Raw genomic sequence first — 55715 nt, forward strand, 5'->3', positions numbered from 1 at the left:
GAGGAACTCGCGCGTACCAGCCTTGCGGTAGTCTGCGCGGGCGCCAAGTCGGTCCTCGACATCGGCCTCACGCTCGAGTACCTCGAGACGCGTGGTGTCCCGGTGCTCGGCTACGGGACGGACGCGTTCCCGGCGTTCTACACGCGCGACTCCGGCTTCGGCGTGGACGCCCGTTTCGACACGCCGGCCGAGATCGCCTCGGTGCTGCAGGCCAAGTGGGAGACCGGTCTTCAGGGCGGCGTGCTGGTGTCGAACCCTATCGCCGAGGAGCATGCGCTCGACAAGGCCATGATCGACGAGATCATCGACGCGACGCTCGCCGAGGCACGCGAGAGCGGGGTGCGCGGCAAGGCCATCACGCCGTTCTTGCTCGCCCGCATCCACGAGCTCACCGACGGCAAGAGCGAGGCTGCGAACAAGGCGCTCGTGTGGTCCAATGTCCGCGTCGCCTCGAAGATCGCCATTGCGCTCGCCGCGCGTGCACGGACCACCCACGTCGCCGGGAGGCACTCGTGACAGACGAACCCAACGGCAAGCGCGCATTCGACGAGTCGCTCCTGGAGATGGTCCGCGGTACCGAAGCCGACTTCCTGGCGAGCAAACACGGGAGATACGGCGACGTCGAGGGCGCCGTGCGAATCTTCCTCGAGATCCTTCGCGGGTTCGAGTTCATGCAGGTCGACCGTCCCTGCGTGACCGTCTTCGGCTCGGCGCGTTTCCGCGAAGGGCACAAGTACTACGAGCAGGCGCGCGAGATGGGCCGGGCGCTCGGCGAGGCCGGATTCTGTGTGATGACGGGCGGTGGCCCGGGAGTCATGGAGGCGGCCAACCGCGGCTGTAAGGAGGCGGGCGGCCTCTCGATCGGGGCTAACATCCACCTCCCGGCGGAGCAGAACCCGAATCCCTATATCGACCGTTTCATGGAGTTCGAGCACTTCTTCGTGCGCAAGGTGATCATGGTCAAGTACTCGTCGGCGTTCGTGGTCTGCCCCGGTGGCTTCGGCACGCTTGATGAGATCTTCGAGACGCTCGTGCTCATGCAGACCGACAAGATCGATGACTTCCCGGTGATCGCCCTCGGCGCCGACTTCTGGGGGCCGATGATCGACTTCTTCCAGAGCAGGATGGTGGCCGAAGGCACGATCACGCCCGCGGACATCGACCTGATCCGGATCACCGACTCGATCGACGAGGCGATGGTCCAGATCCTGAGCAGCCCGTACGCGCGTCCCTAGCGGCGCTTGAGGTCGCGCGAAAGTGCCATCGCTGCCCGGGCGCCCTCGCCAGCGGCGATGATGATCTGCTTGCCGGGCGTGTCGGTCACGTCACCCGCGGCGTAGATGCCCACCGCGCTCGTGGCCCCGCGGTTGTCGATGACGATCTCGCCCTGCTCGTTCATCTCGACGAGGCCGGCGGTGAACTCGGAAACCGCGATCGAGCCGCTTTCGATGAACACGCCGGAGACTGCGATCGTCTGCTCGGCGCCCTCCTTGGGATTCTTCAGCTTCAGGCCGGTCACGCGGGAGTCGCCTGCGATCTCGGTCACCTTCCAGCCGGTCATCAGCGTGATGCTCGCCGACGCCGTCACGCGCTCGAGCATCGCCTCGGGCACTTTGAGCGCCTGGAGGGTGATGAGCGTGACGCGAGCGCCGAGGGTCGCGAGTTCCAGTGCGGCATCGGCAGCGGACTCGCCCGGGCCCACCACGGCCACGTCGGCGTCTTTGAAGAACGCGGCATCGCAGGTGGCGCAGTACGACACGCCGCGGCCCACGAACTCCTGCTCGCCGGGTACCGCGAGCCGGTTCGGCGCCTTGCCCGTGGCGATGATGATCGCGTGGGTGGGCAGCACGGTGCCCTCTCGGGTGTAGACCTCGAAGCCGTCGTCGGCGGGCACGATCGCGTTCACGAGCTGCCCCTCCAGGCACTTCACGCCGAACTGCGCCACGTGGTCGCGGAAGTTCTGCACGAGTTCCTTGCCGGTCACGAGCCGCCAGCCGAGGTAGTTCTCCACCTCGCCGGCCCACAGCGCCTGCCCGCCGACCTCGCCGCCCACGATCGCGGTCTTGAGGCCTTGGCGCGACGTGTACATCCCGGCGGTGAGTCCTGCGGGACCGGCGCCGATCACCACCACGTCGTACCGCTCGCTGCCCTGCTCGCCCATGAGGCGCTCCTCTCGCGTGCACCCGCGCCCGGCGTGGCGCGCACTCGTGTCACAATTGCCACAACCGCCGAAAGGACCAGACATTCCGAAGGCTCGTGTGGCTGTCATCAGGTGTGATACCTACGATACTCCTGCCGTCCAGGCGGCGGTATCCCGCGGCCTGGACCTGCTCGGCGGCGCAGAGGCGTTCGTGCGCGCGGGCGAGCGCATCGTCCTGAAGCCGAACCTGCTGGTGCCGAGCGGCGCCGACAAGGCGGTCACCACGCACCCCGCGGTCTTCTCGGCGGTCGCACGGGAGCTGGCTGCGGCTGGCGCACGACTCGCATGGGGAGACTCGCCCGGATTCGGCACCACGGCAGGTGCGGGCAAGCGCGCCGGGATCGTCGAGGCCGCCGAGATGCTCGGCCTGTCCATGGCGGATTTCGAGCACGGACGGACACTCTCGTTTCCCGACGGGCGGCTCATCAAGCAGTTCACGATCGCCGAGGGGGTTGCCTCGGCCGACGGGCTCGTCTCGCTCCCGAAGCTCAAGACCCACGCGCTTACGCGAATGACCGGCGCGACCAAGAACCAGTTCGGGTGCATCCCCGGGCTGCTCAAGAACGAGTTCCACTCGCGGGTGCCGGACATCGAGCACTTCAGCCAGATGCTGGTGGACCTCAACCGCTTGCTGCGCCCCCGGCTGGCCGTGATGGACGCCATCGTAGCGATGGAGGGCAACGGGCCGCGCAACGGCGACCCCAGGCAGGTCGGGGTGCTGCTGCTGTCCGATGACATGGTTGCGCTCGACGCGCTCGGTTGCCGGATCATGGCGCTCGACCGTGCGCTCGTGGACACGGTGGTCTACGGCGAGCGCTGGGGCCTCGGGAACGCGACCGACATTGAGCTTCTTGGCGATGAGTTGCCGGTGCTCGACGACTACGTCGTGAACCGGAGTCACGCCTCTACGACCGGCGGGCGGATGAGCAGCTCGACTGTGAAGCGCCTCATCACACCCCGCCCGTTCATCGTCCACGACCGCTGCACGCGCTGCGGCACCTGCGTGCAGGTGTGCCCTGTCGATCCGAAGGCCGTGGACTGGGTCGGTGGCGACCGGAGCGTGCCGCCCGCGCACGACTACGAGCGGTGCATCCGCTGCTACTGCTGCCAGGAGATGTGCCCGGAGCGTGCCATCGAGGTGAAGACGCCGCTGCTGGGGCGGATCATCCGGCGGTAATCGCTCTGGCGCGCGTTCTATTCGTAGACCAGCCGTCCCTCCACAGCACGACCCACGTTCGGGTGGGTGCGAAGCCACTCGTCGAGCACCTGCTGTGCTGAGGTCGACACGACTTTCGAGTCGCCCGCAGCCATGAGCTCGGCGGCTGTCACGCCCAGGTACGGCTCGCAGTTGGCGGCGTGGTAGCCCTGCAGCCCGACCGTGTAGATCGCGTCGTCAGCCACCGGCGCGCCGCCCAGCTCGAGAGAGACGAGCGTCTCGCCGGCGTCGCGGTATCGCGCCCGCACGGCGCCGTTCACCTGGTAGCACTCGCCCTCACCAGAGAGGCGGTTCTCGGTCCGCATCCACCGCGCGAACATCGTCTTGAGCGTCTTCCCGGTCACGGTGTAGCGGGTCACGCTGTCGTCGTACGGGAAGCAGCCCATGAAGTCCATGAGCGTCACGGTGGGGCCGAGTTCCTTCACGCGCACCGAGCCGGCGCCGAGGAGCATCACGTCGAGTCCGAGGGACTCGGCGAGCGCGTCGGCAAGCAGGTTGCCGAGCGCGCTTTCCTCCTCGCGCAAGGGGTGTGTGAGCCTATCAGTGAACTTGCAGATCACCACGCCATACTTGCGGTCCACGATGTCCTTGAACGAGTCGATGAACTCAGTGAGCTTGAGGTCTGGCTCGGCGATGTTCTCGTCGATGGGGATGAGCTGCCACGTCCAGTTCACGATCGAGTTGGTGTCGTCGTCCACCTCGATGTCGAAGCGGCCGATCTGGTTGGTGCCGGTGCCCGCCTGCGCGATGAGCACGCCGTTGACCTGCGCGGGCTCGCTCAGGATCGTGTGCGAGTGCCCGCCGATGATCATGTCCACGCCCCACGCCGGGTCGAGGTGCTCGGCGAGTTCCTTGTCGCTCTCGAAGCCGATGTGGGTGAGGATGATGGTGAGGTCGATGTCGTCGTTCTTGTACGCGTTGGTGATGCGCCCCACCTCGTCGGCCGCCTCGTGGATGTCCACGAACGTACCGATGAGCTCGTCGAGCCTGATCGCGTCGAGCGCCTTCTCGGTCAAAATGCCGGTGAACAGGATCTCGAAGCCGTCCTTCTCCATCACGTAGTGGGGCATCATCATCCGTTTGTTGAACGGCTTGATGTAGATGTTGGCGTTCACGATGGGGAAGTTGGCGATCTTCTCGAGGAACAGCAGGTGCGGCACGCCGTAGTCCACCTCGTGGTTACCGAGGCCGACGATGTCCGGCGCGAGGTAGTTCATGACCTCGATCGTCGAGACGCCCTTGAAGTCCGAGTCGATGATCGATCCCTGCAGCATGTCGCCCGAGATGCAGTAGATGACGTTCTTCTCCTCGGCGCGGACCTTGTTGAGGTAGCCCGAGAGCAGCGGCAGGCCACCGGTGAGCGGGCCTCCTCCTGCTGCCTGCTCGGCGAAGAAGTCGCCGTGCATGTCGTTGGAGTGCAGGATGGTGAATCTCCGCGTGCTGCCCATGGTTCCCCCCGGGTGACGGTCGGCATCTGGTGATGATGTTACCCCACGGTGAGGCGCGGGCATTCTCAGGGCAACACCGACAACGGGAGGTATGGGATGCAGGCGATCGCACAGGCGTATCTGATCGCGGCGGCGGCCGTCCTCGGCTACATGACGGTCTGGTACGTGATCGCGCTCGTTCGCAAGCGCAACGATCTTGCCGACACCGCCTGGGGCCTCGGCTTCATCATGATCGCGGGCCTCGCGCTGCTCGGGCAGGAGCCCGTCTCAGCGCGCCTCGGGCTCGTAGCCGCGCTCGTGCTCGCCTGGGGCGTGCGACTCGCCGTTCATGTGTACTCGCGCAACCGCGGCAAGGCCGAGGATTTCCGCTACGCGCAGTGGCGCGCGGACTGGGGCAAGTGGTTCCTCATCCGCACCTACCTGCAGGTCTTCCTGCTCCAGGGCGTGTTCATGCTGGCGATCGCCGCGTCCATTGTCGTGGTAGGCGCCGATGGCGGCGGTCCGCTCGGCTGGCTCGACGGTCTCGGAGTCGCCGTCTGGTTGCTCGGCTTCGTCTTCGAGTCGGTCGGTGACGCCCAGCTCAAGGCGTTCGTCTCCGACCCGGCCTCACGCGGACGAATCCTGGACACCGGTCTGTGGCGCTACACGCGTCATCCCAACTACTTCGGCGAGGCTACGCAGTGGTGGGGCCTGTGGCTGATCGCGCTCTCGGTGCCGAACGGGTGGCTAGCGATCATCAGCCCGCTCTCGATCACGCTGGTGCTGCTGTTCGTCTCGGGAGTCCCGTTGCTGGAGAAGAAGATGGCCGAGAAGCCAGGGTGGGCCGAGTACGCGCGTAAGACGAGCGTGTTCGTTCCGCTGCCGCCGAAAGAGTAGTGAGCCGGGCGCGTCCGGGAAGAGGGAACGCGCCTTTTACCAGAGGCGGTACCAGCCGTCGCGCTCTTCGATCATCGCCGGCACGCCGTAGAGGTTCGTGAGCGCCCCACCCGTGAGCAGATCGGCCTTGGGCCCGTCGCGAAACACGCGGCCGTCCTTCAGCATCACGACCCGCTCGACCTCGGGCACGATATCGGCAACGTGGTGGGTGACGACCATGAGCGCGGTGGTCTCGGCGAGTCGGCGAACCAGCTGCAGGAAGTGATAGGTGCCCGCCAGGTCCAGACCGTGCGTGGGCTCGTCGAGCACGAGCAGCGCCGGTTCGTGCACCAGCGCACGGCCGATCAGCGCGCGACGGGCCTCGCCGGTCGAGAGCGTCTCCATCGTTCGTCCGGCCAGAGGCTGGATTCCGAGGTAGTCGAGCAGCTCGTCGGCACGCGCGGCCATCGCCGGAGTCACCTCGGCGCGGCGATAGAGTCCGATCGAGCCGAAGAAGCCCGAGAGCACCACGTCGCGCACGGTGACGGCCTTGCGGTAGTCGTCCTGCAGAAGGTCGGACACCACGCCGAACACACGCCGGGCCTCGAAGAGGTCCCAGCGGGCCTGCCCGCGGAGCATCACAGGTGCGGCATCGCGCGCGAGCGGCCGGACATCGCGGGTCACCAGGCCGATGAGCGTGGACTTGCCGGCGCCGTTGGGGCCGAGGACCGCCACGTGCTCGCCCTCGAGGAAGGAGAGCGAGTCCACCTGGAGGATCGTCCGCCCGCCGCGGACGACCTCGGCATCGCGGAGTTCGATGAGGGTGTCATGCGTCACGTTATGCCAGGCCGACCTCTTTGAACTTCTTCTTCACAGAACTCAAGCTGCCCAGCACGTGGAACTTCCACTTGCCCGTCGCGGCTTTGATGATCAGCACGTCGGGTGTGCTGTTGTTCTCATCGGCCATGCTCGTGCGGAACTTCGCGCCCTGGTACTGCGAGCGCTCGACCGCCCAGTTGCCCGGCGTCTCCGCCAGCGCGGCATCCGGCGACATCTGCCAGTACACATCGTTGTAGCTTGTCGACGACTTCATCTGCGCACCCCACTGCCCGAAGAAGCCCTTGCCTTCGGCCTTCGCGCCGTCACGAGCCGCGTCGATGATCGCCTTGGCCCTCTCCTTGTTGACCTCGGAGAAGATGAGGCGACGCTCGGTGATGATCAGCGTGTACGCCTTCTGCTTGAGGCCCATGAAGCCTTCGACGAGGGTCAGCCCGCCGATCACGGCGATCACGCGCTCGCCGGATGGTTCAGCCGCGGGCCGCACGGGCGTGGAAGCTGGAGCAGGCGGTGCGGCCGCGGGCAACTGCGTTCCGCATCTCGTGCAGAACGTGTCAGCAGGCACAGCGGGGGACCTGCATGCGCCGCAGTGCCGGTCCTCGGTCATCTCGGCTCCTACTCTCGTGGGGACACATCCGAGTGTAGCCGACGAACGGCCATCGGGGCATCGGGGACGTCGCGGAGGCTGGTTGACAGCATCGCCGGAGGGGATATAGTAGTGAAAGTTCACAACGTACTGAACGTTGTGAATATGGGCAACATAAGCTCGACCTTGTGGAGGTGCATGTGGGCGCACACGCCGATCAAGATGCAGTGATGCGGTTCGTCGAGGAGTTCGGGTCGTACTTCGCCGGGTTCGGCCTCAGCCGGGCCACCGGGCTCATCTGGGCGTACCTGCTCGTCTCCGACCCGCCCGAGCAGTCCACGAGCGACCTCACGGAGGCTCTGCAAATCAGCAAGGCGTCCGTGAGTACCGGCGGACGACAACTCGCCGCGATGGGTGCCATCCGGCGGTCCCACAGGCGTGGTGAGCGCGAGTGGCAGTTCAGCGCCGATCCGGAGATATTCTCGACGCTTCTCAAGTCCAAAGTGCGCGAATACACGAACATGCGGCTTCTGCTCGAGCGTGGGATCGAGGCGATCGGGGACGATCCGGCGCGGCTTCACAACATCGAGGAGATGCGGGACATCTTTGCCTTCTACGAGGAGCGCGTCCCGGCATTGGTCGACGAGTACATCGCGAAACGGAAGAAGGAAGGACGATGACTGACGCAGCACGCACGGGAGCGCACGCCATCCAGGTGGAGGGGCTGCGCTTCTCCTACGGGGACCTCGAGGCGGTGAAGGGAATCGACTTCGACGTGCAGCCGGGCGAGATCCTTGGCTTCCTCGGCCCGAACGGCGCCGGAAAGTCGACCACCATCAAGATGCTCACCGGTCAGCTCACGCCCAAGTCCGGCGTAGCGAGAGTGCTTGGGATAGATGTAGCCACAGACAATCCCGAGCTGCAGGCGCGCATCGGGGTGTGTTTCGAAGAGAAGAACCTCTATATCAACATGTCGGCCAAGGAGAATCTCGAGTTCTTCGCGAGTCTCTATGGGATCAAGGATCCTGACGCCGAAGGAGTGCTCCGGCGTGTCGGGCTGGCGGACCGCGCCAAGGACCGCGTCAAGACGTTCTCCAAAGGCATGCGACAGCGCATGATGATTTCGCGCGCGTTCATCAACAAGCCCGACGTGCTCTTCTTAGATGAGCCCACCGACGGGCTCGACCCGGTCACCTCGGCGGCCATCCGCAGGACCATAAAGGAGGAGGCCGAGCGCGGTGCGGCGGTCCTGCTGACAACGCACGACATGTTCGAGGCGGACGAGCTCTCCGACCGGGTCGCCTTCATCAACGAGGGCGAGATCGTGGCGCTCGACTCCGCCGAGAACCTGAAGCTCAAGTACGGGACCCGCTCGGTGAAGGTGCGCCTGCGCGAGGGCGATGTCGTGCGCGAGGAGGTCCTGCCGCTGGACGGCGACGGTTCCTCGGCCCGGCTCGCGGAGCTGGCCGCCAGTCCGAACCTCCTTACCATCCACACCGAGGAAGCGACGCTGGAGCAGATCTTCATCCAGCTGACGGGTAGGGGGCTTGAGGGATGAGCCGCGCCGTGTCGCGCCCTGCGATCATCTGGGCGCTGCTCAAGAAGGAGTTCAAGGCGTACTCCCGCGACACCGTGTACCTGCTGCTGACGCTGCTGGTGCTGATCGCGGTGCCGATCACCTTCCGTTTCCTGCCCGACTCGGTCGACGAGACCATCACGCTTGCGGTATCGCCACCGGTCTCGGCGCTCATCGAGGACGGCAAAGACACGCTCCGTGACCTCGGCGCCACCGAGGAGCAGCTCGCCGAACTCGACGAGGCCGATCTCACCGGCGAGCAGGAGGGCCTGCTTCTCCTCGAGTTCGAGGACGAGGGGCAGATGACCGGCGTCATCGAGGGCACGATCGAGGCCTGGCAGACCGCCGACGGCGAGTTCGTCTTCCGCGACAAGGAGGCCGACGAGGACAAGCCCGACAACGCCGAGCGCGTGAACGTGGACATCGGCATCGCCTTCCCGACAGGCTTCATCTCCCAGGTCGCCACCGGCAAGGACGACATCACCGTCACCGTCTACTCCGATGCGGGCGTGCCGGATGAGATCAAGGGCGCGATGCGCTCGTTCGTCCGCGAGGCAGCCTACCAGCTCGCGGGCAAGGAGCTGCCCGTGAGCATCCCCGCCGAGGAGTCGATCATCCTCGGGCAGGACCGCTCGGGCGATCAGGTGACGCTGCAGGAGAAGACGCGTCCGCTCCTGCTCTTCATGATCCTTCTGATGGAGACGTTCTCCATGGCCTCGCTCGTCTCGACCGAGGTGCTCCAGCGCACGGTGACCGCCGTGCTCGTGACGCCCGCGAAGGTGGGCGACTTCCTCGCCGCCAAGACGATCTTCGGGACGGCCATGTCGTTCTCGCAGGCGCTCATCATGCTTGCCCTCATCGGTGGGATCACCGCCGAGAACTGGTCGCTCCTGCTCGTTGTGCTGCTCATGGGCGCGATCATGTTCACGGGAGTCGCGCTGTTCGTCGGCTCGGCAGGCAAGGATTTCATGGGCCAGCTGTTCTACGCGATGCTGTTCACCATCCCGCTGCTCATCCCCACGCTGTCGATCATGTTCCCCGGATCGGTGGCGCCCTGGGTGCGCATCATCCCCACGTATCCGATCATCGACGTGCTCGTCCGGTCCACGGTCTACGGTGCCACCTGGTCCGACTCATGGGGGTCGCTCGCGTATGCGGCGGCGTGGCTCGTGGTGCTCTACGGAGCCGGCCTCATCGCACTCAAGCGGAAGGTGGAGTCGCTATGAGTCTCTCTCGCATATGGAGGGTCCTGAGGAAGGATCTCGCGCTCGGCCCGCGCTCGCCGATCTTCTTGTGGGCGATCGTGCTGCCCGTGGCGCTCACGCTGATCCTGCAAGTGGCGTTCGGGTCGCTCTTCGATCCAGAACCCCGTCTCGGTGTCGTCGACCAGGGCGATTCGGCCATCACGGCGGGTATCGAGGACACGGAGGGCATCGAACTCACCTTGTTCGATGACGAGGCCGAGCTGAAACGGCAGGTCGAGGCCAACGATCTCGACGCCGGACTCATCCTCCCCGAAGGCTTCGATGAGGCCGTCAAGGGCGGCGACAAGCCAACGCTTCAGTTCTTCATCGGCGGCGAGAGCTATGCCTCCAACCGCATCATCCTTACCGTGACCGCTCTCGATCTCGTGCGCGAGCTCGAGGGGAGCGTGGCGCCGGTGACGGTGGACATCGTCGACTTCGGCGAAGAGGGGCTTCCCATCTCGATCCGCCTGATCCCGGTCATCGTCTTCTACGCACTGGTCATCGCGGGGCTGTTCGTGCCCGGTTCCAACATCGTCGAGGAGAAGGAGCAGGGCACGCTCATGGCGATCCTCGTGACGCCGGTCAAGACCGCCGAGGTCCTCGCGGCCAAGTGGCTGTTCGGCGTGATCCTCGCGTCGGTCATGGGCGTGGCCTCGCTTGCGATGAACGGCGCAATCGGTTCGAACTGGCTCGATGTCGTTCTCGTGGTGATCATTGCGGCAATGCTGTCGGCCATGCTCGGCGTGGTCGTGGGCGTGTTCGCCAAGGACTCCGCGATGATGTTCGGCATCGTGAAGGGGGCGGGCATCTTCCTCTTCGCGCCGGCCGTGTTCTACATCTTCCCCGACTGGCCGCAGTGGATCGCCAAGCTGTTCCCGCTCTACTGGATCATCGAGCCGATCTGGCAGGTGTCGGTGATGGGCGAGTCCGTGACCGCAGTCTGGAGTGAGCTTGCCGTGGCGCTCGGCATCACAGCAGCGCTCGGCGTCCTCGCGTGGTGGCTCGCAAAGCGTATGCAGGCTCAGATGGCGGGGCAGTAGCGACAACCGATCAACCGAAGGGAGCCGGGAGCACATGGACTGGTACTGGTGGGTGCTGATCGTGGTGGCCGTCGTGGGTATCGGCTACCTCAAGCTCAAGGTGTGGGGCAAGATCATGGCCAACATGAAGGCCAAGAAGGCCGCACAAGCGGAGCTCGAAGACGAGTAGGCGTCGTCCACGCTTTGTTCGGATCAAGACGACTGAGGCCCTCCCGACCAGGAGGGCCTCACGTTCGCCTACCCCAGTATCCGCGGCGGCAGGAACGGGCCGATGCACATCCACAGGTAGTAGAGCAGCAGCACGATGCATAGGCAGCCGGTCGGGATCGCCGCTACGAGGATCCACCAACGGTTTCGGCCGACGCCGAGCGGTTCGGGGTGCTGGGCGATGTCGCGCTCGCGCACCACGATGCGGTCATCGTTGAGGCGGATGCCGCGTAGGCCGGTCATCCACATTCCGAGGCTCTTCGACATGCCCCGCCGGAGGACGATCCAGTAGAACGCTGCCCAGCCGAGGAGCAGGCCGCCCATCACCAGGTGCCACACCGGCACCGGCTCCGGGACGATCAGGGCGGTGTAACCGAGTGCGGTGAGCCACCAGTACGCCACGTGTTCGGCGAGCTGGATCCAGACGGGCGCGAATACCGAGTCGCCGATTCCCACCAGCGCGAGCCACAGGAAGGTGAGTGCCGTGGGCACGAGAAGAATCGGGCCGAACCCGACCACCGCGTCGGTAGCCCAGGCGCTGTACCGCCGCCCGAGCGATGCCTGCGGCACGGGCGGGCCGTCCTCGGGGCGTATCCGCCGCTCCACGATCGCCGAGGCCACCGCGACGGCGTCGCCAAAGTCCGCGAGAACGGCCTGCGCGTCGCCGCGCTCGCCGATCTCCTCGAACAGGTGCGTGCGGATCTCCTCGACCGTGTCGTCCGCATCCACCTTTGGCAGACCGCGCAGCGCGCGGCGCACCTCGGCGAGATACCCCTGCACGTCGCGGTGTTCCTGCTCGGTCATCTACTCGCCCCTCAGTTCGTCGAGCGCGGAGGAAACAACGCCCCACTCCGCCCAGGCGCGCTCGAGGAACGCACTGCCTGCGCTCGTGATGCGGTAGTACTTGCGCGGACCCGCCGGGCCCTCGTCGGACCACGCGGCGGTCACGAGCCCGTCCGACTCGAGGCGGCGCAAGACGGGGTAGACGGTCCCTTCGCCTGCGACGAGCCCGCCGCGCTCCTTGAGCTCACGGACGATCGCGTAGCCGTACAACTGCTCACGGCTCACGAGGCTCAAGATCATGAGCTCGATGATGCCCTTACGCAGCTGGGTCGCCCACGAATCAAAGTCGTCGGGTGCGCTCTGTGTCGGCCGTTTGGCCACGGTGGTCCTGTCCCCCGGGGAATACTATGCAATAGACAGTACCAGGCAATACGAGGTAGCCGCAAGCGCCTGTCGCGCCGGGTGCGCTAGACTGGCCGGGTGCCATCGCCGCCCCGCGACCCACAGGAGACGACTCTGAGCATCATCGACGTCCATACGCATGCCTTCACCGACGCGATCGCGCCGGCGGCCGTCGCCTCGCTCATCGAGTTCGGCGGGGTTACCGCGCACTACGACGGGACGATTCTCGGTCTCGTCGCAGCTATGGACCGCACCGGCGTGGACCGCTCGCTGGTGGCGCCTGTGGCGACCAAGCCCTCGCAGGTGGTGACCATCAACGACTGGATCGCCTCACTCGACCGCACACGTATCATCCCGTTCGGCGCGATGCACCCCGACTTCCCGGAACCCGCGGCCGAAATGGCGCGGCTCGTCTCCCTCGGCGTGCGCGGTATCAAGCTCCACTCGCAGAACCAGGACTTCTCGCCGGAGGAGGCACGCCTCGCCCCGATCTACGAGGCGGCCATCGACCTCGGCATGGTCATCTTGTTCCACGCGGGCGGCTTCGTGGTCGAAATGGGAGTGGAGGCGCGGCCGGCGTCATTCGCCCGGGTGCTCGACGACTTCCCGGCGCTTACGTGCATCCTCGCGCACATGGGCGGCTACCAGTGCTGGGCCGAGGTGTGCGAGCACCTCTGCGGGCGCGACGCGTACTTCGACACGGCGTACGTGCCGCGCCACCTGCCCGACACCGAGTTCCTGGCGCTCATCCGCGATCACGGGGCGCATAAGGTGCTCTTCGGCTCGGATGGGCCGTGGACCGACGCGGCTGTCGAGATCGCGCATCTCAGGCGGCTCGGGCTGGACGCCGGGGAACTCGACGGTATCCTCGGCGGGAATGCCGAGCGGCTTCTCGGCGAGTGAGCGCGGGTTGGGTTGGCGATGAGTGCGGCGCCGTGGTTACAATGGGAGAGACCGGCGGCTGAAGGGATTGCAGTGGCCAAGCGCATTCTCATCGTGGAAGACAATCCGCAGAACCGCTACCTGATGTCGTTTCTGCTCGAGCAGCAGGGCTACGAACTCCTGGTGGCCGAGGACGGCGCCGAGGCGCTCGAGATGCTCGAGCAAGACGTGCCGGACCTCATCTTGATGGACATGCAGCTGCCGCGGATCGACGGCTACGAGGCCACGCGGCGCATCAAGGCCGATGAACGGTTCCGGAACATCCCGCTCGTTGCGCTTACCGCACACTCGATGGAGCGGGATGAGGAGCGGGCACGCGACGCCGGGTGCGACGAGTTCGTCACCAAACCGGTGGATGCTGACGGCCTGCTCGCGATGGTAGCGAACCTACTCGCCGAGTAGCTCTGGGCTCAATCCGGGACTCCCGCGGCGGCTTGCGTTCATTCCGGCCGTTGGGTACTCTCTTGCAGCACCACATGGCCAGGTAGCTCAGTTGGTAGAGCAGGGGACTGAAAATCCCCGTGTCGGCGGTTCAAGTCCGTCTCTGGCCACCATAGATACTTCCGAAGGGTCGGGCCGAAGGGTCAGGCCCTTTGTGCGTGTGAGCTGGGGATTTCCTCACCTGCTACGCCTTCGGTTCCGCTTCGCAGCCGCGAGATCGCCTGTTGCTGTAGGCCCAACCACTGAATCCTTCCGGCCGATTCACCGTCGTGCCGGGACAACGGCAACGCATCCGGCCGAACGCCAAGGACGAGATGGACAGCGGCGTTGGGAATCAACTCGAACAGGGAGGTGAATGACATGAAGTCACCCAAGAATCTCGGACTGATACTGCTGGCTATCTGGCTTATCGTGACGGGCGTACTGCAGGTGGTCAGCATTTCGATTCCCGGCATCGGTATCATAACTGCTGCGCTTGCCATCGCTGCGGGCGTCCTGATCCTGCTCGGCCGATAAGCACTCTGTCTCTGGCCATCATAGTGATGATCGAAGAGCCGTCCCACTGGGGCGGTTCTTCTGCGCGCGCCTCCGCAGCGGACTGGTGGTACAGCTGTGGTTAGCCAAAGGTAACTGCGGGTAAGAATAATTAGCAACCACGGAGAGGTGAGGTCAGTGCCTGAGTTCGTGAGCGTCCCGGTTCCGGCCGATCGTGTCCAGGAAGTCTACGAACTGCTCTCACGAGAGCCGTTCAGGCCATCCGCCGAGCGCCATATCTCCGGGGACGATCACTCGGAGGTCTGGACCCCGTCGATGATCGATCGGATGTTCATCGAGTCATCGTCCGCGATGCGGCAGATTCTGCTCGCGATAGCCGAGGGGTCACCCGGATGGGTCACCATCAAGGACATCTCCCTCGTCTCCGGCCTGACGGCGCGCCAGGTTGCCGCCTCGCTTGGCCCGTTCGAGAAGCGCGTTCGCGGTCGCTACTCCATGAGCAGCTGGCCGTTCGAGGCGAGGCACTTCGTTGATGCAGGCATATTCAAGTACTCCATGTCGCCGGAAACGGCGGACAGGATCATCACGTTGGCGGCAGACGTTCGCCAGCACGAGGGAGGCGATGAGAGAAAGTGACCGGATGTGGGTAGACCCGGAGTAACTGACCCTGGACTAATCACTTGCTCGCCTCAAGGAGGAGAGAGAAATGCTGTGGACCATCTTCGTCATCCTGGTAGTCCTTTGGCTGCTGGGCTTCAGCTTCGAGATCGGCGGTAGCCTCGTCCACATCCTGCTGGTGATCGCACTGGTCGTGCTCGTGTACAACCTGATCACAGGCCGTCGGTCGTAGCCCGCACGAGGAGTGAGGGCCGACCAAGGGCAAGACCGGCGGGTCGTTCGGACATCGGCTTCCCGCCACCTACAAAGGAAGTGAAGTGCCATGGTTAATGCAAATGCGGTTTCGACAGATCGTCACAGTCAAGTCCACACGGAAGTCCGTTCACCGGTCGAGGCGGTAGTCTCGCGCGTCATCATGTTCGTCTTCGGCGTTATCGAGGTGCTCATTGCGATCCGCTTCGTTCTCCTGCTGCTCGGTGCCAACGCCGAGGCCGGTTTCGCGAAGATGATCTACGGCCTGTCCGGGATCTTCGTGGCTCCGTTCGCTGCGCTGTTCAATACGCAGCAGGCAGGCGGTTCCGTCTTCGAATGGAGCTCCCTGGTCGCCATCGCCGTGTACGCCTTGGTGGCGTGGGGGCTGGTCGCGCTGATCCGTGCCGTGAGTCCGCGAGAGCAGGCTCAGACCGTAGAGCGTATAGTATCTGAAGACGATGCTACGACCGCTCACTAGCCGACGGACGTCTTGCGTGCGGCCTGGAGTATCGAACGGTCATTCGACCCTTGGAGGGGCGGGATAGGATCGTGAAGACGTTGATGAGAGTACGCTCGATTTCGTTTCTACTGGCACTCTCGCTTGTAGCGGTGCTCGCAGTTCCAGCCGTAGGCATGGCTGCGGAGCCCACGCTCAACCTGGGAACCAGCGCGAGCTACGCGGTACTGGCCGGCTCGACGGTCACCAACGTCGTATCCCCGGGGACTGTGATCAACGGCGACCTCGGCGTGTGGCCGGGCCTCGCGGTAACCGGGTTCCCGCCGGGGGTAGTAACCCCGCCTGGAGCGATTCACGCTGGCGATGCCGCTGCCCAGCAAGCTCAGAGCGATCTAACGGCCGCCTATCTCAACGCCGCGGGCCGTACGCCGGTCACCCAGAACTTGAGCGGTCAGGATCTGGGCGGACTCACCCTCACGCCTGGCATCTACAAGTTCGACAGCTCTGCTCAGTTGACCGGGACGCTGACGCTCGACGCGCAGGGCGACCCGGACGCTGTCTGGGTCTTCCAGATCGCCTCCACGCTCACCACTGCTTCGAACAGCAGCGTGAACCTCATCAACGAGGCTCGCTTCTGCCGTGTCTTCTTCCAAGTCGGGACTTCTGCGACCCTGGGAACTGGCACCGACTTCTACGGCCACATCTTGGCGCTGACCTCCATCACCGCCAATACCGGCGCGACGGTGACCGGACAGCTACTGGCCCAAAACGGCGCGGTCACTCTCGACGAGAACGTGATCACGAGTGGTGTCTGCGCCACCTCGCGCGTGATCGACATAGACAAGAGCGCGAATCCCGCGTCGCTGACTGCGCCAGGTCCTGTTACCTATACCTACCTCGTGACCAACCCTGGTAGCGTCGTCTTGGGAAACATCGTAGTCACGGACGATAAGATCAGCCTCGTCACGTACGTCTCCGGCGACACGAACGGGGACAGCCTACTGCAGCCGGGCGAGACGTGGCGCTACACGGCCACGGCAACCCTGGCAACGGCCACCACGAATACGGCGACCGTAACGGCCGACGACCGCGGAACACCTCTGCTGACCGCCACAGACACGGCAGCTGTGACCGTGCCCGTCGGCATTAGGACCGTCACCGGTGGACAACTCCCAAGGACCTCTACCCCTTGGTACAACGTGCTTGTTGCGAGCATCGCGGTCATGTTGCTCGGGGCGGTGGGTCTTTCGAGAGCCACCAGAAGGATCAATGACTGAGACCAAGCGCTCACGAGCCAAGCCTTCGCTCGGCGTCATCCTGTCTCTGGGGTGCCTGGCTCTCGGAATCGCAGGTCTGGTCTGGGCTGGGCTGAACATCGGGACGCAGCTGCTGCGTCCCGATGTCGCCGATTCCGGCCTTGTAGCCCCGGCGGTGGTGAAGCAGAAACCGCAAGGAGGGTATGCCGAGTCGGTCGTCCCCTCCGACCCGCCCGTCCCGCAGGTTCTCTATCCCGTACGTCCCGCCGAGGGCGACCCCGTCGGGACGCTCCTGATTCCGGCTCTCGACCAGACGCTGCCGATAGTCGAGGGGACCGGCGACGACGAGCTCAAGGAGGGCGTGGGGCACTACGTCCAGAGCGTGCTCCCCGGGGAGCCGGACAACTGCGTTCTCTCGGCGCATCGCGATACGCACTTCTCGGGCTTGGGGGCGCTGAAGGTCGGCGATTGGCTGATCGTCCAGACATCGGCTGGCACGTTCTCGTATGAGATCAGCGTTATCCGGATCGTCGACAAGGACGATCGAACGGTGATCGTGCCCACGGATCACGCAGTCCTGACGCTGAGCACCTGTTACCCGTTCGACTATGTTGGAAGTGCCCCGGATCGCTACATCATCAGCGCGGATGCGGTTGTTCCGTAGCCGGAAACCCCCGTGTTGGCGGCCCAAGCCGGTCACTGGCCACCATGGAACACCAAGGCCGGCCCCGCAGGGGCGCCGGTCTTCTCATGCCTAGATGCTCAAGTCCCTCGCATTGTAGAAGCGGTACGTCCCGACGATTGCGGCGACGATGATCACGACGGAGAGACCCACGAAGACCGGGTCCAGCGCCCCGTCGGTCATGAGGTTTCCGGCCTCGAAGTACTTGAACGGCGTGAGGTACTTCAAGAAGTCCAGGTCCGCGTTCAAGTTGACCACGTAGAAGAGCAGGAACGTCCCGAACATGATGGAGGTCGCCCGCGAGGCGGCCGTCTTCGGCTTCCGGCTGCTTCCGGCCACAGCCGCGCCGATCGCAAAGAAGATCACCTGCAGGAAGAACAGACCGATCATCAGCAGGACGATGTCGCTGCCAAACGGCGCGTCTTTGTTGAAGAAGTCGACGAAGTAGAACGACGAGACTGCGGTCACCAGGTTCAAGACGACGAGGTTCGCAAGCCCTGCGAGAAGCTTCCCGGACAGAACCCTGCTCCGCGAGGCAGGCTTCGCGTAGAGGAACTCGGAGGTGTGATCGCGCTCCTCCTTGGCGATAAGGTGCGCACCCAGGAGCGCGGCGTGTACGGCGCCCATCACCGCAAGGTAAAGGAACAGCATTCCGAAGAAGCCGGCCGCAGTGGTGAGGTCGAATCCGGTCATGCCGAAGACGGCCTGCACCGTGCCGGGGATCTGGTCGAGGATCGCTGTGACCGACTGGCCGGCCGCCTCGTAGGCGCCGTACTTCGCCATGCCGGAGTAGATCATCATCACCATGCCGAGGCTCCAGAACAGCAGCCCCCACCGGTGTGCCTTCATCTCACGCAGGAAGACGTTCATATCGCCACCTATACGGCCGTGTGGATGTCTCTCTTGGCGAAGATCACGTAGGTCGCTGCAGTCGCTGCCACCACGAATGCAGCCACGACGAGCAGGTACTCTGCCTCAAGGCCGCCCTCGCTGATCATGTACGCCGGATCGAAGTACCTGAAGGGCGAGATCCAGCGCAGCTCCACGTTCTCGAGCACGTCCCCAATGGCCCCGATGATGTAGAACGCGAACACCGTGGGCAGCGTGACCGCCACTACCGACTTGATCTTGGGGATCGTCACCGAGAGCAGGGCCCCGAGAGCCATGAAGACGAGCTGGAGCAGCAGCAGCGTTGAGGACATCAGCAGGAGGGTCGCACCGTCGAATGAGGCCCCGGTCGCCACGACGGCAAGGTACGAGGCACCGATGAAAGCCACGCTCGTCACAAGGATCACCGCCAGCACCGCGGAGAGCTTCCCCGTCACTACCTCGGCCCGGCGCACCGGCTTGGTGAGCAAGAAGTCCGCGGTCTTGCCGGAGATCTCCTTCGAGATGATCCCCACGCCGAGGTTCATCGCATGGATCGATGCCGCCAGCCACGCGAAGCTCAGTAGGTAGCCATAGAAGCCGAGCACCGACATGAACGTCTCGGGCGTGATGTTCACGAGCGCCTTGATCGCCTCAGGGAAGTTGGCGAGCACCTCGTTCAGACCCTCGATGTCATTCGCGAACGCAGGGTAGAGAGCCATGAACAGACCCACGATCCCGCTGAGTGAGATCACCCAGGTGATCGTCGACTTTCGGTAGGCCCTGAACTCCCGGAGGAAGACGTTCATGCGTCTACTCCTCCTTCTGGTAGTAGTGCAAGAAGATCTCCTCGAGGTCGGGTTCCTCGACCTGCAGGTCCAGCAAGTCGAGTCTCGCCAGCAGCCCGGTCAGGTCGTTCACGCGCCCGCGGTAGAGGAAGCTCGCCGTGTGGTTGGTGAACGCGAGGTCGCTGACTCCTTCGAGAGCGAAAACCGACTCATCCACCAGTGTCGCCAGCTCGAGCGTCAGCCGCTTGGTGGCGTTCTCGAGGAGCGTCTTGATCTGATCGACCCGGATGATCGAGCCTTCCTTGATGATCGCCACGCGGTCGCAGAGCTTCTGCACCTCCGAGAGGATGTGCGAGCTGAACAGCACCGTCGCTCCCTCGGCATTCTGCTCCTTGAGCAAGTGGAAGAACTCCTGCTGGATGAGCGGGTCGAGGCCGCCGGTGGGCTCGTCGAGGATGATGAGCTTCGGCTTGTGCGCGAGGCCCTGGATGATGCCGACCTTCTTCTTGTTGCCGTAGGAGAGGTCGTCGATCTTCTTCTTGAGGTCGAGGTCGAAGCGCTCCGCAAGCTCCTTCGCGCGCTTCTCGGTGGCCTTCGGATCCTTGCTGTAGAAACTCGCCGAGTAGCGCAGCAGGTCGATCGCGCGCATGTCGTCGTAGTAGAAGACCTCGGAGGGGAGGTAGCCCACTTCCTGGCGGATCTCCGGGCCGGAGGTAACGATGTCCTTCCCGAACACCTTCGCCGAGCCGCTCGTGGGATGGATGAGGCCGAGCAGCGTGCGGATGGTGGTGGACTTGCCCGCACCGTTCGGGCCGATGAAGCCGTAGATCTCGCCCTCCTGGACGGTCATGTCGAGGTCGACGATGCCCCGTGACGTGCCGTAGTACTTGGTCAGCTTCGAGGTCTCGATCACGTTCATCTCTGCTCCATCGATCGCCCGCACGTTGTCATGCCGCACCAATCCAGTATCCACCTGTTGCGGACCACCGTGAACATGCGTTTCGATGTGTGGAGGGCCCTGCGGGGGAGGCGGCTGCCGCTGCGCTCGGGCATATACGTACGAGGGCCCGGTCGGCCCACTGGGGTGGGACGACTGCAGTTCGCCCGGATGCGGACGGTGGATCGCATGCGTGATGGCAGCGAGGGTTCGGCAGACCGCAGACGCACTTCGCGAACGATCCTGATCGCGGGGCTCGCGGTCCTTGTGGTCGTCGGCGTCGGAGCTCTCTTCGTCTCGACGGCGCTCGGGCACTACCACGTCGGCCGCATTGAGAGCACCCGCGGAGACATGGCCTTCATCAGTGTGGCGGACCTGGACGGGACATTCACCGCCGAGGTGGTGGACCCGGACCTGGCCGAAGGAGCCGAGGTGGTGCTCTACGTCGCAGACGGCGAGGGCACTATCGTGGCGACCTCACCGGGACGGGTGAGGTTCATCACCGCGCTCAAGGAACTGCTGTGAGACGCTCCGGGCGCGCGGGTCTCGTCACGCGAGCGGAGGCGGCGCGGTGCAGGTGACGCTCATCAAGCCGACGCTCGGCCGGACGGAGCGCGGCGACCGATTCATCGACGACGCGCGCATGGAGCCGCTGCCGCTCGGCGTGCTCGCCGGTCTCACGCCCGCAGGCGTGGACCTGCGGCTGCTCGACGATCGCATCGACACGATCGACTACGACGAACCCGCTGACCTGGTGGCGATCACTGTCGAGACGTTCACCGCGAGGCGTGCGTACGAGATCGCTGCCGAGTACCGTGCGCGCGGTGTGCCGGTGGTGATGGGCGGTATGCACGCGACGCTGCTGCCCGAGGAGGTGGCCGAGCATGCCGACGCGACCGTGACAGGTGATGCGGAACGCGTGTGGGCCGAGGTGGTCGGCGACACGCACGACGGGCGCCTGCAGCCGCGTTATCACGGCGCGTTCGGCACACCGCAGCCCGGCAGCGTGCCTCGCCGGGATCTCTACAAGGGCAAAGGCTATCTCCCGCTCTCCTTACTGCAGTTCGGACGCGGATGTACCAACCGCTGCGAGTACTGCGCGGTCACCGAGTACTTCGGGCACCATCACTACGCGCGGCCGGTCGCCGAGGTCGTGCACGAGATCGAGAGTCAGGGCCTGCGCGACCTGTTCTTCGTTGATGACAACCTCGTGGCCGATCACGAGGCGGCCAAGGAGCTCTTCCGGGCGCTCGTGCCGCTCAAGGTCCGGTGGGTCTCGCAGGTCTCCCTCGACCATGTGAACGATCCGGCGCTGCTCGATCTCATGGTGGAGAGTGGATGCCTCGGTAATGTCATCGGCTTCGAAAGCCTCGATGCCGAGTGTCTCCGGCAGATGCACAAGGCGCCCAACCTGCGAAGCGCGGACGCCTACGCCACCGAGGTGGCCGAACTCCGGCGCCGTCACCTACAGACGTGGGCGGCGCTCGTCCTCGGCTACGATCACGACACCGTGGACTCGCTCCGCGCGATGTGCGACTGGGCGATCGGCAACCGCTTCACGTTCGCGGCCTTCAACGTGCTGATGCCGTACCCGAACACCCCGCTCTATGCGCGCCTTGCCGAGGAGGGCCGACTGCTCTACGACGGGCGGTGGTGGTTGCACCCGGAGTACCGCTTCAACCACGCGGCGTTCAAGCCTGCGCGGATGACCGCCGATGAACTCACCGAGGTAGGGTGGGAGTGCCGGCGCCGCTGGAGCAGCTTGCCGTCGATCGTGGCGCGGGCGCTCGAGCCGCATACGAATCTCGCCACGCCCGCGCGATTTGCGCTGTACTGTGCATACAACCCGCTGTTCCGACGCGAGACGTATCGGAAGCAAAGCATGCATCTCGGAACACAGCCGTGAGCGGCACATTCGACATTGGGCTGGCGCAGCCGGCCGACGAGCCCGACATCAGGGCGCTCGTCGGGTCGGTAGCGATGCCCGGCGACGTGTCGGTCCGCTTCGCCCGCGAGCCCGACTACCTTCTCGGCACGACCATCATGGGCGACCCGTGCGACGTGCTCGTGGCGCGACATCAGCTGGACGGGCAGCTCGCGGGCATCGCGTGCCGTGCCGAGCGACGGTCGTTCCTGAACGGCGAGGAGACCACCACCGGCTACATCGGGCAGATCCGCATCGCCGAGGAGTTCCGCGGCAACTGGCTCATCCAGCGTGGCGCGCGCATCGTTCGCGATCGCAGCCCGAAGGGCCTCATCTACCTGGGCGTGATCTCGCACGAGAACCCCCGGGCGCGTGCGGCGCTGATCGAGCGACGTCCCCCGGCGGGCCTGCACGCCAAGCGCCTGTCCGGTCTCACGACCTGCGCGCTCATCCTCAGGCGGCGACCGCAGCGCAAAGTGCGCTCGACAGGGGGCCTCACCGTCGGGACCGCAACTGCGTCTCTGCTCCCCCAGGTGGTCACATTCCTGCAGGGACACGGAGGCAAGCGACACTTCTTCCCCGCCTACACGCTCGAGGACTTCACCGGCGGGACCGCGCTCCGCGGACTCGCAGCCGAAGACGTGCTCGTCGCGCACCGGGGCAATCGCATCCTCGGCGTGCTGGCGGTGTGGGACCAGCACGAATACAAGCAGGACATCGTGGACAGCTACGGCCCGCGTCTTGCGCGCACCCGCCCGGCGTACAATGCGGCTGCTCGGCTACTCGGCGCGCATCCGCTCACTCCCGTGGGGGAGGCGATCCCGCTCGCATTCGGCGCCTGCATGTCGGTTGCCGAAGAGGACCCCGAGGTGATGCACGCGCTCGTGCATGCCGCGTGCGAACGCGCGGCAGGACTGGGGAAGGCCTATCTCATGCTCGGCTTCGCGGACACCGATCCGTTGCTGCAAGTCGCGCTTCACTGGCCGCACATCACGTACCACAGCGACGTGTACGCGCTCTCGTGGAGCGTCGATCCTGCCAAGGTGCTCGATCGCCGGCTACCGTACGTGGAGGTGGCGACGCTCTGAGGCGGGGCGAGGGGGTTCGTATGGAGGGGCATCGGCTCACGCGCTGGGAGGCCACGTCGCTCATGGTGGGTGCGGGGGTGGGCGCCGGCGTCATGGCGGTGCCGTACCTGGCGCGGGAGGTCGGCCTGATCGGCCTCGCGCTCATCCTGCCGGTCGCCTGGGCGGCGAGCGCGCTCGTGCATCTCATGCTTGCCGAGGTGCTGTTCCGCACGGGGCGCGACATGCAGATCGTGGAGCTCATGCGCCTCTACGTCCTCCGGGGCCGGGTCGGGCAGGTGGTGCTGTGGAGTGTATTCGCACTCCTAAGCCTTGCGTTCCTCGCCAATCTGGCCGCCTACGTGTCCGGCGCGGGCGAGATCGTCGCCGATCTCACTGATCTCCATCGCCGCCTTGCCGAGGTGCTCGTGTACGTCGTCTCGGCAGGTGTCGTGTTCTTCGGCCTTAAGGCGGTCGGCATCGCCGAGCGCTTCGGCGCCGTCGTGCTCGTGGGCTTCGTGGCTGCGATCGGCGTGGGCGCGTTGGGCGAGCCGTTCCGGCTCCCGGCGGCGTCCTCGGCCCCGGCGACCGGCTGGCTCGCGCTCTACGGCATGGTGATGTACGCCTACTGGACCTTCTACAGCGTTCCGCAGGTGGTGCAGGGACTCGGGGACGATCGGCGCGGCGCGGCCCGCGCGATCCAAGTCGGTCTCGCCATCAACGGTGCGCTCACGCTTGCTGTCGCACTCATCGCGCTCGGCGTTTCTGCCGAGGTGACCGAAGTGGCGGTGATCGGCATTGCCGAAGCGATCGGCCCGTGGGCCGGCGTTGTGGGATCGCTCCTCATCGTTGCGGCGCTCGTCACGAGCTACTGGTCGGTCTCGCTCGCGCTATCCGACATCCTGCGCGAACGCACCGGCATCAGCCCACGGCTCGCATGGCTTCTCGCCACGCTGCCGTCGCTCCTGGTGTTGTGGCTCGGCGCGCTCGAGTTCCTCGAGTGGCTGCGGCTTGCAGCGGGGGCGACGGCCCTCGTGGTCGCGCTGATCACGCTGCCGATGTACCGCGCCGCGCGCAGGGACGGGGCGGTGCGCGACCCCGCGTGGGAGCTCGGGCGGTGGGGAAGCCCGGCGATGCTCTCGCTGTGCCTGCTCGCCCTCGTGCTCATGGCGGTCGGATCGTTGGTGTCGGTGAGCTAAGCCGTGCCGAGGGCGCGCGAAGGGCTGGCGCGCCACACGCCGAATCGTCACAATGGCTGCCACAGCGCCGCCTGACGCGCTCACCGACAACCGCGTGAAGGAGAGTCAAACGTGCCGAAGACGCCATGGGTTCAGGAAACCCGCCCGCAGTTCCTGCTGCTCGCCGTGCTGCTCGTGGCACACGCTTCGGCCCTTGCGGCCTGGCAGGGGTCGTTCAACTGGCTGCACGCCGTGCTCGCGGGCGTCGCGCTCGTGCTGATGCACGGCAGCGTGAATGCGCTGAACGACTGGCATGACTGGTCGAAGACCGGGATCGACCGTGAGACGCCGCGCACGCCGTTCTCCGGCGGCAGCGGCCTCATCCCCGCCGGCAAGATCACGGCCAAGCAGGCGCTCATCGTGGGCGTTGTAACGCTCGTTGCGGGCTGTGCGATCGGCCTCTACCTGGCGTGGGTGGCCGGATGGCAGCTGCTTGCCATCGGCGCCGCGGGCGCGCTCATGATCGTGCTGTACACCCCGGTGCTCAACAAGCTGGCACTCGGTGAGATCTTCGCCGGTCTCGGCCTCGGCCTGCTCCCCGTGGTGGGCACGTACTTTCTGCTCACCGGACGGTTCGACGCCGTTGCGTGGATCTCCGGTATCCCGGCCTTCTTCCTCACGTACAACCTGCTGCTCCTGAACGAGTTCCCGGACGTCGAAGCCGACAAGGCCGGTGGCCGCACGCACATGGTTACCATCCTCGGCAAGAAGGGTGCGCGCTGGCTGTACGCGGCCGTTGAGGTGGGCGCCTACGTGGCGATCGTCGCGGGCGTCGTGGCCGGCGTGCTCACGCCCTGGGCGCTGCTCGGACTCGGCGGAGCGGTCTTTGCGGCGCGGGCCATCAAGGGCGCGGTCACGGACTACGAGAGCTTCGAGAAGACCGTGGCTGCGCAGGGCGCGAACGTCATCGCCGTGCTGTCCACCAACGCGCTGCTGTTCATCGGCTACCTGATCGCCGCGCTCACGTCGTAGACGGGATGAGGGGCGTCAGACCGTCTTCTCGAGGTCGACCTCACGCGCCCAGCCCTTGATCGCGTCCCAGTCGCGGCAGTCGCCCTCGCCGCCGCCGCCGAACGCCTTGAACGCCCAGCGCGCGATGCGCGACGACTCGGCGGCCTCCGGCCCCTTCCCGGCGAAGAACGCCTCAGCGACGGGGGAGAGAACCGCCCGCACCGCGGTCGTGTACGCGCGGCGTTTCCGGGTCGCCTTCTCGTCATCGCCGAGGTTCATGATGTGCACGCTGAAGATGGACGTGGGCACCTTCCCCAGTGCTGCGGCATTTCGCTCGGCGAACTGCACGGCCTCGGGCAGCCACGCTCCGCCGTTGACTGCGCTGCCGAGGAGCACCGCGTCGTAGCCAGAGACGTCCGGCCGCTCGTTGACCGGCTTCACGTCGACGGTGTAACCGCGCTCGGCCAGCGCTTCGCCGATCGCCTGGGCCACGCCTGTGGTCGCACCGGTCTTGGTCGCATAGCCCACCAACACGCGCTTGCTCACGCCGCTCTCGCCTCCGTCTTGGTCTCAGAACACCTCGGAACGTCCTCGTCTACACTCATTCTCGATACGCCCCGAGGAACCTGCAGCGGCGCATGGCCGAGTGGCGCGAGGGGACCTTCACGCGCACGATGCGCGTGATTCTGCAAGGATATGATGACGCGCACAGGCGCCAGCCCGGCTCATTCGACGAGGAAGACGGCCCACAACGTGACCGATCACTACCAGTTGCTCCAGGTGCGCCGTGACGCATCGCCCGAGGTGATCTCGGCAGCCTATCGGCGTCTCATGAAAGACGCTCATCCCGACCGCGGCGGCGACGCCGAGCGCGCGAAGCGGCTCAACGCCGCATACGAGACACTCTCGGACCCCGCCGCTCGCAGGTCGTACGACGCTTCGCTCCCAACCGAGGCGCAACCGCCCCGCGCGTTCGGTCCTGAGATCGCCTTCCGCGTGGGACGCGGACTCGGGCGTCAGCTCGGCCGCCTCCGCCGAGAGATGCAGTAGGCTCTCGCCTCGTATCCCGCCCGGCCGCGCGCACGTTTCCGGCAGTGGGTACACTGGTCGCACGGAGAGGAGACGCCATGCCGCGTGCGCTGGTGGTGGACGACGAGGCGAACATCCGCGAGCTCGTGGGGCTGTACCTCGAGGGGGCCGGGTACTCCGTCGTGCAGTGTGCCGACGGTGCCGAGGCCGTCACGCTCGCGTGCGGCGGCGGGTTCGACATCGTGATCCTCGACGTGATGCTGCCCTCGCTCAGCGGTGTCGAGGCGTGCCGAAAGATCCGCGAGTGCTCGGCAGTGCCCATCATCATGCTCACGGCCCGGGATAGCGATCTCGAGATCGTGAGCGCGCTCGAGATCGGCGCCGACGACTACGTGACCAAGCCGTTCAGCCCGCCCGAGCTGGTGGCGCGCGTTCGGGCGATCCTCCGACGCACGACAGGCGAGAGCAGCAGGGGCCCCATCGCGCTCGGCCCGCTCTCACTCGATCCGGCCACGCGTGAGGTCGCGGTGGACGACGCTCCGGTCACGCTCACCGCCAAGGAGTTCGATCTGCTACACGCGCTCGTACGCGAGCCGGGCGTGGTGATGACGCGGCAGCAGCTCCTCGAAGCGGCATGGGGCTTCAGCGACTTCGTGGACGAGCGCGGCGTGGACGTCCACATCCGCCACATCCGCGAGAAGCTCGGGGACGACGCGACCTACCCCCGGTTCATCGAAACGCTACGCGGGGTCGGCTACCGCGCACTGCGCGGCGAACGGTCGTGAGTGTCCTGCGACCGCGTGGCATGACCGTGACACGCCGGACCCGCCTGGCAGCGCTTGGGGTCGCGGCGGCCTCGATAGCTCTGGCGGTCGGCCTGCTCTATGCAGCCTGGCTGCAGGCGACCGTAGCGGTTCGGACCGACGAGCTCGCCCGGCAGGTCTACGCCATGGCCGAGGGGATGCCGGCAGGAGGCGCTGTCGACTTCTCGGCCGAGTCTCCGCTCACGGGCCTGCGGCAGCAGCTCTTCGAGGTTGAGGCGGGCCTCATCGGCGCGCGTCTCGTCCTGACCGACGCCGACGGGAACGTGGTTCAGTCGTCCAGCACCGGGGGCACTATCGAGACTTACGACCTCGAGGGGCTGACCGGCGAGCCGGACGACCGCGGCTTGCGAACGGGCGTCAGGTCGCTCTCCGGCATCGGACGCGTGATCCTCGTCGTGGCGCCCGTGCAGGGGAGCCCGGAGGACGGTTATCTGCTCGGCATCCAGCCGCTGACCGAGCTCGCGTCGCTCCAGCGAACCGGCGCGCTCGTGGTCCTCGGCGTGGCGTTCGTGTCGCTCATCGTCGCGTGGCTCGTCGGCGGCATGGTCGCGCGTCGGACCACCGCCCCGCTGGTGCGACTGCGTGGAGGTGCCGAGGCGATCACCGCCGGAGCGTGGGGGCATCAGGTCCCCGTCGACGGGGACGAGGAGGTGGCCGCGCTGGCCGAGTCGTTCAACGCGATGTCCTCCCGGGTCGAGGCTGCCTACAACGCGCAGCGCTCATTCGTCGGCGACGTGTCGCACGAGCTTCGCACGCCCATCACGTCGATCCAGGGCTTTGCGGGCGCGCTTCTGGACGGCATGGCGGCAACAGAGGACCAGCGCGAGCGGTACCTGCGGATCATCAAGCAGGAGTCGGCCCGACTGATGGAACTCACCGGGACCATGCTCGAGCTTGCCGACCTCGATTCGGGGCGCGTTGCGATCGCGCGTGAGCCGGTGGACACAACAGCGCTCGCCGAGGCGCTCCACGCACGACATTACGGACCCGCCTCGGACGGCGCGATCACACTCGAGATCGGCGATCTGGGCGCTGAGGCGCGGCCGCTTGCCGACGAGTGGCGCGTGCTGCAGGTGGCGTCCGCGCTCGTGGGAAACGCGCTCGCCTACACGCCGAAAGGCGGGCATGTGCGCGTGAGCGCGGAACTCGCCGAAGGGCAGTGGGAACTGCGTGTGTGCGACTCCGGTCCTGGCGTGCCGGTTGCTGAACGTGAGCGGATCTTCGAGCGCTTCGCCCGGCTCGACGAGAGCCGTACGTCCTCGTCAGGAGGCTTCGGCCTCGGGCTCGCCATCTGCCAACGTCTTGTCGAGGCGATGGGCGGCGCCATACGGGTGCAGGGCTCAGAACTCGGTGGTGCGTGCTTTGTCGTGGCCCTCGAGGCCACGGGAGTGTCGGATGCGTCTTAACGCTAGCTCAACCGAGGCTCCATTGAGCGTCAACGCGTGCGGTCGATAGTGAACATGCAGGTTCGCACGACCAAAGAGCGCATGGCGCTACTATCGATGAGGTGAATGGGATGGTCAGGAATACGACCAAGCTGACGGTGATCGGACTCGTGGCGCTGCTCGTGGTGGCGCTCGCGCTGCCAACGGTGGCGTTCGCGGGCTCCGGCTCCACGGCTGGCTACACCGGCGGACAGACCGCCGGTACGGGCGCCGTCGGTACGGGTGCCGCCGGTACGGGTGCCGCCGGGAGCGACGTACTCCGCTCGCGTGTTGTGGAGGCACTGCAGCGGCGCGCGCAGCGCTTCGAGCAGGCCGCGCAGACCATGGAGCAGCGCCGCGAGCGCATCATGGAGCTCGCAGGCGTCGTGGAGCAGGCCGGCGGCGACGTAGAACCGGTTCGCACCAGGCTCGCGGAGTGCGAGCGCCTGCTCGTTCAGGCGCGCGAGCAGGAGCAGGTCGCAGCTCAGATGTTCCGCAGCGTGCCGGATGCCGGCGATCGGCGCGGTGCCTTCATGCAGGCCAGGATCCAGGCGCGCACCGCCGTGCAGACCATGAACCAGGCGCGGGTCCAGCTGCGCGAGGCCGCGCAGGTGCTCAAGGATATCGCCGACGACCTCGACGAGGATGACGACGCGTGACACGTTGGATCGCGGTGGCCCTCGCCCTCGTTCTCGTGATGGCGACGACGGCCGGATGCGACAAGTCTGACGGCACTGACGAGACGACCTCACGCGAGGCCGTCTCGTCGGCTACGGTCGAGACCACGGCAGCCGCGTTGCCGGATGGCGCCAGCGGCGAGACCGGCTCAGCGACGTCCGGCACCACCGGTGTCAGCGGCACCGCCGAGGAGGACGCGCTTCAGGCCGAGCTGGAGGCCATCCAGCGGGAGCTTGATGCCATGGTGCTTCCTGATGACACGGACTTCGGCGCGATCGAAGGAGCGCTGCAGTAGCGGTAGCGGCACGGACGCAGAAGACGAACAGGGGCGCCCCCCATCGGGAGGCGCCCCTGTCTTGCATACGGTTGTTCCTACAGGTACTGCCAGACGTCGTCGATGCCGGCGTCGCTTGCCGGGATGCACTCCTCGATCGTCCGGTCGTAGGTGCCCGTCTCCGGGTTGATGAGGCGGAGGTCGACCGTCTCCGGCTCGGTGAGCCACCGTCCTGCAGCGTCGATGATGCGCTTCACTCGCGGACGCAACAGGTCGTCTTTGTTGACGCGGAAGACGACGGCCGTCGTCTTGTCGTCGAGGGTCACCACAGCACCCATCGGGTAGATGCCGAGCATCGCCACGAGCGCTTTGGTGACGCTCGGATCGTAGGCCTTCGCACGACCCTGCATGAGCACCGCGAGCGCCTTGTCCGGCCGGATCTCGCGCCGGAACGGCCGCCGCGTGGTCATCGCATCGTACGCGTCGCAGAGCGCGACGACCTTCGAGAACAGGTGCTGCTCCTGCGGCGTGGCCGGCGCGGGGTAGCCCTGCAAGTCGTGCCGCTGATGGTGCTCGTACGCCACGACCATCGGCATCTGGTCCACGAGCTGGATGCGCTTCAGCAAGTCGGCACCCTCGGTGGTGTGGCTCTTCACGATCTGCCACTCATCCGCAGTAAGGGGGCCCTCCTTGTTGAGGATCTCCTCCGGGATACGCACCTTGCCGAGGTCGTACAGTAGCGCCGAGAGGCCGAGCGACTTCAGCGTCTCGCTGTCCAGGCCGAGGGAGGCGCCAAGCGAGATCGACAGAATGCAGACGTTGAGCGAGTGGTTGAGCGTGTAGTCGTCGTGGCTCTTGATGGCCGTCAGCCCCAGGATGGCGGCGGGGTCCTTGAAGAGCGTGTCGAGCAGGGCGCTCACCATGTGCTGCAGCGGCTCGATCTCGAAGACCTTACCCAGCTTGGCCTGGGTCTCCACATCGCGCATGAGCCCGACGCCCTGGTCGTACGACTCGCGTCCGTGCGCCTTGTTCTCCCGCTCTTCGGCCTCACGCACTGCGTCGTCGAGGTCGGTCGTCTCGGCTACGGCAACATTGGACGCGCCGAGGTTCGCGAGGAAGGCGCGCGCCTGGTCGATCGACGTGATGTCGGTGGCGTTGATCATGGCCGCGATCGCCGAGGCGTCGGTCGGCGTGAAGCCGAAGGACAGCGTGAGCGCGGAGACGCCGCGCGCGAGAAGGTCCTCGATGAGCTTGCGGTAGGTGACGCTCTCCTCGGGAAGCACCTGGTTCTCGATGAACAGCGTCGCCTTGTAGACGTTGACGGTCACGTCTTCGAAGCCGAGTTCCATGACGGCGGACACGGCGTCGGCGAACTCCTGCATCGACTGGACCACGAGCGGGTGGCTGGCAGGGTAGAGTGCGGCGTTGTTCTGCGCCACGGCCAGGGCGCGCGCCACACTTCGTGCCGCATCCAGCCGCTTCGCCGTCGCAAAGGGCGCGCGGGCGGCCGGTCCTGCGAGGGTGGCGAGCTCCTCGGCAGTCTCCAGTCTATCCTCATTGGCGGGGTTGTCGGTCACTCCAGGTCCCCCTTCAGTCACGTCCTTGTGTCATTCGAGCGATTCGAGGACTCGTTGGGCCAGGTAGCGCAGTTCGCGGTTCCTCTTTCCCAGCACGAAGCCCCGCTTTGCCATTCGCTTCAGTGCAGGAACAGCCTGGGGCGACCGCAGCGTCTCCAGGCTCTTAAGTACTTCTTTCTTCAGCTCGTAATTCCTCTCGAACATGCTCACTTCGGCAATCACCTTGAGAAGTGCCGGAACGGCATCGACGTTGCCCGCCCGCCCGATCTCGCGCGCCGCGATCCGTCGCGTCTCGGGGTCCCAGTGCGCAAGCGCCTTGGCAAGCAGCTGCGTGCTCTCCGGGCTTGGGCTCCCGGCGAGCGCCACGATGGCGGCCTCGCGCACGCCCACGTCCAGATGCTCGAGCCCCGAGGCGATCGTGGGCGCGAGCCGACGCGAATGCATCGAGCCGAGTAGGCGCAGGACCGCCGAGGCCGACGCGGCGTCGCCTGAACGCAACACGCGGCCCGCGATCGGCGCCACGCTCTCGATCATCTCGGCTGCGGCGGGCAGCAGGTTCGCGCGCTGCAGTTCGCTCGCGCCGAGGTAGGTCCCGACGAGGGCTTCGGCCCCCGGTGTGCCCGCGTGCGCAAGCAGCGCGCGGGGGGCCTGAGCGGTGGGTTCATCGGCCAGGCGCCGGGTGCAGGTCTCGAGGAGCGCCGGGTCGGCGAGCGCGGAGCGCGCAGCCTGGACGGCCGATGCCAGCCCGGGATCGTCCGCGAGGGTCCGCACGAGTTCGGCCGCCCGGGCGAGCTCATCGAGTGCACCCTGCTGCGCGGCCGGCTTGATCGCCTCGGCGACCGACTTCACGGCGTCCTCGGATGGCCGGTCTGTTGCCATCTGCACGGTGGTGGTGAGTCCGCGGGCCGCAGCCGAGCGGGCCGTCGTCGCCTGGACCAGCGTGGTGATGTGAGCCACGTCCTGCTCGTCGGCAGCGGCGACCTCGTGCACGATGCCGTCCACGTCGGCTTCGGCGGGCACGCCGCGTTCGGCCTCGGTCTGCGGCGATGGCCTGAGAAGCAGCGCCAGCTCGGCGGCGAGCTCCGGTGGGAACTCGATCGCGCCGATGATCTCGCCGGTGTCGGTGCCCCGGCTGTCGGCGGTGAGACGGAGCAGGCGAGCGAGAGCGGCGGGCGGCATGTGGGCCACGACCTCGAGCAGGCCGTCCATTGCCGACTCGGTCACACCAGACGCCATCGCCGAGGACAGCATGCGCTCCCGCGTCTGTTCGTCGAGCAGCATGAGCGCCTCGGCGCACCGGCGCATCGCCAGGTCGCGCGCCGCAGGTTCGAGCCGCTCGATCGCCTCTCCGATGAGGTCGAGAGCGTCGGGGTCGGTGGCGGACTGCTCGATCCACGACTCCACAGCACCCGACAGCTCGCGCGCGATATCCTCGATCGGCGCGGTCGTGAGGTCGAGGCCAAGCAGCCCCTCTTCCGAGGACGCTTTGAGTGAGACCTCGATGACGGCGATGTTCGCAACGCCTGCGCCGAGCAGTGCCGAACGAACCCCGCCGCCCGCCCGCACGGCGTGCGCATCGCTGCCGATGACATCGAGGAAGCTCGCGGATTCGGCTGCGCTCAGACTCGGCGCGATGATGAGCTGACCGATCTGAAGCGCATGGAGCGTCTCGGCGAGCGCGGCGACTTGTGGAAGTCCTTCACCGATGGCGATTTCGCCGACGATGAAGCGGCCGCGGTCCACCCGGAGTTGCAGGGGGCCGGCCATGGTGGCGGCACGCGCTTCGCTTGTGAAGCGCGTGATTGCATCGGTGCGCAGGGGACTCGCCTCGGGGTAGAGGCGCACGGCGTTCATCGCCGCCGCCAGCAGCCGGAGCAGGTCTTCGGCGATCGCGGCGACCCCGCCACGCGTACGATCCACCACCGCTCCTCTCACCCGTGGGGTCCCAACGGGTATATCGGCATTGTCCGATATGCCGGACGGCTGCACACTAGAAGTGGAACGCCCATACTTCCTGCGTACCTATATCCTAATCGCTTCAGACGCAACCAGAAGGGTCTTGTGCCGATTCAAGACGAAAAGCGCTACCGGCGTCTGGTGGAAGACGAGCTGCGCGCCGCCGGATTTGCGGAGCCGCCGGTATCGATGCATGCGGTCGCCGCGCATCTCGGCGTGCCGATTCTCGAGCACGCGCTGCCGCTGTGGTTCACCGCGGCACTCATCTATGAGGACGGCCTGCCCGCGATCCTGCTGAACAGCATTCGGCCGCTCGCGATCAAGCGCGCGGGCCTCGGCCACCTGCTCGGGCACATCCTCGTCGTGATGGACACGCCGGGCGCGCACTACCCGCGTGATGGGGAGCCCGAGCATGGGGCCGCAGACTTCATCGCGGCGGAGTTCGAGACGCCCGAGTTCATGGTGCGCGATCAGGCGCAGAAGTGGTTCAACGACTACCGCTATCTGGCCGGACTCTTCGGCGTGACAGAGCTGCGCATGTTCGAGGCCATGCGCGATCTCGGCATCATCAAGAGCAAAGGCGTGATCTGGGAGTACTGACCGGTGGGTGTCAGCGCTCCTGGTATCATCGAGGCGCAGCTTGCGCGGGAACTGCGGTCGGGAGGTCTTCGGTGCGCACGTCGTATGCCATCGGTGTCGATGTGGGGGGTACGCGGATCGCCGCGGGCCTGATCGAACGCAAGGGTCGCAGCCTGAAAGAGGTTCGCGAGCTGACGCCCCGCGATGCTGGCCCGTTCGCCGTCGTGGACACGATCATCGAGCTCATCGAGGACGTCGCCACCACCGTGCATCCCGGCGAGATCGCCGGGATCGGTGTCGGGCTTCCCGCACAGATCGACTTCCTCAAGCAGACGGTCGAGTTCTGCACGAACCTGCCGCTCGCCGGCGTGGACATGCGCTCGCTGATCATGTCGCGCGTGAAGCACTCGGTCACCATCGATAACGACGGCAACTGCGCCGGCATCGGCGAGAGCCGCTTCGGCGCCGCCAAGGGCGTGCGCGACTTCGTGATGATCACCCTCGGCACGGGCGTGGGTGGCGCGCTCGTCCTCGATGGGGAGCCGTACCGCGGGTCGCGCGGGCTGGGCGGCGAACTGGGTCACATGGTCGTGCAGCTCGACGGGCCGCTGTGTCCGTGCGGCGGCAACGGTCACATCGAGTCGTACCTGGGCCGGCCGGCCATCGCCGCCAAGGGTCGAGAGGCAGCTGCCGAGTACAAGGGCACAGCGATCCGCGATGAGGCGGGCGGCGAGGCGAGTGCGGTGAGCGCCGAGAACGTGATCAACGCGGCGCTCAAGGGCGACGAGATAGCCCGCACCATTCTGCTCGACGCGGGCGAGGTCCTCGGGCAGGCGCTGGTGGGCATCGTGAACCTTCTCAATCCCCGGCTGATCGTTGTGGGCGGCGGCATCGGCGAGTCGTGTGGCTTCCTGGTCGAGCGCGCTGCCGAGGTCATCGGCGAGCACGCGCTCGCGGGACGGCGCGATGTTCGCGTCGTGCAGGCTGAGCTCGGCAACGACGCCGGCGTGCTCGGTGCGGCGGCTCTTGCGTTCGACGAGCACGACTCGAGGGAGGGACTACACCGGTGAGCGTCACCGTCTACCACGCCCCCATGCGCTCGCAGATGAAGCGCAGCATGGTCGGGCGGGCGGGCAGCTTGCTCGCGCGCGCCGGTCTGGCCGACGCGATCGCCCCAGACGACCTCGTGGCGGTGAAGCTGCACTTCGGCGAGCAAGGCAACACCGGTTTCGTCCACCCGATCTACCTTCGCGAGATCGTGAAGCGCATCCGCGAGGCGGGCGGCAAGCCCTTCCTCACCGACGCCAACACGCTCTATCGCGGTCAGCGTGCGAACGCCGTCGACCACCTCGCGTGCGCCATCCATAACGGCTTCTCGTACGCCACCGTGGAGGCGCCGCTCATCATCGCCGACGGCCTCGACGGCCGCGATGCGGTGGACGTTCCGGTGTCCGGCCGCCACTTCGACAGTGTGCGCATCGGCGCCGCGGCGGTTCATGCCGATGCGATGGTGGTCGTGACGCATGTGAAGGGCCATGAGGCCACCGGCTTCGGCGGGGCGCTCAAGAACGTGGGGATGGGGCTCGGCTGCCGTTCGGCCAAGCAGCGGATGCACGCCGACTTCAAGCCTGAGGTCACGGCGGCAACGTGCACCGCATGCGGGCGCTGCGTGAAGTGGTGCCCGGTGAGCGCGATCAGCATCGGGCCGGATCGGGTGGCCGAGGTAGACTATGCGATCTGCTACGGCTGCGGGGAGTGCGTGGCGGCGTGTCCGTACGGGGCGATCGCGACGCAGTGGAAGACCGACGCGTCAATGCTGCAGGAGAAGATCGTCGAGCACGTCGCCGGCGCGCTGGCGGGCAAGGACGGCAAGGTCGTGTACCTCTCGTTCGTGACCGCAGTCTCGCCCGACTGCGACTGCTGGAGCTTCTCGGACGCGCCGATCGTGCCCGACCTCGGCGTGCTCGCCTCCACCGACATCGTGGCGATCGAGCAAGCTGCCTACGACCTCGTCACGCAGGCCGCAGGTCTGGCCGGGTCGCTTGGTGAAGGCATGGGCAGCGGCGAGGACAAGTTCACGGCGATCACGGGTGTGGACGGCACGCGCGCCATCGCGTATGCCGAGGAGATGGGTTTGGGTACACGGCACTACGAGTTGGTGACGGTCGACTAGGCGGCTCGTGCCGCCGCCCGGACAGGAGCTCTCAGTGGACTACTTCGGGATCCTCAAGAAGGCGTGGAACATCACCTGGAAATACAAGATGCTCTGGGTGCTCGGCTTGTTCGCCGGCGCGGGATCAAGCGGCGGCAACAGCTCGACCAACAGCTACCAGCAGGGCAGCGGTGACGCCTCGAGCGCCAGCATGGATCAGTTCGGGCGGTGGGTGACCGACAACGTCGTGCTGGTGGCGATCATCTTTGGCGTGCTCGTGGTGATCGGCCTCGTGTTCTGGGTGCTCTCGATCGCCGCGCAGGGTGGCCTCATCCATGGCGCGAACGAGGCTGCTGAGGGTCGCACGCCGTCACTCCGCAACTGCTGGGGCGTCGGGTTCGGCAAGTGGGGTCGCACCTTCATGATCTACCTCATGACCGCACTCCCGATCATCGCCGTGGTGGCGGTCATGACGGTGCTCTTCATCGGCGTGATCGGTGGCGGCGCTGCTGCGGGCGATGAGGCGGCAGGTCTGGCCGCGGTCGGCGGCATCTGTCTCCTGCTCCCGCTCATGGGATTCATCATCCTGGTCCTCGGCGTCATCTTGAGCATTGTGATCCAGCTCGCACTTCGGTACGGGGTGCTGGACGACGTTACCTTCGGCCAGGCGATCAAGCGCGGCTGGAACGACCTGTGGGCCAAGCGAGGGGCGTTCGTCATGTTCCTCGTGATGATCCTCCCCGGCATCGCGTACGGCTTCGCCACGCTGATCGTGCTGATCCCATTCGCGCTCCCGGCGGTGGCGGCGTTCATGGCCGGGCAGTACATCATCGGCGTCGCGCTCTTCGTGCTGATGATCCTGGTGCTGATGGTGCCGGGTGCCATCTACGGTACGTTCGTTTCGAGCGCGTGGACGATCTTCTTCCGACAGATGACCGGTCGTGAGCCCAAGACGGCCTCCGTTCCTGCCACGCCGCCGTCCTATATCCCGCCGCCCGCTCCGTTCGCGGCGTCCGATGCGCCCGTGCCGCCGGCTGCGGAGGCCTCTGCCCCTGTCGCCGAGGCGCCCATCGTGGACGTCGAGCCCGCGCCCGTGACCACCTGGGCAGCGGATGCAGCACCCGAACCGATCGCCGCGGAAGCGCCGCCGCTCGTGGCGGCCCCCGAGCCGCCGTCTCCCTCGGCCGGCTTCGCGGTGCCCGAGAGCGCAGACGTTCCCGCCACCGAGGCCCCACCCGCTGACGAGGTGCCGCCTGCCGATGCCTGAGACCGCTGGCGTCTTGCTCGTGTGCGCCACGCCCATCGGCAATCTGGGCGATGTGACGTTGCGCGTGCTGGACGCCCTGCGGACGGCCGACATCATCCAGGCGGAGGACACGCGCGTCACGCGCAAGTTGCTTTCGCGCTATGAGATCCACACCCCGCTCGAGCCGTACCACGAGCACAACCGGGCGGTTCGCACGCCCGAGCTGGTGGCGCGCCTCGAGCGGGGTGAGCGCATCGCGCTCGTCTCGGACGCCGGCACTCCGGGCATCTCGGACCCTGGCGAGCATCTCGTTGACGCGTGCCTCGAGGCGGGCGTGCGCGTGGAGGTGCTGCCGGGCGCCTCGGCGATCGTGACCGCGCTCGTGGCAAGCGGGCTGCCCACGCATGCGTTCTACTTCGGCGGCTTCCTGCCGCGCAAGGCGGGGGAGCGCGGGAAGGCTCTTGCGGCACTCGCGACACTCGACGCCACCCTCGTCTTCTACGAGTCGCCGGGCCGCACGGCTGCCACACTCGCGTCGCTCGCCGAGGCGTTCGGTGGCCGCCAGGCCGCGCTCGCACGCGAGCTCACCAAGCTCCACGAGGAAGTCGCGCGTGCCGAGGTGGGGGAGCTGGCGAAGCGTTTCGCCGAGCGGGTGCTGAAAGGCGAAGTCGTGCTGCTGGTGGGGCCGCCGATTGCTCAGGAGCAGTTGACGCTCGATGAGGATGCGATCCGTGAGCGGCTCCAGGCGCTGCATGCCGAAGGTGTTTCCAGGCGCGACGCGGTACGGGAAGTCGCCTCGGAACTCGGCCTGCCCCGCAACGACGTGTACCGGGTGTCGCTCGGGGAGTAGCTCGGCCAGAGCGAGCGCCTACCGCCGCCGGTAGACGTCTGCCCGGTGATCGATGCGCACGACGTGCACAGCAGCGCCGTCCGCAATTCGATAGATCACCCGGTACGCGCCCCTACGAGCACTGAGGTAGCCCTCGAGCTCAAGGCTCAGGCGCTTACCCACACGCTCGGGATTCTCGAGCAGCGGCCCTGTGATGAATTCGACGACCGCTGCCGCGGCGAACTCGGGCAGTCTCGCCAGCGCTCGTTCGGCGGATGCAGCGAGTCGAAGCTCATAGGCCGACACGGCCTACTCCTTCGTGAGGTACTTCGCGCGGAGCTCGGCAGCGGTGAGGAACTCGCCTCGGCCGATCTCGCCTTCGGCAGCGCGGATGCCCTCCATAGCGCCGGGCGCGGACAGTATGCCCAGGGTCTCCTCGATGCTTTCGAGGTCGGCGGGGCTCACGATCACCGCGACGGGGCGGCCATGCCGGGTGATGACCACGCGCTCGTGCTGACTCTCGACGAGATCGACGATCTCGGAGAGGTGAGCTTTGACATCAGCAAGTGAGCGGGTCTCAGACATGACCAGAATTATAGTCACGCGCGGGCGGCAGTTCAAGCGCTTTCGCGGGGGCCCTGGTGCCACCTGGGAGCAATGCGAGGGTGCGGTCCGGGTGTCTTCTGCGGAGTCACTCCGCAGCCGGGGGAGGCGGTGAGGACGCATGCCGTCCGGACCGCCGAGGGCCCCCGGCGAGGACTACGCAGCAGGAGACACCCGGAGTGCGCCCTACTTCCGCTTGATCTCCGCGATGCACCCGGCGCACACCGGCCGGTCCTTGACCTTGCGCACGTCCTCTTCGCTGCCACAGATCACGCACGATTCGCGGTACTTCTCGAGGACGATCTTCTCGCCGTCGACCGATATCGAGATCGGGTCCTTCACGTGGATGCCGAGCGTGCGCCTGAGCTCCATCGGGATGACGATGCGGCCGAGGTCGTCCACGCGGCGGACGATGCCCGTGTCGTTCATGTGCTCATCTCCTCGGAAAGCGGCTGGTGCCGCATGGTGCGCTATCATGGCAACGCCGAAGCGTGCGCATCGCTTCCATAAATACCCATCCTGAAGACGAGGTAATCACCGGTGAGCAAGGCCCCGTTCTACGTCACCACTCCCATCTACTACGTGAACGCCGAACCGCACCTTGGCACGGCGTACACGACCATCGCAGCCGACGCCATCGCGCGGTACCGGCGCATGACCGGCAACGACGTGCGCTTCCTCACCGGTCTCGACGAGCACGGGCAGAAGATCGCGCAGGCTGCAGAAGAGCACGACATGGACCCCCAGGCGTGGGTGGACTCGATCGCACCCAAGTTCCAGGAAGCCTGGGCCATGCTCGGCATCACCTACGACGACTTCATCCGCACCACAGAAGAGCGTCACAAGCGCGGTGTGGCTGCGTTCTGGACGAAGCTTCACGACGAGGGTTGGCTCTACCAGGGCCACTACGAGGGCTGGTACTGCGTGCCCGACGAGACCTTCTGGACCGAGGAGCAACTCGAGGACGGCAAATGCCCGCAGTGCGGCCGCGACGTGCAGCAGATCCGCGAGGACAACTGGTTCTTCAAGCTCTCCGAATTCGGCGATCGGCTGCTCGAGTTCTACGCCGCCAATCCCGAGTTCGTGCAGCCCGACACACGCCGCAACGAGGTCGTCTCCTTCGTGACCGGCGGCCTCAAGGATCTCTCGATCTCGCGCACCAACTTCACCTGGGGTGTGCCGCTCCCGTTCGCCGATGGCCATGTCACCTACGTGTGGATCGACGCGCTGCTGAACTACATCACCGCACTCGGCTACGGGAGCGACGACCCTGCCGACGCGGAGCGCTTTGCGCGCTACTGGCCGGCCGACTACCACTTTGTGGGCAAGGACATCATCCGGTTCCACTGCGTGATCTGGCCGGCGATGCTCATGGCGGCCGGCATCGCGCCGCCCAAGAGCGTCTTCGCGCACGGATTCCTGCTCACCAAGGGCGAGAAGATGAGCAAGTCCAAAGGCAACGCGCAGACGCCGGCCTCACTCGTGGAGCGCTTCGGCGTGGACGCGTACCGCTACTACTTCCTGCGCGACGTGGCGTTCGGCCACGACGGGTCGATCTCGATGGAGGCGATGGTCCAGCGCTACAACGGTGACCTCGCCAACGACTGGGGCAACCTGTGTTCGCGCCTGTTCAACATGACCGAGAAGTACTTCGAGGGCCTCGCGCCAGCCGCACCCGACCTGGAGAACGAGACCGACGAGGACGAGACCATGCGTGCCATCGCCGGCTCGCTTCCCGAGACCTACGAGGACCACATGCGGCGCCTCGACTACTCGGCGGCGCTCGAGAGCGCCTGGGAGCTCATCAAGTACGCGAACCGCTACATCGAGAACGCCGCGCCGTGGACGCTCGCCAAGGAGGGCGACACCGCGCGCCTTGGTGCCGTGCTCTACAACGCGCTCGAGGCCGTGCGCATTGCCGCGCTCTTCACCGCGCCGGTGATGCCCAACACCTCGGCCGATGTGTGGCGCCGTCTCGGACTCGGCGACATCACGCGGGTCACCGACGTCCTTGCTGCTGCCGAGTGGGGCGGCCTGCCCGCGAGATCGCCCGTTACCAAGGGCGAGGCGCTGTTTCCGCGCATCTACCAGGACGAGTAGGCGCACCCGCGCCGGAGGGACGCATGGTCGAAACGCTGCCCACACTTCCGGACCTCGGCGTGCCGAGCGTGGACGCGCACGCGCATCTCGACATGCTCGAAGACCCCGTAGCCGCGCTCGTGCGGGCGGCCCAGGCCGGCATCGCGCTCGTGGCCACCGTTGTCGACCTCTCGGAGAGCCCCGAGACCACGCTGGACGGCCTCAGCGGCTGGCTCACCTCCGCGAGCGAGCTGCTGGCGCCTGAGGGACTCCAGACGCCCGAGGTGCGCCTGATCGCGGGCTGGCACCCGCACAACGCCAAGGAAGGCGACGAGGCGATGTTCACGCGCCTGCGCGAACTGGCGAGCGATTCGCGCGTAGGTGCCTTCGGCGAGCTGGGTCTCGACTTCCACTACGACCACTCGCCGCGCGACGACCAGCGCGCGTGGTTCCGGCGGCACCTCGAGCTTGCGCACGAAGTGGGCCTGCCCGTGGAGATCCACCTGCGCGAGGCGCACGACGAGGGGCTCGCGCTCCTCGCCGAGGTGGGCGCCCCGTCCGCCGGCTGCGTGATCCACTGTTTCACCGAGGGCCCGGAGCTCGCCGAGCGCTTCCTGGAGCTCGGCTGCTTCATCTCCTTCGCCGGCCCCGTGACCTTCAAGAAGGCCGACGCGCTCCGCGAGGCCGCACGTATCGTGCCGCTCACGCGGCTGCTCGTGGAGACCGACTGCCCGTTCCTCGCGCCCGACCCGTACCGTGGGCGTCGCAACGAGCCCGCATTCGCAGTGCTCAACGCGGCCGCCGTGGCTGCCGCCAAGGGCATCGAGCCCGCCGAGGTGGCCAACGCCGCCCTCGCCAACGCACGCGCGCTCTTCGCGCGGGAGCACCTGCGATGAGCCGCGCGCCGGTCGTCCTCGGCATAGCGGGCAGCCCCCGCCGCCACGGCAACAGCGACCGGCTGCTCGCCGCCGCGCTCGACGGTGCTCGCGAGGCGGGTGCCGAGGTCCGCACGCTTGTGGCTGCCGAGGCCGCGCTCAAGCACTGCCTCGGCTGCAACGCGTGTTCGCTCACGGGCGAGTGCATCCAGCACGACGGGGGACCGGCGGTCTACGAGGCGATCGACGCCGCTGATGCCATCATCGTTGCGAGCCCGGTCTACTTCGCGGGCGTGCCGGGGGTGCTCAAGGCGCTTCTCGATCGCATGCAGCCGTACTGGGCGCGCACGTACGTCCTCAAGCGACCGCGGCCGGAGCGACGGCCGGGTGCGATCCTGATCGCGCGTGGCGGCGGCGACCCGTACGGGGCCGAGCACGCCGAGGCCAGCGTGCGCAGCGTGCTTGCGGTGCTCGACATCGATGTTCTCGGTGTCGTGCGCGCTGTCGGTGTGGACGAACCGGGCGACGTCGAGGCCCATCCCGGGTCGATTGCGGAAGCCCGCTCGCTTGGCGCGCAGGTGGCGGTTGAGGCTGCGCGGCGCATCCGCCAGCGATAGCACCGTCCGTCCTCACATCGTCGGTGGGTCGTGGCCGGACAACGCCGCTCGTCGGTTTCAAGCGGCGTTCGCGTGGTCCGCGACCCCTCGTTGGGCTATACTTCGACGGTCGCACTCTGACACCGAACGGTAACCAGTCGAGAGGCTGCTATGCGTAAGCCGGTGCATCCGGCCCGCCACTTGAGGACCTCGCACATCGTCGTACTCGTCGTCGCAGCACTCGTCATACCACTCACCGTATCCGGACTCATGTGGGCCAAGAAGGGCGTGACAGTCGTCGTTGACGGCAAGACCGCCTATCACACCACCGAAGCCGAGACCGTCTCTGAGGTCCTCGAGGAGGTCGACATCGTCCTCGATGAGGGCGATATCGTGAGCCCGGTCCCGGAGACGCACGTGATCGACGGCACCGAGATCGTCGTTCGCCAGGCGGTTCCGGTGACGATCGAGTGCAACGGCGCCACGATCGAGGTGTCCGTCATCGGCTGCACGGTCGCCGACGCGCTTGTCACTGCGGGCATCGACCCGTCGATCGGCGTGCACGTCACACCTTCGGTGGAAGCCGAGCTCTCCGAGGACATGACGATCACCGCTACCGACGTCTTCACGCGCATCGTGCGCGAGGACGGCGAAATCCCGTGTGAGACGGTCATTGAAGAGGACCCGACGCTGCTTGCGGGCAAGACCCGCGTGGCGCAGGAGGGCGCTCCCGGTTCAGGCATCCGCGTGTGGGAGGTCCTCATGGTGGGTTCCGCCGAGACCACCCGCACCCTCAAGGCGGAGGAAGTCCTCGTGGCATCCGTGCCCAAAGTCATCAAGGTCGGCACGCGCGTGCCGACCGCGCGTGGGAGCACGTATCTGCGCCCTGGCGCCGATCCCAAGGCCGGGGCCCCTGCATCCGGGACTACGCTCGAAGTGACCGCCACCGCGTACACGCCGTGGGATGCCGGCTGCGGCGGCATCAACGTGATCGAGCGCAAGCTCAAGTCGTACAAGATCCCCGAGAACTGGGGCATCGTGGCCGTCGATCCCTCGGTCATCCCGCTCGGCACAAAGCTCTACGTGCCCGGCTACGGCTACGCGATTGCGGCCGACACCGGAGGCGCCATCAAGGGCGCCAAGATCGACGTCTGCTACTGGACCGGTGGCGAGACGCCAGCCCGGTCCGCCTCGCGCATATGGGGCCGCCGCTCGGTGACCATCACGATCGTCGAGTAGTCCAGGCCGACATGCCTCACTCCCGCCTGGCCAGTCCCTCGGCTACCATCGGCGTGCTCAAGCGCCACGGGCTCTACACCCGCAAGTCGCTCGGGCAGCACTTTCTCATCGACGACAACATCGTGGGGCGCATCATCGAGTCCGCTGCAATCGAGCCGGGCGAGCCTGTGCTCGAGATCGGACCAGGGATCGGCACGCTCACCGATGCGCTATTGACGGCTGGTGCCAACGTTGTGGCGGTCGAGTACGACACCCGGCTGGTGCCCGTGCTGGCCGAGTTGGAGGCGCACTCCGGCTCGCTCTCGGTCGTGCATGCCGATGCCGTGACGGTGCCCACCAACCGGCTTGTGACGCCCGCAGGAGCAGTCCGGGCGCTTGTGGCGAACCTCCCGTACGCCGTCGCGGCCACGGTCGTGTTGCGGTTCTTGGAGGAGCTGCCCGCGCTCGAGCGTGCGGTCGTGATGGTTCAGGCAGAGGTCGCCGAGCGCATGGCGGCCGACCCGGGGAGCAAGTCGTACGGCGCCTACACCGTCAAGCTCGCACTCCGAGCCACCGCCGGCGCGCGATTCACCGTGCCCCGCTCGTGTTTTCTGCCGCCGCCGCGCGTGGACTCCGCGGTCATCCGGCTCGATCGTGCCGAGCGAGGACTACCTGTGAGACTCCTCACGTCGGCGGCGCGGGCCGCAGATGCCGCGTTCACGCAGCGTCGCAAGACGCTCCGCAACTCGCTGGCAGCGGGTCTTGGCCTCGCGGTGTCAGAGGCGTCGGCCATGCTCGAAGAGGCGGGAATCGACGGCTCGCTGCGTGCCGAGAATCTTGAGGTCGAACAGTACATCGAGCTCGGGAGAGTGCTGCAAAGCCGCAGCTCATAGTTTGTAATCCAGGTCCATTTTCTGTATACTAACGCTCTTCGAGGAGGATGATGCATGGACACCATGAATCAAGTTCAGGTCGTCGGGCGTATTCGTTCCGATCTCGAGTCCATGATGGGCTCGCGCATGAAGCTCAAGGCGAATATGGGTCGCTCGAAGGTCCTGGAGCGGGAAGGCGTTCTCGAGCAGACGCACCCGAGCCTGTTCGTTCTCAAGATTGATGAGAAGCGTGGCCGCACTACACGCGTGTCCTACAGCTATGTGGATATCCTCACCGGAACGGTGGAATTGACCCACTGCGAGACGGGCGAGTGTATCTTCCCGTGGCTCAACTAGCCGAAAGCCGGCACTGACACGTAACACCGCACGCGGGGCCCTGTGCCCCGCGTGTCGCATATCTCGGGGGGTCCACGACATCCATGGCACTTCGCATCGCCGCTCCGGCCAAGATCAACCTGCACCTCGCCGTCGGTCAGCTCGCGCCGGACGGCTATCACCCCGTAGACACGGTGCTCCAGACGCTTGCGTTCGGCGACACGGTTTCCATCACGCTCGGGGGCACGGGTTTCACATGCACGCCGGACCTGGGCCTGGCGGCTGACGAGAATCTCGCGTGGCGCGCGGCCCGTGCGATGGCCGAGGAGTTCGGCCACCCGCTCGACATGGCGATCGCGGTCGAAAAGCGGGTGCCTGCGGGCGCCGGGCTCGGCGGCGCGAGCGCGGATGCTGCTGCTGTCCTCGTCGGGCTGGCGACACTATGGGGCGCTGAGGCTGGGGATCGCAGGCTCGTCGACATCGCCCGCTCGCTGGGTGCGGATGTGCCGTTCTTCCTCGAGGGCGGCGCGGCGCTCTTCACCGGACGCGGTGACGTGCTCGCCCGTCGCCTCCGCGCACTCGAGGCCCCCATCGTGCTCGTCAAGCCTGATACAGGCGTGCCCACGGGCGCTGCGTACGCGGCGTTCGACGCGCTCGGCATTACGGCCCCGGTGTCGGCTGATTCGCTCATCGAGGCGCTCGAAGCGGATGACGTTCGAGGCGCGGCGAGCCTTCTCTACAACGCGATGACGCCCGCGTCCGTGGGTCTGGTGCCTGACGTCGCCGAAGCGCTCGCGCACGTTGCTGGCAGCGCCGGCGTCTTCGGAGCGGCGATGGCTGGCAGCGGCTCGGCCGTCTTCGGCATCTGCGCAAGCACCGCCTCGGCCGAGGACTGCGCTGCCGCAGCACGCGCCGCGGGGCTGTGGGCTGTCTCCACCCGCACTCAGCCGGAGGGCTGCGTGGTTGAAGCATTCTGAATGGCCTTGCTGGCAGGGAAGCCTGCTCTTCTGTCGAACAACGGGACAATGGGGCAGTGCAAAGCATGGGGGCATGCATGGACATAACAAAGGTCACTCTCCGTCCGGTCGCGATGAACAAGGTCTGCGCGATCGCGAGCATCGTCATCGATGACGTGTTCGTGATCCATGACCTGCGCGTGGTGAACGGTGACAAGGGCCTCTTCGTGGCGATGCCGTCTCGCAAGTTGCCGAGCGGCGAGTTCCGCGATATCTGCCATCCCATCAATTCCGACGCGCGGCAGCAGATCCAGGACGCCGTGCTCACCGAGTTCGAGTCCGAGGGTGGGATCGGCGCGTTCGAGGCCGCGGCCGCCGCACTCGCGGTATAGGGCACAGCCACCTTCCAGACGCCCGGGGGACCCGTGCCCCTGTGGTATACTCCCTGCGCTCGTGAAGCGACGCTTGAAGGTCGTTTCACCGGGGCGTTGGGGCGTAGCCAAGCGGCAAGGCAGCGGACTTTGGATCCGCCATCCGTAGGTTCGAATCCTACCGCCCCAGCCACTGCAATCAGACGGGAACCACGTCCGTACGACGAAGGGATTCCGATGAGCACGACTGCCCTCATTCTCGCTGCGGGCGAGGGCACTCGCATGAAGTCCGCACTCCCGAAGGTGGCGCACGAGGTGCTTGGCGTGCCTATGGTGCGCCACGTTGTGGATGCGGTTCGCGCGGCTGGCGTGGAGCGCGTCGCGGTGGTGACCGGGCACGGAGCCGAGGTCGTCGAGTCGCTGCTGTCCGGCGCCGGCGTTGAGTTCGTGCGCCAGGACGTCCAGCACGGGACGGGACACGCGGTCCTGTGCGCCGAGCCGCTGCTGGGCGCCACCGAGGGCTCGCTCCTCGTGCTGGCGGGCGACTGTCCGCTCTTCACGCCCGAGACGCTCGCGGTGCTCATCGCCGAGCGCGAACGTGCCGGTGCCGCAGCTGTTGTGCTCACGACGCGTCTGGCGGATCCGTCAGGATACGGACGCATCATTCGCGGCGGTCTGGGCGGCGTCACTCGCATCGTCGAGGACCGCGACCTCACGCCTGAGCAGCGCGCCATCACGGAGATCAACACGAGCACCTACTGCTTCGACGCGCAGTCGCTCTTCGGCCACCTGCGGCAGCTCGAGAGCAGCAACGCGCAGGGCGAGTACTACCTCACGGACATGATCGCTGTGCTTCGCGCCGAGGGGCTGGAGGTCGCGGCTGTCGAAGCACCGGAAGCGACCGAGACGCTGGGCATCAACACACGCGTGCAGCTTGCCGAGGCAGGCCGGGTGCTCCAGCACCGTATCAACGAGCGGCACATGCTTGCGGGCGTGACGATGACCGATCCCGATCTCGTGTGGATCGGGCCACGCGTGCGGCTTGGCCGAGACGTGATGATCGAGCCGATGACGCGCCTGATGGGCGAGACGGTCATCGGCGACGGGTGCGTCCTCGGCCCGGATGCGCGAATCGCCGATTCGACCATTGGCGCATGCTGCACCATCGACTCCTCGATCGTGCTCGGTTGCACGCTCGGTGACCGCGTGAGCGTCGGTCCGCGTGCCTACCTGCGGCCGGGCACCGTGATGGCCGATGACTCGAAGGCCGGCACCAGCGTCGAGATCAAGAACTCGCGCATCGGCGAGGGCTCCAAAGTCCCGCATCTGTCCTACATCGGCGATGCCGAGGTAGGCCGTGGGGTCAACATCGGTGCGGGTACGATAACCTGTAACTACGACGGCGCGAACAAGCACCGGACCGTGATCGGCGATGGCGCCTTCATCGGTTCGGACACCATGCTGGTGGCGCCTGTGGAAATCGGGGAGGGCGCGTTCACGGGCGCGGGCAGCGCCATCGCGCACGACGTACCGGCCCGCGCGCTGGCTGTGGAGCGTACGGAGCAGCGCACGATCGAGGAGTGGATGGCGCGCAAGCGCGAGAGCACGCAGGGCGACGGGTAAGGAGCGGCGGGCACGATGATCTCCACATCAGGCAAGCGCATGGCGGTCTTTTCCGGTACGCACAACCACGAGTTGTCGGAGGATATCGCCCGGCATCTCGGCGTCGAGCTGGGGAACATCAAGATCTCCAAGTTCGCCAACGGCGAGATCTACGTGCGTTATCTCGAGAGCGTGCGCGGCGCGGATATCTTCCTGGTGCAGTCGATGTGTCAGCCGGTGAACGCCGCGCTCATGGAGCTGCTCATCATGATCGATGCAGCCAAGCGCGCGAGTGCCCGCTGCATCACCGCGGTCATCCCGCACTACGCCTACGCCCGTCAGGACAAGAAGTCGGCTGCGCGCGAGCCCATCACGGCGAAGCTGGTCGCCGACCTGCTCACCGTTGCGGGGGCCGAGCGCGTGATCGCGATGGACCTGCACCAGGGGCAGATCCAGGGCTTCTTCAACCAGCCGGTGAACCACCTGACCGCGCTACCGATCCTCGCCGACTACTTCGAAGCGCTGAACCTCGACGACCTCGTGGTCGTTTCGCCAGACGTCGGCCGGGTGAAGGCCGCCAAGAAGATGGCCGACATGCTCGGTGCGGGCCTCGCAATCCTGCACAAGGGACGCCCCGAGCACAACATCGCCGAGATCACGCACGTCATCGGCGAGGTGGCCGGCAAGAATTGCATCGTGGCCGACGACATGATCGACACCGCCGGCTCGGTGACCGAAGGCGCCAAGGCGCTTATCCAGAAGGGGGCCGCCAGGGTCTGGGTCACCGCGACCCACGGTCTGTTCTCGCCGCCGGCCTTCGAGCGGATCGAGACGGCGCCGATCGAAGAGGTCGTCATCACCAATACGTTGCCCATTCCGGAGGACCGGCTCCACGGCAAGATCCGCGTGCTGTCGGTCGCACCGTTGTTCGCCCGCGCCATCCAGAACGTGTACAACGACGACTCGGTCTCCGAGCTGTTCGATCCTGATTTCCAGCTCTAAGAGAGCGCCCGGGTAGCGTGTCCACGCCGCCCGCAACCACGGAGGGAGCACCACATGACAAACGAGGTCAAACTAAGCGCCAAGGTCCGTGAGGCTACGGGCAAGACGAGCCACAAGATGGCCGCTGAAGGTCTCATCCCGGCGGTAGTTTACGGGCCCAAGGTCGAGGCGAAGTCGCTTTCGGTCGACCGTCGCGATTTCGAGCACCTGATGCACTACGCTTCGGTGGGCTCCACGCTCGTGGACCTCACCATCGAAGGCGAGGACAAGGTGCTCGACGTCATCATCAAGGAAGTGCGTCACGAGGAGATCAAGGGCGCGGTCCAGCACATCGACTTCTGGGCCGTCGACATGGGTCACACGCTGCAGACCACGGTCGCTATCGACTTCATCGGAAGCGCCGAAGGCGAGCGCGCCGGTGGCGTGGTCATGCATTCACTCCGCGAGCTGAAGATCGAGGCGCGCCCGAAGGACCTGCCCGAGCACGTCGAGGTCGATGTCTCGCCGCTCAACATCGGCGACTCCTTCACGGTGGCCGACCTGGTTGCGCCCAAGGGCGTCACGCTGCTTGACGAGCCTGAGACGGTCATCGCGTCGTGCATGCCGCCGGCGGTTGAGGAAGAGGTCGTTGCCGAGGTTGAAGAGATGGTCGAGGTGCCCGAGGTGGGCAAGGAGTCCGAGGAAGCCGAGGAGTAGACCGCACCCCATGACACGCATCGTGGTGGGGCTCGGAAACCCGGGCGCCGAGTACGTTAACACGCGACATAACGCAGGGTTCATGGTGGTCGATCTGCTGGCCGAGAACCTGCGCGTCAGTTACTGGAAGGACGAGGCCGGCGCCAAAGTCGGCCTCGTCCGTCTTGGCGCAGACGACCTCGTGCTCGTGAAGCCGCAGACGTACATGAACCTCTCGGGCAAGGCTATCGCCAAACTCGCTGCAGCCTACGAGGTCGATCCTGCGGACATCATCATCGTGCATGACGACCTCGATCTCCCCGAGGAGTCGGTGCGGGTCAAGCGCGGGGGCGGCCACGGCGGGCACAACGGACTTCGCTCGCTTTCCGAGTCGCTCGGCACGGGCGACTTCCCGCGGGTGCGCATCGGCATCGGCAGGCCGCCCGGTCGGCAGGATCCGGCCGACTACGTCCTCGAGCCGATGAGTAGGCCGGTGGCCGAACGCCTGGCCGACATGATTCCTCACGCCGCACAGGCCGTGCTGCACGTGCTCGAGCACGGCGTCGATTCGGCCATGCAGGAGTACAACGCGGGATAGGTTCCGCCGCCCTGAGAGGGAATGTCGTTGATCCGGGTCCTGCCCTGGTTGCTGTGTTTGGGTGAGGCGGGGACCTAAGCGGAGTCACTCCACAGCAGGGGGAGGCGGCGAGGAGGCATGTCCTCCGAGGCGCCGAGGGCCCCCTGCGAGGACTACGAAGCGTGGTTCACGCCTCACCCAAAGCGACGACTACTTGAGGTAGGGCATCGGATCGACGGGGGTGCCGTTGATCCTCACTTCGAAGTGCAGGTGCGGCCCGGTGGAGAGTCCCGTGCTGCCGACCTTGCCGATCGCATCTCGGCGCTCGACGGTCTGGCCCTGGCTCACCTTGAGGCTGCCGCTCTGCATGTGTGCGTAGAGCGTGGCCACGCCATTGCCGTGGTCGATGATGATGCAGTTGCCATAGCCGCCCCGGTAGCCCGCATAGATGACCTTGCCATCCGCGGAGGCGACGATCGTGGCGCCGTTTATGTCCTTACCCACGGCTCGTCCACCGATGTCGATGCCGGTGTGGAGTCTCGTGTAGCCGAGGATCGGGTGCACGCGGTAGCCGAACGCCGACCCACCGGTGGGCGTCTGCTCGAAGCCGGGTACGGGGAAGGTCATGATGCCCGCGAAGTAGCCCGACCCGCTACCGTACAGCTCGCTCGCGATCTTCGCCGACTCGGCCTCTTCGGCTTCGGCCATGGCACGCAGCCGCGTGGCGTTCGCTTCGTTCTCGGCGACGAGCGCTTCCTTCTGGTCCTGTGCGGCCTTCTGCTGGCTCACCTTGGACTGCCACTGCGACCGCAGCGTGACCACACGGTTCTGCTCGGCCTCGGCCTCGGCGCGCTTGGCGTCCACGTCGAGCATCACGCGCTCGATCTCCGCCTTGCTCTTCTCGATCGAGATGCGGGTCTTGCGAAGCGTTTCAGCGAGGTCGCTGTTGGACTGCATGACCCGCTGCACCATGGCGGTTCGGGTGAGCAGGTCCTCGATCGTACGCGACTCGAGCAGCAGCTCGAAGTACAGGAAGTCGGAGTTCTTGTACGTGGTCGTGACGCGGTCGGCGAGCAGTGCCTGCTGGCGCTCGTACTCGGCCTGTGTCGCCTCGATCTGCAACTGCTTGGCATCCACCTGTGCGCGCAGCGCGTCCACCTCGGCCTGCAGCCGGGTGGTGCGGTCGGTGGCGATGGCGACGTCGTCGGCGAGGGCATCCACTTCGCCCTGGAGAGACGCGATGGTGGTGTCCAACGCGGCAGCCTCTGCAGCGAGGCGCTCCGCTTCGCTCTGGGCGGCTTCCGCTGCGGCCCGGGCGTCGCGTGCAGCCTTCTCGTGGGCGCGCAGTTCAGCCTCGGTCGCGGCGTTCGCGAAGGGCACCGAGACGAACGTTAGGATGAGGGCGAGCGAAAGTGCGGCTCTGAGGGCGCGAGTACGACGCATGGTATGTATCCTCCGGACGGTCTAGGGAAGCAGGTATTCAATCCCGCCGGAAGGCGCTCCATGTGCGATGTTACCAGCGCAGCAGGGTATACTGCAAACGAAGCCTGGCGTTGGCGCCGGGCGATGTCCGCAACGAGGAGGGGTTAACACATGAGCGATGACTTCCAGAGCACGCCTCCCGCACCGACCACGCCGCCCGTGGCACCAGCAGGGCCAGCGACCGGAGGGGATGCGCCCGACAGCACAGGGAAGTTGCTTGCGACGCTAAGCTACCTGTTCTTCCTCTGGCCCATTCCGGGCATCATTGCCCTTGTGATTGAGCCCCAGAAGAACGACAAGTGGGTGCGGACTCACGCAATCCAGAGCCTTGCGCTTGGTCTGGTCATTCAGGTACTCACGTGGGTGCTCAGTTTCATACTCATCGGTTTCGTGATCTATGTAGCCGGCGTGATCTATGGGATCGTCCTCGCACTCAAGGCGAACAAGGGTGAGTCCTTCGAGATTCCGCTGGTCACCAACCTCGTGAAGCAGTACATCTAGGGCTCAGGGTCGCGCTTCTCATCGACCTTGAGACTCGAGTCATCGGGGGCGGGCACCACGAGTGCCCGCCCCTCGGTGTCTACCGCGTAGAGCGCCGCGCCGTGATCGGTGGCCCACTCCTGGGCCTCGTCGGGTCCCATCACGAACAGCGCGGTCGAGAGGATGTCGGTGTGTACGCCCGCGAGGGTCGCGCTGGCTACGGTGAGCGAGCGGAGTCCTTCGGCCGGTCTGCCGGTCGAGGGGTGCAGGATGTGATGGTAGCGTCGGCCATCGGCTTCGAAGTACCGCTGGTAGTCACCCGAGGTGGAAAGCGCGCCGTCGCCCTCGAACGTGAACGTCGCGACGATCTCGTCCGGGTCGCGTGGGTCCTCGATGCCGATCACCCACGCGCCGCCATCGGGCTTTTCGCCGAAGGTGACCGTGCTGCTACCGGAGCTGATGAGCGCCGCCGTGACGGCGCCGCTCGCCTTGAGCGCTTCGCGCGCCCGGTCCATCGCGAGGCCCTTGGCGGCACCTCCGAGGTCGACGCCTGGTGCGAGCGCTCCGCCTGCGTCGAGGCGGGCATCAGGGTTGTCGCCGCGCATGAACTCCGCCGTGCCGTCGGGGTTGCGTCTGAAGGTGTTGGCGGCCGCTACGGCCAGAACGAGGTCGTCTGCGTCGGGGACGTGCGGCGAGCCCTCGAAGTCGTAGAGCCGCTCGACGCCGAGCAGCGATGGTGAGAAGTCAGCGCCCACGCCGAGAACGATGACCTCGTTGAGTATCGCGTTCGCCTCGGCGGGCAGCACCGTCTGCGTGTACGGGTTCGCATTGAACTGCGAGATAACCGAGGCGGCGTCGTACGCGTCAAGCTGCGCCTCGACGGCGGCCATCGCCACGTAGGCATCCTCGATGGCGGCGGTCACCGCCTCCTCATCCTCGCCGTACGCCGTGACCGTGACGACCGTGCCCAGCGCCTCACGGCTCACCACGACCGGATCGTCGCCTCCGCAGCCGGTCATCACCGAGAGCATTCCGAGCAGCACCAGGACCGTCCCCAACGCGCGAGTGCGCTTCATTGCCTGACCTCCGGTGGCGGGTATACTTGTCCGCACGTGTACGCCGCCACTGAGTGTAGCAAGCCGGAGGACCGATGTTTCCCATCGTGCACACACGTCAGCTTTCCGATGCCGTTTTCGAGATGGGCGTGACTGCACCGGCAATCGCCGCCAAGGCGCGCGCGGGGCAGTTCCTCATCTTGCGCGTGGCCGAGGGCGGGGAGCGCATTCCGCTCACGTTCTCCGACTGGTCCGCCGAAGAAGGCTGGATCCGTTTCATCTTCATGCGCGTGGGCAAGACGACCCACGCACTCTCGCACCTGGGGGCGGGCGATTCGCTCGCCGACGTGGTGGGTCCGCTCGGCGTGCCGACGCACGTGGACGGCGTGGGGCGCGTTGCTGTCATCGGGGGCGGCGTGGGCGCCGCGGTGGCGTACCCGGTTGCCCGCGCGATGTGCGATGCCGGTGCCGAGGTCACGGTGATCCTGGGTGCGCGCAACGCTGATCTGCTCATTCTCGAGGACGAGTTCCGGGCACTGCCCCTGAAGGATCTCGTCATCACCACCGACGATGGCTCGGCGGGCCGCAAGGACCTCGTGACGGCGCCGCTCAAGGAGCTCTGCGCGGCAGGCGCACTCGATCACGCGATGGCGATAGGCCCGGCGATCATGATGAAGTTCTGCGCGGCCACCACACGCGAGTTCGCTGTGCCCATGACCGTCTCCCTCAACCCGATCATGGTCGACGGCACGGGCATGTGCGGCGCGTGCCGCGTCACGGTTGGTGGAGAGACGAAGTTCGGCTGCGTCGATGGTCCCGACTTCGACGGCCACCTCGTGGACTTCGAGGAGCTGATGAGCCGCCAGCGGGTCTACAACGATCTGGAGCGCGAAGCCGACGCCGAGTACTCAAGGCAGTGCTCATGCCACTCCTAGACGACACGACCGGAGCAGAGGGCGCGGCGGAACAGCCGCGTCGCAAGCCGTCGCGGGCACCGCGCACGTCGATGCCCGAGCGCGGGCCCTCCGAGCGCGCACGCGACTTCAAGGAAGTCACGCTCGGCTACACCGAGGAGATGGCGCGCGGTGAGGCCGAGCGCTGCCTGCAGTGCAAGGTGCCGACGTGCATCGAGGGCTGCCCGGTCAACATCGACATCAAGTCGTTCATCGGCCGGATGATCGAGGGCGACTACCCCGCTGCGGTCTCCGTGCTCAAGGAGCGCAATGCGCTGCCTGCCGTCTGCGGGCGCGTGTGCCCCCAGGAGGAGCAGTGCGAGGCGCGCTGCGTGCTTGGCAAGAAGGGCGAGGCGGTGGCCATCGGCCGCCTGGAGCGCTGGCTTGGCGACTACGACCTCACCTGCGAGCTCGACCACCGCTGCGTCCCCGAGGTTGGGGCGCCGAGCGGCAAGCGCGTGGCGGTCGTGGGCTCCGGCCCCGCCGGGCTTGCGTGCGCCGGTGAGCTTCGACGCTTCGGGCACGCGGTCACCGTCCTCGAGTCTCTCCACGCCACCGGCGGCGTGCTCACCTACGGCATCCCCGAGTTCCGACTGCCCAAGCACATCGTGCAGGCTGAGGTGGGGTTGCTCGAGGAGATGGGCGTGGAGATCCGCTGCAATGTAGTCGTGGGTGCCACGTACACACTCGACGAGCTCATGACCGCCGAAGGGTACGATGCGATCTTCGTCGGCAACGGCGCTGGCCTGCCCGTCTTCATGAACATCGCGGGTGAGAACCTGAACGGCGTCTACTCGGCAAACGAGTTCCTCACGCGGGTGAACCTCATGCGCGCCTACGAGTTTCCGAAAGCCGACACGCCCGTCATGCGCGGCCGCAAGGTGGCCGTCGTGGGTGGCGGCAACGTGGCGATGGACTCGGCACGCACCGCCAAGCGCCTCGGCGCCGAGGAGGTCTTCCTCGTGTACCGGCGCACCGAGGATGAGATGCCGGCGCGCAAGGAAGAGGTCCACCATGCGCGCGAGGAGGGCGTGGAGTTCAAGATGCTGTGCTCTCCCGAGGAGATCCTCGGAAACGAGGGCTGGGTCACCGGCCTCACCGCCACGCGGATGGAGCTTGGCGAACCGGATGCGAGCGGACGCCGCGCGCCGGTCTGCGTGATGGACTCGTCGTTCGTCATCGACTGCGACACGGTGATCATGGCGATCGGCACGCGCGCGAACCCGCTGCTCACAGCCACGACGCCCGACCTCGAGGTCACGAAACGCGGCTACATCGTGGCCGACGAGAACGGCGCTACGTCGAAACCGGGCGTCTTCGCCGGCGGCGACATCGTCACGGGTTCAGCCACCGTGATCCTTGCGATGGGGGCTGGCAAGCGTGCCGCTCGCGCCATAGACGAATGGCTCTCGAGAGACGCCGAGTAGTTCCGCACGAGCCGAATAGCCCGACGAGCGGCATCTGCGCTACAATCCGAGCGTAGGGCTGACCGTTCGGCAGATTACCTGACGAACGGCACACGCCGTGGCTTGAGGGCATTCGGAGGTAGCCGTGTCCGATCCCATCAGGGTGCTTGTGGTCGATGACGACGAGTCCATCGTCGATATGATCCGCATGGGGCTCGAGGCCGAGGGCATGAAGGTCACCTCGGCATCAGACGGCGCCGAGGCGCTCGATGCGCTCCACGCCAGCCCCACCGACGTCGTTCTGCTCGACATCATGATGCCGCGCGTGGACGGCTGGATGGCGCTCATGGAGATCCGCAACGATCCCGCGACCGCCGACATCCCCGTCATCATGCTGACCGCCAAGACGCAGGACCTCGCGCGCATCCTCGCGTTCAAGCAGGGCGTGCAGCAGTACGTGACCAAGCCGTTCAATCTCATGGAGATGGTAGCGCGGATCCAGAGCCTCATGCGCGGACGCCCGCGCGCCGGGGCTGTCACGGCCGCCGAAGGCGACTTCCGCAAACTCGCCGTGCGCAAGGGCGGCCGGACCGTGCTGCTCGATCTCGAAGAAGTCGTCTATATCTCGGCGAAGAACAAGTCCACGTACGTGCACACGTACGAGAACCAGTACCTGGTCGACCTCACGCTCTCGGAGCTG

General features: G+C 66.4%; 65 protein-coding genes and 2 tRNA genes (1 of these 67 running past the window's edge). 50 read left to right on the forward strand and 17 right to left on the reverse strand.

Annotated features, from left to right (window positions below; all coding sequences use genetic code 11):
- On the forward strand, positions 1-516 hold a 516-nt coding region (locus Q7W51_10415), incomplete at its 5' end, for a pseudouridine-5'-phosphate glycosidase (GenBank protein MDO8848785.1).
- Positions 513-1235 carry a TIGR00730 family Rossman fold protein gene (locus Q7W51_10420; GenBank protein MDO8848786.1) on the forward strand — a complete coding sequence of 241 codons (723 nt, stop codon included), beginning with the start codon at positions 513-515 and terminating at the stop codon, positions 1233-1235. The genes Q7W51_10415 and Q7W51_10420, both read left to right, overlap by 4 nt.
- On the opposite strand, the gene Q7W51_10425 is transcribed toward Q7W51_10420, so the two are convergent.
- Positions 1232-2161, reverse strand: a complete 930-nt coding sequence (locus Q7W51_10425) for an FAD-dependent oxidoreductase (GenBank protein ID MDO8848787.1) — start codon at positions 2159-2161, stop codon at positions 1232-1234. The genes Q7W51_10420 and Q7W51_10425 overlap by 4 nt on opposite strands.
- 97 nt (positions 2162-2258) lie before the next feature.
- Here Q7W51_10425 and Q7W51_10430 point away from each other — a divergent pair, with 97 nt between their 5' ends.
- Positions 2259-3377, forward strand: coding sequence for a DUF362 domain-containing protein (locus Q7W51_10430; protein ID MDO8848788.1), 1119 nt, complete (start codon positions 2259-2261; stop codon positions 3375-3377).
- A 17-nt stretch (positions 3378-3394) separates the two neighbouring features.
- On the opposite strand, the gene Q7W51_10435 is transcribed toward Q7W51_10430, so the two are convergent.
- Positions 3395-4864: a bifunctional UDP-sugar hydrolase/5'-nucleotidase gene (locus Q7W51_10435; GenBank protein MDO8848789.1), complete on the reverse strand. Its 1470-nt coding sequence runs from the start codon at positions 4862-4864 to the stop codon at positions 3395-3397.
- Positions 4865-4960: 96 nt separating this feature from the next.
- Between Q7W51_10435 and Q7W51_10440 the strand changes: the two genes are divergently transcribed.
- Entirely contained in the window at positions 4961-5740 is a 780-nt protein-coding gene (locus Q7W51_10440; GenBank protein MDO8848790.1) for a DUF1295 domain-containing protein, read from the forward strand.
- A 36-nt stretch (positions 5741-5776) separates the two neighbouring features.
- On the opposite strand, the gene Q7W51_10445 is transcribed toward Q7W51_10440, so the two are convergent.
- Together Q7W51_10445 and Q7W51_10450 are read right to left on the reverse strand one after the other, a co-directional pair.
- On the reverse strand, positions 5777-6556 hold the full coding sequence (locus Q7W51_10445; protein ID MDO8848791.1) for an ATP-binding cassette domain-containing protein: 780 nt from the start codon (positions 6554-6556) through the stop codon (positions 5777-5779).
- A 1-nt stretch (position 6557) separates the two neighbouring features.
- Positions 6558-7163 carry a hypothetical protein gene (locus Q7W51_10450; GenBank protein MDO8848792.1) on the reverse strand — a complete coding sequence of 202 codons (606 nt, stop codon included), beginning with the start codon at positions 7161-7163 and terminating at the stop codon, positions 6558-6560.
- 179 nt (positions 7164-7342) lie between these two features.
- On the opposite strand from Q7W51_10450, the gene Q7W51_10455 reads away from it, so the two are divergent.
- The 5 genes from Q7W51_10455 to Q7W51_10475 are packed head-to-tail and all read left to right on the forward strand — an operon-like array spanning position 7343 to position 11174.
- Positions 7343-7822: a MarR family transcriptional regulator gene (locus Q7W51_10455; GenBank protein MDO8848793.1), complete on the forward strand. Its 480-nt coding sequence runs from the start codon at positions 7343-7345 to the stop codon at positions 7820-7822.
- Positions 7819-8700 carry an ABC transporter ATP-binding protein gene (locus tag Q7W51_10460; GenBank protein ID MDO8848794.1) on the forward strand — a complete coding sequence of 294 codons (882 nt, stop codon included), beginning with the start codon at positions 7819-7821 and terminating at the stop codon, positions 8698-8700. The genes Q7W51_10455 and Q7W51_10460 overlap by 4 nt, the downstream gene beginning before the upstream one ends.
- Entirely contained in the window at positions 8697-9944 is a 1248-nt protein-coding gene (locus Q7W51_10465; protein MDO8848795.1) for an ABC transporter permease, read from the forward strand. Before Q7W51_10460 ends, Q7W51_10465 begins: the two co-directional genes overlap by 4 nt.
- Positions 9941-11005 (forward strand): ABC transporter permease, encoded by a 1065-nt coding sequence (locus Q7W51_10470; GenBank protein ID MDO8848796.1) that lies wholly within the window; start codon positions 9941-9943, stop codon positions 11003-11005. Before Q7W51_10465 ends, Q7W51_10470 begins: the two co-directional genes overlap by 4 nt.
- 34 nt (positions 11006-11039) lie before the next feature.
- Positions 11040-11174, forward strand: a complete 135-nt coding sequence (locus tag Q7W51_10475) for a hypothetical protein (GenBank protein ID MDO8848797.1) — start codon at positions 11040-11042, stop codon at positions 11172-11174.
- A 68-nt stretch (positions 11175-11242) separates the two neighbouring features.
- Here Q7W51_10475 and Q7W51_10480 read toward each other — a convergent pair whose 3' ends face one another.
- Both Q7W51_10480 and Q7W51_10485 read right to left on the reverse strand, forming a co-directional pair.
- Positions 11243-12016 (reverse strand): hypothetical protein, encoded by a 774-nt coding sequence (locus Q7W51_10480; protein ID MDO8848798.1) that lies wholly within the window; start codon positions 12014-12016, stop codon positions 11243-11245.
- The gene (locus tag Q7W51_10485; GenBank protein MDO8848799.1) at positions 12017-12376 is read right to left on the reverse strand and encodes a PadR family transcriptional regulator; all 360 of its coding nucleotides are present in this window, start codon (positions 12374-12376) and stop codon (positions 12017-12019) included.
- A gap of 99 nt (positions 12377-12475) precedes the next feature.
- Between Q7W51_10485 and Q7W51_10490 the strand changes: the two genes are divergently transcribed.
- The 9 genes from Q7W51_10490 (at position 12476) to Q7W51_10530 (ending at position 17522) form a co-directional block, all read left to right on the forward strand.
- A complete protein-coding gene (locus tag Q7W51_10490; GenBank protein MDO8848800.1) occupies positions 12476-13300 on the forward strand; it encodes an amidohydrolase family protein in 825 nt (274 codons plus the stop codon).
- A 72-nt stretch (positions 13301-13372) separates the two neighbouring features.
- A complete protein-coding gene (locus Q7W51_10495) occupies positions 13373-13741 on the forward strand; it encodes a response regulator (protein ID MDO8848801.1) in 369 nt (122 codons plus the stop codon).
- Between the two features lie 76 nt (positions 13742-13817).
- A tRNA-Phe gene (locus Q7W51_10500) sits at positions 13818-13893 on the forward strand.
- A gap of 247 nt (positions 13894-14140) precedes the next feature.
- A complete protein-coding gene (locus tag Q7W51_10505; GenBank protein MDO8848802.1) occupies positions 14141-14296 on the forward strand; it encodes a hypothetical protein in 156 nt (51 codons plus the stop codon).
- Positions 14297-14452: 156 nt separating this feature from the next.
- A complete protein-coding gene (locus Q7W51_10510) occupies positions 14453-14911 on the forward strand; it encodes a hypothetical protein (protein ID MDO8848803.1) in 459 nt (152 codons plus the stop codon).
- Positions 14912-14981: 70 nt separating this feature from the next.
- Complete coding sequence (locus tag Q7W51_10515; GenBank protein MDO8848804.1) at positions 14982-15125, forward strand: lmo0937 family membrane protein; 144 nt, start codon at positions 14982-14984, stop codon at positions 15123-15125.
- A 90-nt stretch (positions 15126-15215) separates the two neighbouring features.
- Entirely contained in the window at positions 15216-15623 is a 408-nt protein-coding gene (locus Q7W51_10520) for a YggT family protein (protein ID MDO8848805.1), read from the forward strand.
- A gap of 71 nt (positions 15624-15694) precedes the next feature.
- Positions 15695-16879 (forward strand): ice-binding family protein, encoded by a 1185-nt coding sequence (locus tag Q7W51_10525; protein ID MDO8848806.1) that lies wholly within the window; start codon positions 15695-15697, stop codon positions 16877-16879.
- On the forward strand, positions 16872-17522 hold the full coding sequence (locus tag Q7W51_10530; protein MDO8848807.1) for a class D sortase: 651 nt from the start codon (positions 16872-16874) through the stop codon (positions 17520-17522). The genes Q7W51_10525 and Q7W51_10530 overlap by 8 nt, the downstream gene beginning before the upstream one ends.
- Before the next feature lie 90 nt (positions 17523-17612).
- Here Q7W51_10530 and Q7W51_10535 read toward each other — a convergent pair whose 3' ends face one another.
- From Q7W51_10535 to Q7W51_10545, 3 genes are read right to left on the reverse strand one after another with little or no spacing between them, the layout of a single operon-like run.
- Positions 17613-18410 (reverse strand): ABC transporter permease subunit, encoded by a 798-nt coding sequence (locus Q7W51_10535; protein ID MDO8848808.1) that lies wholly within the window; start codon positions 18408-18410, stop codon positions 17613-17615.
- An 8-nt stretch (positions 18411-18418) separates the two neighbouring features.
- Entirely contained in the window at positions 18419-19216 is a 798-nt protein-coding gene (locus tag Q7W51_10540) for an ABC transporter permease subunit (GenBank protein ID MDO8848809.1), read from the reverse strand.
- Between the two features lie 4 nt (positions 19217-19220).
- The gene (locus tag Q7W51_10545) at positions 19221-20114 is read right to left on the reverse strand and encodes an ABC transporter ATP-binding protein (GenBank protein ID MDO8848810.1); all 894 of its coding nucleotides are present in this window, start codon (positions 20112-20114) and stop codon (positions 19221-19223) included.
- Positions 20115-20312: 198 nt separating this feature from the next.
- Between Q7W51_10545 and Q7W51_10550 the strand changes: the two genes are divergently transcribed.
- The 5 genes from Q7W51_10550 to Q7W51_10570 all read left to right on the forward strand — a co-directional run bounded on the left by Q7W51_10550 (position 20313) and on the right by Q7W51_10570 (position 25330).
- Positions 20313-20657 carry a hypothetical protein gene (locus tag Q7W51_10550; protein ID MDO8848811.1) on the forward strand — a complete coding sequence of 115 codons (345 nt, stop codon included), beginning with the start codon at positions 20313-20315 and terminating at the stop codon, positions 20655-20657.
- Positions 20658-20703: 46 nt separating this feature from the next.
- Complete coding sequence (locus Q7W51_10555; protein ID MDO8848812.1) at positions 20704-22038, forward strand: radical SAM protein; 1335 nt, start codon at positions 20704-20706, stop codon at positions 22036-22038.
- Positions 22035-23144 (forward strand): hypothetical protein, encoded by a 1110-nt coding sequence (locus Q7W51_10560; protein ID MDO8848813.1) that lies wholly within the window; start codon positions 22035-22037, stop codon positions 23142-23144. The genes Q7W51_10555 and Q7W51_10560 overlap by 4 nt, the downstream gene beginning before the upstream one ends.
- 20 nt (positions 23145-23164) lie before the next feature.
- Complete coding sequence (locus Q7W51_10565) at positions 23165-24319, forward strand: aromatic amino acid transport family protein (GenBank protein MDO8848814.1); 1155 nt, start codon at positions 23165-23167, stop codon at positions 24317-24319.
- Positions 24320-24430: 111 nt separating this feature from the next.
- Positions 24431-25330 (forward strand): prenyltransferase, encoded by a 900-nt coding sequence (locus tag Q7W51_10570; protein MDO8848815.1) that lies wholly within the window; start codon positions 24431-24433, stop codon positions 25328-25330.
- Between the two features lie 15 nt (positions 25331-25345).
- On the opposite strand, the gene Q7W51_10575 is transcribed toward Q7W51_10570, so the two are convergent.
- On the reverse strand, positions 25346-25855 hold the full coding sequence (locus tag Q7W51_10575) for a flavodoxin domain-containing protein (protein ID MDO8848816.1): 510 nt from the start codon (positions 25853-25855) through the stop codon (positions 25346-25348).
- Positions 25856-26062: 207 nt separating this feature from the next.
- Here Q7W51_10575 and Q7W51_10580 point away from each other — a divergent pair, with 207 nt between their 5' ends.
- From Q7W51_10580 to Q7W51_10600, 5 genes are all read left to right on the forward strand, one after another.
- Entirely contained in the window at positions 26063-26359 is a 297-nt protein-coding gene (locus Q7W51_10580; protein MDO8848817.1) for a J domain-containing protein, read from the forward strand.
- A 77-nt stretch (positions 26360-26436) separates the two neighbouring features.
- A complete protein-coding gene (locus Q7W51_10585; protein MDO8848818.1) occupies positions 26437-27123 on the forward strand; it encodes a response regulator transcription factor in 687 nt (228 codons plus the stop codon).
- A gap of 20 nt (positions 27124-27143) precedes the next feature.
- On the forward strand, positions 27144-28568 hold the full coding sequence (locus Q7W51_10590) for a HAMP domain-containing sensor histidine kinase (protein ID MDO8848819.1): 1425 nt from the start codon (positions 27144-27146) through the stop codon (positions 28566-28568).
- Positions 28569-28678: 110 nt separating this feature from the next.
- Positions 28679-29245 (forward strand): hypothetical protein, encoded by a 567-nt coding sequence (locus Q7W51_10595; GenBank protein ID MDO8848820.1) that lies wholly within the window; start codon positions 28679-28681, stop codon positions 29243-29245.
- On the forward strand, positions 29242-29559 hold the full coding sequence (locus Q7W51_10600; GenBank protein ID MDO8848821.1) for a hypothetical protein: 318 nt from the start codon (positions 29242-29244) through the stop codon (positions 29557-29559). The genes Q7W51_10595 and Q7W51_10600 overlap by 4 nt, the downstream gene beginning before the upstream one ends.
- Before the next feature lie 77 nt (positions 29560-29636).
- Here Q7W51_10600 and Q7W51_10605 read toward each other — a convergent pair whose 3' ends face one another.
- Positions 29637-31115 carry an HD-GYP domain-containing protein gene (locus Q7W51_10605; protein ID MDO8848822.1) on the reverse strand — a complete coding sequence of 493 codons (1479 nt, stop codon included), beginning with the start codon at positions 31113-31115 and terminating at the stop codon, positions 29637-29639.
- 30 nt (positions 31116-31145) lie between these two features.
- On the reverse strand, positions 31146-33035 hold the full coding sequence (locus Q7W51_10610; protein MDO8848823.1) for a HEAT repeat domain-containing protein: 1890 nt from the start codon (positions 33033-33035) through the stop codon (positions 31146-31148).
- A gap of 141 nt (positions 33036-33176) precedes the next feature.
- On the opposite strand from Q7W51_10610, the gene Q7W51_10615 reads away from it, so the two are divergent.
- The 5 genes from Q7W51_10615 to rsmI all read left to right on the forward strand — a co-directional run bounded on the left by Q7W51_10615 (position 33177) and on the right by rsmI (position 37898).
- Positions 33177-33671, forward strand: coding sequence for a hypothetical protein (locus Q7W51_10615; protein MDO8848824.1), 495 nt, complete (start codon positions 33177-33179; stop codon positions 33669-33671).
- Positions 33672-33742: 71 nt separating this feature from the next.
- Positions 33743-34720, forward strand: a complete 978-nt coding sequence (locus tag Q7W51_10620; protein MDO8848825.1) for an ROK family protein — start codon at positions 33743-33745, stop codon at positions 34718-34720.
- Positions 34717-35823: a DUF362 domain-containing protein gene (locus Q7W51_10625; GenBank protein ID MDO8848826.1), complete on the forward strand. Its 1107-nt coding sequence runs from the start codon at positions 34717-34719 to the stop codon at positions 35821-35823. The genes Q7W51_10620 and Q7W51_10625 overlap by 4 nt, the downstream gene beginning before the upstream one ends.
- A gap of 34 nt (positions 35824-35857) precedes the next feature.
- Positions 35858-37069, forward strand: a complete 1212-nt coding sequence (locus Q7W51_10630) for a hypothetical protein (GenBank protein ID MDO8848827.1) — start codon at positions 35858-35860, stop codon at positions 37067-37069.
- Entirely contained in the window at positions 37062-37898 is an 837-nt protein-coding gene (gene rsmI / locus Q7W51_10635) for a 16S rRNA (cytidine(1402)-2'-O)-methyltransferase (protein MDO8848828.1), read from the forward strand. The genes Q7W51_10630 and rsmI overlap by 8 nt, the downstream gene beginning before the upstream one ends.
- Before the next feature lie 18 nt (positions 37899-37916).
- On the opposite strand, the gene Q7W51_10640 is transcribed toward rsmI, so the two are convergent.
- The 3 genes from Q7W51_10640 to Q7W51_10650 all read right to left on the reverse strand — a co-directional run bounded on the left by Q7W51_10640 (position 37917) and on the right by Q7W51_10650 (position 38909).
- Positions 37917-38183, reverse strand: coding sequence for a type II toxin-antitoxin system RelE/ParE family toxin (locus Q7W51_10640; GenBank protein MDO8848829.1), 267 nt, complete (start codon positions 38181-38183; stop codon positions 37917-37919).
- A gap of 3 nt (positions 38184-38186) precedes the next feature.
- Positions 38187-38462: a type II toxin-antitoxin system Phd/YefM family antitoxin gene (locus Q7W51_10645; protein ID MDO8848830.1), complete on the reverse strand. Its 276-nt coding sequence runs from the start codon at positions 38460-38462 to the stop codon at positions 38187-38189.
- Between the two features lie 204 nt (positions 38463-38666).
- A complete protein-coding gene (locus Q7W51_10650; GenBank protein MDO8848831.1) occupies positions 38667-38909 on the reverse strand; it encodes an AbrB/MazE/SpoVT family DNA-binding domain-containing protein in 243 nt (80 codons plus the stop codon).
- A 111-nt stretch (positions 38910-39020) separates the two neighbouring features.
- Here Q7W51_10650 and metG point away from each other — a divergent pair, with 111 nt between their 5' ends.
- From metG to pth, 13 genes are all read left to right on the forward strand, one after another.
- Positions 39021-40580, forward strand: a complete 1560-nt coding sequence (metG, locus tag Q7W51_10655) for a methionine--tRNA ligase (protein MDO8848832.1) — start codon at positions 39021-39023, stop codon at positions 40578-40580.
- 23 nt (positions 40581-40603) lie between these two features.
- The gene (locus Q7W51_10660; protein MDO8848833.1) at positions 40604-41455 is read left to right on the forward strand and encodes a TatD family hydrolase; all 852 of its coding nucleotides are present in this window, start codon (positions 40604-40606) and stop codon (positions 41453-41455) included.
- Complete coding sequence (locus Q7W51_10665; protein ID MDO8848834.1) at positions 41452-42051, forward strand: flavodoxin family protein; 600 nt, start codon at positions 41452-41454, stop codon at positions 42049-42051. The genes Q7W51_10660 and Q7W51_10665 overlap by 4 nt, the downstream gene beginning before the upstream one ends.
- A 150-nt stretch (positions 42052-42201) precedes the next feature.
- Positions 42202-43269: a 3D domain-containing protein gene (locus Q7W51_10670; protein ID MDO8848835.1), complete on the forward strand. Its 1068-nt coding sequence runs from the start codon at positions 42202-42204 to the stop codon at positions 43267-43269.
- A gap of 11 nt (positions 43270-43280) precedes the next feature.
- Positions 43281-44141: a 16S rRNA (adenine(1518)-N(6)/adenine(1519)-N(6))-dimethyltransferase RsmA gene (gene rsmA, locus Q7W51_10675; GenBank protein MDO8848836.1), complete on the forward strand. Its 861-nt coding sequence runs from the start codon at positions 43281-43283 to the stop codon at positions 44139-44141.
- Between the two features lie 54 nt (positions 44142-44195).
- A complete protein-coding gene (locus Q7W51_10680; protein ID MDO8848837.1) occupies positions 44196-44477 on the forward strand; it encodes a Veg family protein in 282 nt (93 codons plus the stop codon).
- An 83-nt stretch (positions 44478-44560) separates the two neighbouring features.
- Positions 44561-45433 (forward strand): 4-(cytidine 5'-diphospho)-2-C-methyl-D-erythritol kinase, encoded by an 873-nt coding sequence (ispE, locus tag Q7W51_10685; protein MDO8848838.1) that lies wholly within the window; start codon positions 44561-44563, stop codon positions 45431-45433.
- A gap of 77 nt (positions 45434-45510) precedes the next feature.
- Entirely contained in the window at positions 45511-45804 is a 294-nt protein-coding gene (spoVG, locus tag Q7W51_10690; protein MDO8848839.1) for a septation regulator SpoVG, read from the forward strand.
- Between the two features lie 97 nt (positions 45805-45901).
- Positions 45902-45976 (forward strand) — tRNA-Gln (locus tag Q7W51_10695).
- A 44-nt stretch (positions 45977-46020) separates the two neighbouring features.
- Positions 46021-47406, forward strand: a complete 1386-nt coding sequence (gene glmU / locus Q7W51_10700; protein ID MDO8848840.1) for a bifunctional UDP-N-acetylglucosamine diphosphorylase/glucosamine-1-phosphate N-acetyltransferase GlmU — start codon at positions 46021-46023, stop codon at positions 47404-47406.
- A gap of 18 nt (positions 47407-47424) precedes the next feature.
- The gene (locus Q7W51_10705) at positions 47425-48387 is read left to right on the forward strand and encodes a ribose-phosphate pyrophosphokinase (protein ID MDO8848841.1); all 963 of its coding nucleotides are present in this window, start codon (positions 47425-47427) and stop codon (positions 48385-48387) included.
- Between the two features lie 54 nt (positions 48388-48441).
- Positions 48442-49083 (forward strand): 50S ribosomal protein L25, encoded by a 642-nt coding sequence (locus tag Q7W51_10710; protein MDO8848842.1) that lies wholly within the window; start codon positions 48442-48444, stop codon positions 49081-49083.
- A gap of 10 nt (positions 49084-49093) precedes the next feature.
- Positions 49094-49660: an aminoacyl-tRNA hydrolase gene (gene pth, locus Q7W51_10715; protein ID MDO8848843.1), complete on the forward strand. Its 567-nt coding sequence runs from the start codon at positions 49094-49096 to the stop codon at positions 49658-49660.
- A gap of 189 nt (positions 49661-49849) precedes the next feature.
- Here the strand turns inward: pth and Q7W51_10720 are convergent, their stop codons facing one another.
- Entirely contained in the window at positions 49850-51082 is a 1233-nt protein-coding gene (locus Q7W51_10720) for a peptidoglycan DD-metalloendopeptidase family protein (GenBank protein MDO8848844.1), read from the reverse strand.
- A gap of 150 nt (positions 51083-51232) precedes the next feature.
- Here Q7W51_10720 and Q7W51_10725 point away from each other — a divergent pair, with 150 nt between their 5' ends.
- Positions 51233-51622: a DUF4870 domain-containing protein gene (locus Q7W51_10725; GenBank protein MDO8848845.1), complete on the forward strand. Its 390-nt coding sequence runs from the start codon at positions 51233-51235 to the stop codon at positions 51620-51622.
- On the opposite strand, the gene Q7W51_10730 is transcribed toward Q7W51_10725, so the two are convergent.
- A complete protein-coding gene (locus tag Q7W51_10730) occupies positions 51619-52677 on the reverse strand; it encodes an FAD:protein FMN transferase (protein ID MDO8848846.1) in 1059 nt (352 codons plus the stop codon). The two genes, Q7W51_10725 and Q7W51_10730, sit on opposite strands and share 4 nt — an antisense overlap.
- A 74-nt stretch (positions 52678-52751) precedes the next feature.
- Between Q7W51_10730 and Q7W51_10735 the strand changes: the two genes are divergently transcribed.
- The 3 genes from Q7W51_10735 to Q7W51_10745 form a co-directional block, all read left to right on the forward strand.
- Positions 52752-53591 carry a sulfide/dihydroorotate dehydrogenase-like FAD/NAD-binding protein gene (locus tag Q7W51_10735; protein MDO8848847.1) on the forward strand — a complete coding sequence of 280 codons (840 nt, stop codon included), beginning with the start codon at positions 52752-52754 and terminating at the stop codon, positions 53589-53591.
- Positions 53592-53662: 71 nt separating this feature from the next.
- Positions 53663-55036: an NADPH-dependent glutamate synthase gene (gene gltA, locus Q7W51_10740; protein MDO8848848.1), complete on the forward strand. Its 1374-nt coding sequence runs from the start codon at positions 53663-53665 to the stop codon at positions 55034-55036.
- A gap of 124 nt (positions 55037-55160) precedes the next feature.
- Positions 55161-55715: the 5' portion of a LytTR family DNA-binding domain-containing protein gene (locus tag Q7W51_10745; GenBank protein MDO8848849.1), read on the forward strand. Its footprint extends 186 nt past the window's final position; 555 of the gene's 741 nt are visible here — the first part of the coding sequence; its start codon is at positions 55161-55163; the stop codon falls past the right edge of the window.

The organism is Coriobacteriia bacterium (assembly GCA_030652115.1).
Taxonomy (GTDB): Bacteria; Actinomycetota; Coriobacteriia; order Anaerosomatales; family Anaerosomataceae; genus UBA6100.

Excerpts from the sequence above, each read along its gene's own strand:
- Q7W51_10425 (MDO8848787.1), bottom strand. The coding sequence starts at position 2,161 with ATGGGCGAGCAGGGCAGCGAGCGGTACGACGTGGTGGTGATCGGCGCC.
- Q7W51_10435 (MDO8848789.1), bottom strand. The coding sequence starts at position 4,864 with ATGGGCAGCACGCGGAGATTCACCATCCTGCACTCCAACGACATGCAC.
- Q7W51_10440 (MDO8848790.1), top strand. The coding sequence starts at position 4,961 with ATGCAGGCGATCGCACAGGCGTATCTGATCGCGGCGGCGGCCGTCCTC.
- Q7W51_10450 (MDO8848792.1), bottom strand. The coding sequence starts at position 7,163 with ATGACCGAGGACCGGCACTGCGGCGCATGCAGGTCCCCCGCTGTGCCT.
- Q7W51_10460 (MDO8848794.1), top strand. The coding sequence starts at position 7,819 with ATGACTGACGCAGCACGCACGGGAGCGCACGCCATCCAGGTGGAGGGG.
- Q7W51_10465 (MDO8848795.1), top strand. The coding sequence starts at position 8,697 with ATGAGCCGCGCCGTGTCGCGCCCTGCGATCATCTGGGCGCTGCTCAAG.
- Q7W51_10470 (MDO8848796.1), top strand. The coding sequence starts at position 9,941 with ATGAGTCTCTCTCGCATATGGAGGGTCCTGAGGAAGGATCTCGCGCTC.
- Q7W51_10475 (MDO8848797.1), top strand. The coding sequence starts at position 11,040 with ATGGACTGGTACTGGTGGGTGCTGATCGTGGTGGCCGTCGTGGGTATC.
- Q7W51_10480 (MDO8848798.1), bottom strand. The coding sequence starts at position 12,016 with ATGACCGAGCAGGAACACCGCGACGTGCAGGGGTATCTCGCCGAGGTG.
- Q7W51_10505 (MDO8848802.1), top strand. The coding sequence starts at position 14,141 with ATGAAGTCACCCAAGAATCTCGGACTGATACTGCTGGCTATCTGGCTT.
- Q7W51_10515 (MDO8848804.1), top strand. The coding sequence starts at position 14,982 with ATGCTGTGGACCATCTTCGTCATCCTGGTAGTCCTTTGGCTGCTGGGC.
- Q7W51_10520 (MDO8848805.1), top strand. The coding sequence starts at position 15,216 with ATGGTTAATGCAAATGCGGTTTCGACAGATCGTCACAGTCAAGTCCAC.
- Q7W51_10530 (MDO8848807.1), top strand. The coding sequence starts at position 16,872 with ATGACTGAGACCAAGCGCTCACGAGCCAAGCCTTCGCTCGGCGTCATC.
- Q7W51_10535 (MDO8848808.1), bottom strand. The coding sequence starts at position 18,410 with ATGAACGTCTTCCTGCGTGAGATGAAGGCACACCGGTGGGGGCTGCTG.
- Q7W51_10540 (MDO8848809.1), bottom strand. The coding sequence starts at position 19,216 with ATGAACGTCTTCCTCCGGGAGTTCAGGGCCTACCGAAAGTCGACGATC.
- Q7W51_10545 (MDO8848810.1), bottom strand. The coding sequence starts at position 20,114 with ATGAACGTGATCGAGACCTCGAAGCTGACCAAGTACTACGGCACGTCA.
- Q7W51_10565 (MDO8848814.1), top strand. The coding sequence starts at position 23,165 with ATGGAGGGGCATCGGCTCACGCGCTGGGAGGCCACGTCGCTCATGGTG.
- Q7W51_10585 (MDO8848818.1), top strand. The coding sequence starts at position 26,437 with ATGCCGCGTGCGCTGGTGGTGGACGACGAGGCGAACATCCGCGAGCTC.
- Q7W51_10590 (MDO8848819.1), top strand. The coding sequence starts at position 27,144 with ATGACCGTGACACGCCGGACCCGCCTGGCAGCGCTTGGGGTCGCGGCG.
- Q7W51_10595 (MDO8848820.1), top strand. The coding sequence starts at position 28,679 with ATGGTCAGGAATACGACCAAGCTGACGGTGATCGGACTCGTGGCGCTG.
- rsmI (MDO8848828.1), top strand. The coding sequence starts at position 37,062 with ATGCCTGAGACCGCTGGCGTCTTGCTCGTGTGCGCCACGCCCATCGGC.
- Q7W51_10645 (MDO8848830.1), bottom strand. The coding sequence starts at position 38,462 with ATGTCTGAGACCCGCTCACTTGCTGATGTCAAAGCTCACCTCTCCGAG.
- Q7W51_10650 (MDO8848831.1), bottom strand. The coding sequence starts at position 38,909 with ATGAACGACACGGGCATCGTCCGCCGCGTGGACGACCTCGGCCGCATC.
- Q7W51_10660 (MDO8848833.1), top strand. The coding sequence starts at position 40,604 with ATGGTCGAAACGCTGCCCACACTTCCGGACCTCGGCGTGCCGAGCGTG.
- Q7W51_10665 (MDO8848834.1), top strand. The coding sequence starts at position 41,452 with ATGAGCCGCGCGCCGGTCGTCCTCGGCATAGCGGGCAGCCCCCGCCGC.
- Q7W51_10670 (MDO8848835.1), top strand. The coding sequence starts at position 42,202 with ATGCGTAAGCCGGTGCATCCGGCCCGCCACTTGAGGACCTCGCACATC.
- rsmA (MDO8848836.1), top strand. The coding sequence starts at position 43,281 with ATGCCTCACTCCCGCCTGGCCAGTCCCTCGGCTACCATCGGCGTGCTC.
- Q7W51_10680 (MDO8848837.1), top strand. The coding sequence starts at position 44,196 with ATGGACACCATGAATCAAGTTCAGGTCGTCGGGCGTATTCGTTCCGAT.
- ispE (MDO8848838.1), top strand. The coding sequence starts at position 44,561 with ATGGCACTTCGCATCGCCGCTCCGGCCAAGATCAACCTGCACCTCGCC.
- spoVG (MDO8848839.1), top strand. The coding sequence starts at position 45,511 with ATGGACATAACAAAGGTCACTCTCCGTCCGGTCGCGATGAACAAGGTC.
- glmU (MDO8848840.1), top strand. The coding sequence starts at position 46,021 with ATGAGCACGACTGCCCTCATTCTCGCTGCGGGCGAGGGCACTCGCATG.
- Q7W51_10710 (MDO8848842.1), top strand. The coding sequence starts at position 48,442 with ATGACAAACGAGGTCAAACTAAGCGCCAAGGTCCGTGAGGCTACGGGC.
- pth (MDO8848843.1), top strand. The coding sequence starts at position 49,094 with ATGACACGCATCGTGGTGGGGCTCGGAAACCCGGGCGCCGAGTACGTT.
- Q7W51_10720 (MDO8848844.1), bottom strand. The coding sequence starts at position 51,082 with ATGCGTCGTACTCGCGCCCTCAGAGCCGCACTTTCGCTCGCCCTCATC.
- Q7W51_10725 (MDO8848845.1), top strand. The coding sequence starts at position 51,233 with ATGAGCGATGACTTCCAGAGCACGCCTCCCGCACCGACCACGCCGCCC.
- Q7W51_10730 (MDO8848846.1), bottom strand. The coding sequence starts at position 52,677 with ATGAAGCGCACTCGCGCGTTGGGGACGGTCCTGGTGCTGCTCGGAATG.
- Q7W51_10735 (MDO8848847.1), top strand. The coding sequence starts at position 52,752 with ATGTTTCCCATCGTGCACACACGTCAGCTTTCCGATGCCGTTTTCGAG.
- gltA (MDO8848848.1), top strand. The coding sequence starts at position 53,663 with ATGCCCGAGCGCGGGCCCTCCGAGCGCGCACGCGACTTCAAGGAAGTC.